This window comes from Flavobacterium sp. CSZ (genome assembly GCF_015350725.1).
Lineage (GTDB): Bacteria > Bacteroidota > Bacteroidia > Flavobacteriales > Flavobacteriaceae > Flavobacterium.
The window spans coordinates 1-57,671 of the sequence record NZ_JADKPQ010000013.1 but is presented as its reverse complement, the minus strand read 5'-3'; the positions used below and the strand labels follow the sequence as shown (position 1 = coordinate 57,671).

Here is a 57,671-nt window from a genome sequence, read left to right as displayed (position 1 = left end):
ATTATTTTGTCGGTAATATACCTTCGATGTCCGTTTGGAGTGACACTATCAATAATAATTGCCAGCAAATGATAATTTATATTGCAATAACCAAATGACGCGCCAGGTGCAAATTTTGCGGGTTGATCATATACATAGCTCAATACCTGTTCGCTTGTCATAGGCAGTGGCCCTGCAACAAGATCATTTAAAAACTCTTCGCTATCTAAATAATCAGGAAGGCCTGATGTCATGTTAAGCAGTTGTCTTACCGTAATGATATTTCCGTTTGGCAGCTTATTACAAATATCAGGAAGATAGTTATTTACTTTGGCATCGAGATTGATTTTGCCCTCCTCTTTCAGTTTGAGTACAGCAACTGCGGTAAAGGTTTTTGAAATACTCTGCATATAGTGAAGAGCAGAACTAGCCATCGGCTTTTCATTAATTACTGCGTTTCCTGCAACTAGAGTATAACTCTCGGAAGCTGTTTTTACACTAAGGCTTAGGCCAGGGAAGTTGGACAAAGCTGCTTCAAGTTTTTGTTGTGCCAGCACTTTTTTATCAGGTGAGGGCTTGGAATCGTCATTGCTGCATGAGGTGATAAAAGTAACAACAGCTAGTAATAAAAACTTTTTCATAAAATGTGATCTTAATTATTTGAATGCAAACTTCAGATAAGAAAAACTAGAAAAAGTTCCAAAAGCTTAAAACTGTATAAATTGGTACTTATTTGCTAGTGTTCATTTGGTGTCTGACCACTAACTTTTTTGAAGGCTGTATAAAAACTCATTTTTGAAGTATGGAAACGAACATACGATTTACAGATAACTTACAGTCTATTCAACTATAAGTTAAATGAATTCATATTTTGAATCAAGGTAAATAATTATTCTAATCACTTTTATTGCAAAATAATTTAAACTAAATGAATTTTTACATCAATCCTCAACAGGACATCCAAATCACATTGCTTTAGGCATTCAAAGACAGACACTACATGTAGCAAGCCAATCTCTTCAAATCTTCCATAAATTTTATAGAAATTTTATAGAAGTTTGTCCTGTCGAGGTCAACAATCGGATAGGAACTTACGGATTATTTTCTCTAGGTGAGCTTCCACACCACCCGGTACTTAATTAGAGTCCCTTTCACTATCCATCGAATTTCCTTTGAAAATGAATCATGAGAAATCAACATTACTTTTAATAAAAAATATTTTTCGCAATACGGTGTTTTTTATATTTTTCTAACATGATAAAACTAAAATTCACGAGTTAAAATAACTTTCAACCTATTTAACACTATCCAATACAGGCTTAGCCCTTGTAAGATTTAATAACATTTTTTCAAATATGCCCTAAAATAAAGATGCATCATAGGTTGTTCACTTGATGTGCATTCTAAATCCTTAAAGACATATATTAATCTTCTACTATTAAGGATTCGAATCCATAAATCCACGGACTGCTAATCATGTGATCAAATTGATTATTATTAGAGCTGTAAATAGCCATTATTTTATCAGGATTAAATGGACTCTTAAAGATATTCATAAATGTAATATTATTTCCTCTAATACTTTTACCTCCAATTTTAACAAAATCGTTTTGAACATCAAGAGGTATTGCATCTAAAGCATTTTTTATTATTAGATTATTATTAAATTCATGACCTATAAACAAAATATTTTTTGACTTTAAATCGATATTTGAAATATTATCCGAATAATAAATAGGACATTTTGCAAAATAAAAATTTTCATATTCATTCTTAAGGCTGCTTAAGAGTTTATTTTCTTTTTTATTTGAATTGGCAATAATTATAAAGGGATCTCCAAATAAATCAGCAATAACTTTATCTTTGATATCAAACTTATTTTTTAATTCAGCTTCCATCTTTATTCTCAGATCTAATCTTGGCTTATCATATACCTTATGATAGAGCTGCTTGTCATTGTAATTTACTATTAATGGTAATTTCGGGTTTATTGATAAAGTTTTTAAATCAATGCTAATTTTAGAAATATTCTTACCCGTTATAGATATAGTCTGAGAGTTGACAGTGAAATCTGCTTTTATTTCTGATTTATCTTTTAATTGGTCTTTTTCAAAAGACAACCAGTAAATTTTATTATATTTACTATTGTAACTTTTATAATTGATCTTTACGTTTTTTGTTTTTCTTCTTTTCCCCTTAAAAAACGAAAATGTTTCTTCTCCAACTAAAAAAGTGTTGTAGAACATTCCCGATAAAGCACTAGAAGAAACTTTCAGATCCATACCTTTTTTATTGCAATCATCCAAAAGCTTTTCAAACAAAACAAAAGGACTGTGAGTATCTTGCTTGTCATAATGAATAAAAAGTGGTAGATTGCTAAGATTCCCAAGTAAACTCTCAGGACCGTTATTAGTCAGCCATTTATTACTATTCATAGTTTTATATACTGGTGCATATAATCCCACAGCTGCAAATTTATCTGGATAGTGGCCTGCAAATGTTAAGGCTCTTTTTCCTGCAGAGCAATTTCCTTGCAGGTATATTCTATCTATGTCTATATTGTAATTTTTCTCCACATCTTGCATTGCATTTAATATCTCACTTTCTGAAATTGGTACAAACTCTTCATTTAAGTAAAACCTACCTGATGGTAATAGAATATTATAGCGGTATTTATTGGCCAGATACTTAGCCCTATTTATGGACCAAGCCCTGGAGAGTTGGGATGAAGAGAGAAAATGATGGTGATTCTCACTTATTGGTTTAACTAAAACAACCAACGGAAGAGCTTTACTCACATCATAATTATCTGGTGAGATAAAAACATAATGCTGAATTGAATTATCTATTTTAGATCTATAGGCCCTTAACTGTACTCCTGTTGAATTGGTCAGTTCGGATTGTTTTTTGTCTAAATTATTGAAATAATTTTCCAGCTCGTATAAAAGATGCGACACTTTATGTGACCACCACCAGTCATCCTTTCTTGAGGAATGATTTAAAAGAAACCTTAATCTGTATAGATAAGTATCGATTTGGGATATTTGTTCTATATTGTTTGTAAATCTAATTTTCTGTTTTGCATAAAACCCATATGCAGAATCTGCATTTCCCTTATAAAATGCTTGAGAAAACTTAAAGCCATTTTTGCAGTAACTTACCAAATATGCATGATTTGCTGCAAGAGATCCAATTGGGATCAAAGGATCCGAATAAATTGGTCTTTTATAAGAAAAAACCTCTTTTCCGTTAACATCTTTAATAGAATAAAGAAGTGTGGAATCTAAAACATTTGAGAAGTTCTCACATAAGAGCAATTTATCTTTTTCAATGGATTTTTGTAATAACAGATTCACATTTCTCTCATGAAAGAATAAGTCTCTGTATTTATTTCTACAGAAAATTCCTTTAAAATATATTTCACCTGAATAATTTATCTTTTTTACCGTTAAGATATTCACTCCTTTATTTAAATGCAATGATGTAAAGTCATCATAAAATAGATTTAAGGATCTCTTTTGATCATTCGATTCATTTACCAAAGAAGAATTCAACCATATTTTTAAAGCGTCACTTGATTTAGTTAAGAAATGAATAGTATCCTCTTTGGGCGATAGAATTTTACATGAGAAATAAATCGCAGAACCAAAAACGTTTTTCAACTTCTCATTGGGTTTTATTTCACTAAAATCAATTATCTCAGAGTTAAATTTCTTATAAGTATTTTCAAGTTCTTTGGAAAAAAAAAGTTTAAAGCGTGCTTTTGCGGGCATCAAAAAAGGATTGGATACAAATTCTCTTTCATTATAGCTTATCTGCCTGAGATGATCAATATCTATATATTTTTTATCTTTCAAGGTATCTTCTAATCTAACAGGCCCCAAAACATTCCATTGAGACAAAATTTTGTAACGATCCTCTCCTAGATCCGATACATCATAAATTGCTATTTTATTATCATTGCTGCACGAGAAAAGCATCATGATATTGACCAAACAAACATAGTATTTAAGAAATACTAAAGAGCTTACTTTCTGCGCCATATTTTTAATAAAATTTAAATTATTTTATGCCAAAAATCCAAGTCTAGTAAAACATCATTTCATCCTTTTATCAAACGCAAGGCGATGATAATCAAATAATAACAGAACTCTATTGGTGAGCTGCATTGGTATTGAAATAAGCAAGAGCAAAATCAATTACCCCGGGGACTCCTACCCCTCGCATACATCCTAACCAGGAGCTGAAATTTCATGGTAGGAGCCAAACATTACTTTACCGCGTTGTTTTTGATCTATTTTAAATTATAAGAATCTCTAAAGAAAACAGATACAATAATCTGATAGTGTTAACCTTAAGGTTCTTTCAATACTATAGCTCATTCATTTTTATTATTCTTATTGGAAAACAATACACATTGCACTTTTCCTATAACGTTAGATTCCGGAAGGAATCCCCAAGATCTTGAATCTGAAGTGCCTTTTCTATTGTCTCCCATCATAAAATAATAGTTTAGTTTGAATTTATATCTGGTTGCTTTTTTTCCATTGATAAAGTAAGTACCATTTTGCTGGGTTATAATACTATTTTCAAATAAGTTAAATATTTTATTATACAGCACAAAAGTATCAGGATTCAAATTTATTTCCATTCCTCTCTTTGGTATTATTACAGGTCCCATATCATCTAAAGTCCACCTGCTATTGGTCGTTTTTATTACTTCTTGCTGAGCCCCATTAAAGATATCTACATTTTTTTTTATCGAGTCTATACAATTGATTCTCCTTATTAATTGCAATTCGTGTTTTGAAAACAGTGCACTAGCCCAATTTGCAGAGCCCTTGTTATAAATTAAATTTTCTTCTATTTCTAGCGAATCAATTATGGTAAAGAATTTTTTTTTGTTTTTTAATTTAAACCTATAACTGTTTTTGACTGTTTCAGGAGAATTGTAGCGTCTGGAATTAGTATAGACTTCCCCTTTAATTATCTTTATTGTATCACCTGGCAGTCCAACACACCTTTTGACAACAAAATATTTTCGGCTTATATCCAAGGAAAACACAAAGACATCACCTGTTTTAATCGCTGTTGTACCCGCTAAGCGATTGTAATTCCACCAGTTGCTTTTTATTTTTGAAAGAGCATTTTTATTTTTGTAAAAAGCCAGGTTTACCAAAGGAATATCAAAGGGAGAACGGGGTAATTTAGGGCCATATTTTAGTTTGTTTACCACAATAATATCTCCGGGATACAACAGGTTTTCCATTGAAGAACTTGGAATTTTAAATACATCAAGGATAAATAACTTGGTCAAGATTAATGATGATAAAACAAACAAAAACACAACTATGCACTTAATTATTTTTTTAAAAAAAGAAGGCTTCATTAATTTAATATAATGGGATATAATACTATAGGTCACTATAAAAAGCAGTATTGCAGCGCTGAGCCACAACAAACCTAAAACTACTAAAAATAGTAGCAGAGCGCTCATCAGTATCTTTTTTATCATAAAAATCATCTATGGCTTTACGTACTAAAATTCAATCCCTTAAGGCAATTTTTAGTATATATCGTTATTTTTTAATTCTTTTTCTTGGTGGCGAAATTTTGAAATTTATACAATAATGAAAACATAACATAACGTTTTAAAACTGTGTTTTCAGCATCCACAACAGCTGTTGGTGTAATGGTTCTTGAGGTACTCTGATTTTGGTTCAGTAAATCATATACCTTGACTTTGAATGTCATTTTATCTTCTGCAAATTTGTAGGACAAACTGGTATTCCATAAATAAAAATCTTTTTTATACGGACCGGAAAGATCCGAATTGTAAGTGTATCCAAAGTCATTTCCAAAAACCCAGTTTTTTGGCCAATAACACGTTGTTTCAATATTAAAATTATGCAGTGTATTGGAGGTTGAATTAATATAACTATTGGTGTATTTGGTATCATTGTATGCAAAGCTATATTTGGGTTTGATACTCAATAATTTTCCATAATCATAGGAAAGCTGCAGAACAGGAGAAAAACGCACTGTTTTTGCAGTATACAACTCCCCGTTGGTAAATCCTTTATCTAAAAGATAGTCCGTGTTGATGGCAAACATGAACAAAAATACATGTGCATTGTTCTTTATGGTTTTATTCCATTCAACACCCAATAGAGTATTATAGGTACCATAAACATTATCATAGGTTGCAATTTGTCTGCCGGCACTATTAAAAGCTGAAGTGGCTATTATTTGATTATCATAAATAGTGGTATTAGAATAGATATCATAGCCCCAAAGGGTTTGAGAATTGTAACTGGTGTAGGTCAGATAAGCCACATGTGATCTTGAGGCTTTTAAATCCGGATTTCCAGTTCTTCTCACTAGTGGATTATCCAGGTTAGCAACCCCTAGAATCTGGTAATCTTTAGGAATTAAAAATCTACGTTCATAGAACATATAAAATCCCTTGTCTTCTGTAAACTGATAACTCCCTTTTAATGATCCCTCAGGAATTATATAATTTTTGTTTAAAGATGTACTCTGATTTATATATGTTGCATTGTTTTGCGCAGCGACAAAATAGGTTCCTGTAGAGACTGTTAGATTCAATTTACTTTTATTGATGGTAAAGCCCACTTTGGGATTAATCTGGAATCTGGTAGAGAAACTATAATTGGTAAGGGAGTCTACTAATTGATCCACCGAATAATTGCGATCATAGGTTTTTTTATCATCCGCTATTTTTTCCCACTCGGTATTGATATTAAAATTCAAGCTCAAAGAGTCCGTTAAGGGTTCTGTATAACGCAAAGAACTTAAATACCTGTCTTTTTGATTTACTGCTTTAACATTTTGATTACGAATGTCATCAGGTGTATCTCCCTGTTGATAAATTGTAGTGGATTCTACAATTGAATTTGAGTCCGTTTTTGAATTTTCATTAAAAAAATTAGCCGTAAAATACCTTCCTTTCTTCTTTGTTTTTGTAAAAACGCTAATCGTATTCTGAAAATTTATATTATCGCTTTGATTCCAATTATCAGAATCAGTAGTATTGATCAATTGATTGTTTTCATCTGTGGTCTTTCTATGAAAAGAAACACTCTCTGTAGTGTTTGCCTTGTCGAGTTTTGGAGTAACAATAATTTTTGTCATTGTAGAGATATCAAACTCTAAATTAAAATCTGCATTGTGTTTTGAAAGCCCCCTTTTGGTTTTGGTAGTCGACTGGGCAAGTAAAGAGCTCTCAGGCAAGAGTGTAAGTTCTGATGTTGTGTTATTATTTTGAGCGTCAGAATCTGTAAAAAAATAATTTCCATTTGATTTGTTGCCTTTAAACCACTCATCAACATAGTTCACCCCTATTAAATTTGATTTGATAATTCCCGGCCCTCTTCCAATTACAGGTCCGCGGGAACCTGAGTTTCTGCCTCCCCGCATGTTATCGAAAACCTCGTCCATAGAGAATCCCGTAGCATTGATATTATTGGATGAAGCCAAAAAGCTGATTCTTCTTTTATCCTTGAAATAACTCAGCAAGGCACTGCTTTCATAGCGATCAGAACTGCCATAACCTGCTAAAAACTTCCCAAAGACCCCCTTGCTCTTATCTTTTTCAATTGTTAAATTAATAGACGCTTTATTAGAACTGGAAGCTTGCTTTGTAAATTCTTCTTCTTTGGTTTTAGTATTGGAAATTTGTACTTTTTTAATAATTTCCGAAGGCAGATTCTGAAGGGCAACTTTACCATCTTCTCCAAAAAAAGGCTTACCGTTAAGCAGTATTTGATTGACTTCTTTACCGTTTACCATAATTTTTTTGTCAGCATCAATGGTTACTCCCGGCAATTGTCTCAATAGGGTTTCCACATTGGCATCGGGGCGCAGCTTAAATGAAGATGCGTTAAACTCCAAGGTATCTTTTTTGATACGTATAGGCGGCGCTATGGCTTGTATTACCACCTCGTTTAGTTTGTTTTCATATTGCGAAAGCTTAAATACTCCCAAATCTATATTTTGATTAATATTTTGCAATGTTTTAGAAACTTGCTGATAACCTTCTGCGGAAATCCTAAATATTACATTTTCTGCCTTAGATCTGGTCTCTAATTTAAAACGGCCATTTTTATCTGTAATAGTGTACGCTATTACAGAGGAATCTTTTGAGTGAATTAAATAAACCGTAGCGGACTCTATTGAAGATTCCCCTTTTTGGTTCATTACTCTGCCATTAACCAGAATGTTCTTTTGTGCAAAAGAGTAAAAATTGCCAAAACAACATACGATCAATAGGATATAATTTATAGTTAATTTCATTAATTGGTATTTTTTTACAATCCCTGAGTCTGCACCAGAAAACAGGTTACTATTATGGATTTATTAAATAATGATTTTCAATTATTAGCCTCAAGGGTCTGAAAAACACAAAGAGTTAATAAAAACCTATAGTGAGAAATCATGCAGAGCTGCCTATCATTTAATTCTCTTTATCTACAACTTTGAGTTTGAAATTTTCCATTCCAAGCAGGCCCGTAGCATTTACCCCTTCAATTTGTCCTGAAAAAATGGTGTTGATATCCGAACAATAAAACTCTATAACGGCTTGGCCTTGTTCATTAGTAATTAGATCGGGCTTCCAAAACAGGGTGTTTCTGTAATCAGGAAAAGGATCCTTTATCGTTACACTATCATAGATCGCTTCATAAAATTCCCGCCTTGCATAATAGCCCTTGATCATTTTTAAATTAAACTTTTTCAAAAGCTGTTCTTCTGTTAAATCCTCATCAGGATTTTTATAGATAATTTCCCTGGTCCCATAGTAATTCTGGTGTGGATAATCACTGCCTAGTATTTCTCTGTTTTTACCCAGAAGCACCACAACCTTCTCTCCGTTTTTTGGAGCCCTTGTTTTCCCTTCATGGTGATTGTTCATAAAGCAATTTAAAATAGGTCTTGACGGCCCTCCTTCCAAACATACAAAATCCGAATTCCCGGAATTTAATCTCGATAAGCTATCGAGAGTTCCTAAATATTTATTTCTAAAAACCTTCTTTTTTTTATCTCCGATAACAACTTCATTTAATCTTTGATGATGATCCAGACGCATGAATGTTTTAGATGTATCATCAAAATTTTCCTTTACCAGTCTCTCAAGGGGATAGTTATCCCCTATCTCTTCTCTGCTTGCGTTTATTAAATCAAATGACTTGTCCTTTACATAAATTACCTGTTTGGGTTTCTCAGGGGTCATTGGTCTTATAAATAGACTCTCACCTTGCCCCATCTTTAAATGACCCGCAGTTATAGAAAAGTCTCCATTAGCATTGGCAGTAAAAATATCTTGTCCTTTTAAGGGATCAGATGTAAAGACCATGATAATTTTTGGTGAGACGGCGGTGTTTTTTTTATTTGGATTCTCCAGGCTGAGATTTCCCGAAATACTATCTGATAGAATAGCTTTAGAAGGTGTATTATCTCCCTTTAAGTTGTTTTCGTTCCAAACATAGCGTCTCCATCCCTGGGTAAGGAGTAACAAATCCAGGGCGCTTTCTCTATTGGTATTGTCTTTATTGAAGTAATAGCCCGGATCATAAATTTTCCCATTCAACTCACCAAAGAGATAATAATGACTCATTATATTTCTTGAATCGTTTTTATTTCTGTACAATTGATCCACTACACTTACTCCCAAGTGAGCAACTACAGGATTATTATTCTCATCGGTGACCTTTATTTTTAAAATGGCCTTTTCTCTTTTTTTGTATTGACTTTTATCCAGTACGGTCTCTATATTTAATTTCTTCTGGGTATTAACATATAATAAACGCTCTGCTATGGGTTCTATATTTTCATTGAAAAGAGTTACCTCGGCAATCCCCTGCGGCAACTCTTTTAGAGGGATTTTAATGGTTAATTGATCTTCTAAAACTCCAATTGCAACACTATATACTATACCTCTGCACTGCACTCTTAAAAAAACATTCTCCTTGATGGCATTACCGCTTCTCTGTACATTAAAAACAGCGAAATTCTCATCATTACTCAGTAAATGCAGAACAGTACCACGGGTGAGCATCTCAGGTAATGCATATTTGGTTTTGTTGCTCAGTTCAATATGATATTTACTATTTAATTTGGGCTTAAATAAAAAACTTCCCATTCCTGCATGAAGACTTTTAAAATCCAATACCGCTGTGTTGTCTTGATATAATTTTCCAGACACATCAACTGGTAATCCTTTTGAATCCACAGCCTTAAAGGCAATTTTATTTTCAAGGCCCAAGACCATATTTCCCCCCTCAGGGAAAAGTGTAAAACTAAGATCAGTTTCTCCTTGAGATGCTTTACTCTGAGTCTTTGGTTTGTCATTAATGCTTTTTAGGATACTTATCCTGGCTGCTGAATTAAAACTTTTGATGCCTTTGTATAAAGATGCTGAGCTGTAGGCTGTCAATGTGTAAGAACCCGGTTTTAAGGAATCATTTAAATATAAATGCCCCGATACAAAACCATTTTCAATTTCATATTTTTCTTCCCAGGCCACTCTATGGGTCTGCTGCTCGATTAGCTGAACAAATAAAACTTTACTGCCCAGAGAAGCAATAAAGCTTTGCGAGTCTAACACATAGCCTTTAAACCAAAGATCTTCCTGGGTTTCATATATGTTTTTACTGGTTTGCAAATAAACGTTATCTAAATGAAGATCTTTGGTTAGCGTCTGAATCCGGCCGGCTATAAGATCGGCAGTAGTAGTCTTGTTTTGTGAATAACAGACCCCTGATATTGTATAGAACAAACACACGCTAAACTTTAGCAATAATAGGGCTATATGGTATTTGGCTTGGCTTTTCACTATGTAATAACTTAAAATGGCTTTTATAGAATCTATCTTTAGAATTTTACGATTAACAAACAAAAACTCCTCACTGGGAGGTCTTTTTTAAAAACAAAGTGTTTTTTTTACAAACTTACTCTGGCTTTAAGCTTTTCAAAAGCGTTTGAGTTATCAGGAGATTGAAACTCATGACTTATGAATTCTCCATCACTAAATTTGATAATACAAGGATATATGCTATTGTCTGTAGGAACAATAAACTGATTTGCTCTGTCTACTATGATATTGGAATGTTCCCCTATTTTCACCCCTGTTTTTTGTTGTAAAATTTTAAGGGACTCTATTTTTGTCAATACAAAAAAGATTCTTTTGTTATTGGCATTTTTTCTCAAAAAATCTTCCGCTTCCTGAATACATCCTGAACATCCCAAACCAGGAAGTATGACAATCCAGTCTATATTTTTTTTTATCCCGATAGTCCCCACGGCATCTCTTAATTGATCTTTTTCTTTGTCCTGAATGCTTTTATTACATGAAAAACAAAAAGCAATTAAAGGCAAGAGTATGGTGTATAACAATAATTTTCTCATGTTTATTTAATTTTTTTAGGTACAAATATTTTAAAATTCAGACTTGCTTCATTAACATCTTTTTTATCTATAAATTCGATATTGAGTCCTTCTTGTGTGACAAAACTATTCTGCCAGTGCCAATCTTCACTTGTACCTATAGTTGTTTCTCCCAAATAGCCAAAATTGCTATCCAGTATTATCACCGTTATGGGTTTCTCCTTAATCTGAGTTTTAATTGTTGCATTGGGAATTGCCCTGCGTAAAAAACGATAATATACCTTTCTGTACTTATCGTATTTGATGGCTGCATATAAGTCCTGGCTGGCAATATGCTGAATTAAGTTTTCTCTTGTTGTTTTATTTGGTTTCTTATCAATGGATAAAATAGTTCCTGCAAAATTACTTCCACCGTATACTGTTTTGTATTGCTCGGATCCAATCTTGGTAATATAGAGTTCATGTGAAATTGGAAAGCTGTAAATTAATTTATCACCATCAGGATGCAGCTCACCAAAAACCTCTGTAAATGTTTCGTCATCCCAATTGTAATTCTTTCCGTATAATGAAGCAGGATAAGTATCATTGAGTGTTAACTCATTTGTTTTAAGATTGACTCTCTCGAGAAATTTTATCTTAGAAATTAACGAATCGGGAATAGTGCGAATGTACTGAGCAGGCAGCAACAACTCCTTAGAAGTTTCTAAAAAAGGGTTAGAAGTTTCAGGCAGGAATTGAGAATAATACAAAGATTGACTCGAGGACTTTTTGAAATCCTGATTCTCAGTTAGTGGTATCTTGCCCAATACTTTACTCTTATCATTGGCAATCAATAACTCTAAATTTATATAATTGAATACATAAATTGAATCCATATTTTTAATATGATACCCCAAAGGCATCTCTATACCATCAGGTCCTTTTTTATCATAGGAAATTTTCTTTAAAAACGCTGATGTTTGGTAATTGTAAAAGTAGATCGAATTATTGTAGGTATTAAGAAAAGTTAAGTTCAATAGGTTGTTTATGTCTTTATAAATCTGAATGTATTGAGGCTTAGGAGCCGTATTGGTATCCAAAATAATTCTCTTTGTCTGAACTTCGCTTAACTGCATGGTTGCTGTAAGTTTGCCTTGATTTACATTTTCAATTTTCTTTGTATTGGAGGTACAGGATAAAATGAGACAAAAAACCAGCAGGCCGCCCCATATTTTAAAGTTTATTAATTTCATAGAAAGATTGTTAAACAAGACCAAACTCGCGTCTGGTCTTGAATTATAAATTAATTGTTATCCATAAGCAATTTACAAATGACAATCTCTAGTTGAAGTGTCATACCTGCATCTGCCACTTGCTGTACAAAAAGCATTTGCAGAGGAAGCCCCAGGGGGTGTACATTCAGCATTAGCTGAATTTAATTCTAAAAGATTACTAAGTGTAGTATCTTGATTGGATTGATTCTCGGTATCTGTGTTTGAAAACACTACCACAGAGAAAGTGAAAACTGCTAAAACTGCTATAATTTTTTTCATTTTAATAAATTTAAATTTTACAAATTATTTTATGTCTTGTAAAAGTCTTTTAGGAAATACTACCTTTACCAAATATTAAACAATAGTTTGCTTTACTATTATTTAGTCTACAAAAATTAAAGACTTCCTCTGGTTTGATTTGAGTTTACTTCATAAGCTCATCTTTTAGTTAAACGATGTGTGATTATATTTTTTAATTATCAGACCAGAGGTCTTATTTAGACAAAACAATAACATCATAGGGACAAATTCTGTCACTTTGCTACTTGGCTATAAAATATTTATTACTTTTTCTACAGTAGCCAATATTATATCCTTCATATCGCAGACTATTTAACATTCTTTTGATTGTTCTGATACTACAATTATAGTCACCTGCTACTTTTTCCAGCGAATGCAGTCTTTTATGCTCTATTAGATACAACAGGTAGCTTTCCTTTTCTTTTCTTTCAGCGTAAGTCATAATGCTATCATTTTAAAATATTGCTTTCCATTATATTTTCAAAAATCATCAAAAGAACATTTAGTCCCAGGGCAGACCAAACTTTTAAATGATTTGAAAAAAAAATCAGCCTGGCTTAATTATCGCCCTTAATCCGTAAAAAAGATCCCATAAGAACATAATGGCTCACCGATCATACTTGCTAACTATTTTTTTCATTTCAGTTTTCATCTCACCTATGGCAGTTGAATATATCTTAACCTCTTTACTTAAAATTTCCCGAGCCACATCTGCCGCTTTTTGATGATCTCCGATTTGTTCATATAGTTTTGCTTTGAGATATAAAGGATAAAATCTGCTGGGAATCATATCAAAAGCACTTTGATAGGCCAAAACTGCTTTATGATACTCTCTCTCGCCTTTGTAGGCGTCTCCTAAACCGGTTTGGATAATAGTGGTGTTTAACTGTCTTTTTGCCTGCTGAAAAATTTCAATAGCCTCTTTATTTTGTTTATTGAGTGATAAGGCTTTGGCATAATTCATCAAAAAATCTCCTTCATTATACAAAAAAGGATACACTTCATGGTAGATTTGAACAGCTTTACCGTAATCATGCTCACTGTATGCCTTTTGCGCTTCATTCCAGTTTTTAAAAGCCCCCTGCAGCTCCCTTAGATGTATTAATCCGGTGGTTATCACAACAAGGCTACCGGCTGCAAGAAAAACTATAAAGCTGTTTTGGAGCCTTTTATTTAAAACATTCTCAGAAGATAAAAATGCTGATTTTTCGCAATCTAAATTAGCCAACTGGGCCAATAGAAAATACATCATCACTTTTATGGGAAGGATCTGCATAGGATACGAGAAAAAAGAAAAAATAACGATTCCCAGTAAAGCAGACTTTATGATCTGCCCATACCACTGCAAGGCAGGCTGGGTTGAAACGCAAAATACTGTATAAAGAAGTGTTATTAGTAGTACTAAACCCGCAGAGCCGTTTTCAGCTGTAAACTGAATAAATTCATTAAAAGCATAATAGGTATTATCTGCCAGATCTGATTCTGCTATTGTATGATTTGCTTTAAAATAATTGGCCTGATAGGTCATATAATGCGCTTTGAAACGATCAAAACCAACTCCGAAAAAAGGAGAGTCTAGAATCATCTCGCTGCTAATTTTCCAGATGAGTGTTCTTCCCTGTGAAGAGCTTTTTTTATGATTATAAACAGCAAAACTTAAAATTAAGGCCATCAGCACCGACAGGGCCAATAAAGCTATTCTCGCATAGTGGCCCATTAATCTTTTTTTTAGTTTTCTAAAAAAATGAAACTTGAGATCCACTACTATTGCACCGCAGAGAAATGCAGCGATCCAGGAAGCCCGGGATTGTAAAACAAAAAGCAGCACAGATATACTCCATAGGGCAAAGAGAGGAACATATAGAAAAATGTACTTTAAGTACTGCTCTGCCCATGCTGAAGTTTTGCCTTGCAATCCTTGCAGCTGATGTACTATTTTTTCATTAAACAAATACATCCCCAACGCAATTATCCAAACTATTACTAAAAAACCAGCATAAGGACCTGGATTAAAAAAACTTCCTGTGATTTTAAACCCCCAGTGATTGGAAGGTAGAAAACCCAATAACTGAAAATATCCCTGTAATGCTTGCAGGATGCCAGAGAAAACAATACAAGGCAGCAACCAGAGAAAATATTTTAAAGAATGAAATCTTAGAATGAAATAAAAAACACTAAGGGTTAATAATTCCATAAATCGTATGGAGAATCCATAATGGGATTGGATAAAATAACGGTTAACTGTAATATAGCCTAGAAGTACTGCTAAAACAAAATCAATTCTGGAGAGCAGAAAGACTGTTTTTTTACTAAGGAGAATGTTGGCCGTACATAAGATAATAAGGCAGATAATAGCATACCCAAAAATAATAAACTTACTGGTTATTGTCGACTGCGCGTAACTGCTCATATTAATCTGAGGAAGAATTAATATCAGAATAACGCCTGCAGTGATGCTCAAAAACCTTGAAAGAAGTACTACTTTATTTTTTAAAATCATTGTCAGGGTAATTATGTTATTTTAACTTTAGTATAATTCTCTTGTCCAAATCTTTCTTTTCTTGTGTAAAACCTTGTTATTTTTATTTTACAACACACTTATTTCACCTTACAAAAATGGCAGTATTTATCATTAAATGCTAAGTTTCAAGCAGTCAAATTACATTATCTGTAAATATTAAATTGATAATTTTAACGGCTTTTATTTTACTTAATAATAAAAATAGCAAAATGTAATCGATTGTAAAAATATAAATATATTTATAAATAAATTATATATTTGAAAAATAATTTAAATTAATTATAAACTTATAGAAAAAAGATTGCGTTAATCTTGACATAATTATTAAATAATTAAAAATTAGGCGATTTATTTAATTTTATTCTAATGTTATTTTAATCTTGCACGCCTTAATAAAAACATATACTCAAATTAATTTAACTGGTCGGGATCGGAACTAACTTGACTACTTGTTAAATTAACATATCGAGAGAATCGTAAATCATGTAAAGAATCATTTTAACAAACACACTACTGCTATTGTCTAACCACCTGACTTGAATGAAATGAATAAAATTTTATACCTACTTGTTTTGATTTTAATTCTGGCATCCTGCAAGAATCATTCAGAGCGTTTAACTAAAGCCTTAAGTGAAGCTCAAGACAATAGAGGTGAAATGGAAAAAGTATTGGAGCATTACAAGAAAAACCCCTCTGATAGTCTTAAATACAAAGCTGCGGTCTTTCTAATAGAGAATATGCCCCATCGAAGGTCTTACAAACCTTTAACCGGGTTTGAAAACGCTTTTGAGAGCATGCGTAACTATCCCATGAGTGATACGCGAAAAGAAATATTTAGAAAAATATTTGATTCTCTCTCTCAAAAAGTGAGTTTAAAAGCCCCAGAATTGATTGCCGATATCGAGTTTCTAACTTCAAGTTACCTTATCGAGAATATCGAATTATCATTTGAGTCCTGGAATAAACTGCCAGAGAACAAAAAAGCTTCTTTTGAAGAATTTTGCCAATATGTCCTGCCTTATAAAAGCGCAAACGAGCCAATTGAAAAAAATACACGCCAGAGGCTCATCCAAAAATACTCCTGGGTCTATAAAGAACTTCAAAATAACACTTCACTGAAAAAAATCGTGGATTCTATAGCGGGTGAATTTGGTCATTCCAGTATCACCAATATGCAGGATTACTACCCTCAGCCACTAAGTATCAGCCAGGTTGAAGCCACTAAAGTAGGCACATGCGATGATGGAGTCAATTATATTGTCAACGTATTTAGATCTCTGGGAATTATTTGCGCCAAAGAAATGATTCCCCATTGGGGCAATCATTATTCCTTGGGACATTCGTGGATTTACGTAAAATATGGCTCAGAGCAGTACGCAACAGACGTGCAGGGAGGCGTGGATTTAAAAACCCAATACCAAGGTGAGAGTATTCCAAAAGTTTACAGAGAAAGATACAGCCCCCAGGATCAATATGCTTTTTCTGCATTCTCCCAGGATGTAACCACTCAGTACACCCCTACTGTAAAAGTCAATATTGCTAATGTTTTCCAGTCTGAAAATGCAAAGCCGCTACTGTGCGTTTTTGATGCTGATAATACCTGGCGGGCAGTTTGCAAGGGGAGATACGATAATCAACATTACACCTTTGATGCTGTGGGAATAAATGTTCTCTACATCATTGGCATACAAAACAAGACTCTTATTACCCCTGTTAATTATCCTTTTTATATAGACAAAAAAAAACAAATCCATCACTTCAAACCCCTTAAGTCAACTGTGAGTTCGCAATTACTGAGAAAATATGGCTTTAGCAGCCCCAAAAGTACCCGCAATATTGACTGGATTAAGAGTCTGAATGGTGGTGTTTTTCAAGGGGCCAACAATCCAGATTTTAGCGACGCGGTAACCCTGCACAGGATCTCTAATTTTAAAAGTACCCAGATAAATAAAGTCAAAATACTAAATAAAAAAAAGTTTAAATATGTTCGTTTTTATTCCAATGATAAGGAATCTTATCTGGCAAAATTATCATTTTATAGTAGCCAGGGCAAGGCTTTAAAAGGAGTTGTTTTTGAAAAAAACAATTCAGTTCTTAAATGGACCAAGGGGGCTTTTGATGAGAATCCCTTATCTTTTTCGGGAGGAAAACAAGTTTCTCTGGGACTCCAATTCAACACCCCTACCCCAATCCACTCCATTGAATTTCAGGTCAGAAATGATAACAATCATATCAATATTGGACATGAATACGAGCTTTTTTACTGGAACAAAAAATGGATATCACTGGGAAGAAAAACGGCCCGAGATACGGTCTTGCACTACCCCACTGCTGAGAATTCACTATTGTGGCTCAGAAATCGCACTGAGGGTAAAGAAGAGCATGTCTTTACAATGGATAAATACAAAAAGCAACAATGGCTAGGGTTTGATAATTTTTAAATCTGGTGCATCTCTTAGCTCAAAAGCCCTTATAGCCTATCAGTACAAAAATAATTGCGCTTTTAAAATTAAAAACATAAATAACCGGCCCGGATGATACATCAGCTTTATCAGGCTTTAGGCAAATCAATTAAACCATTTTTAAACACTTTATAAAATTTTAAAATGAAAAAAAGAATTTACTTGCTTTTTTTACTAGTATCGCTTCTGTCTTGTTCCAAGCCTTCAAGTCCCTTATTAAAAGCTCTAGAGCTGGCAGCTCATAACAGGCAGGAATTACAAAGAGTTTTAAACCACTACGGCCAAAATCCTTCTGACAGCCTAAAATATAAAGCTGCAGAGTTTCTAATTGAAAACATGCCCGGACACCACTCAGAGAGAAAAGTCAAGGGATTTGATAATGCGTTTGACAGCATAAGTAAATACCCAATGAATGATTATCGCAAGGCCGTTTTCAGAAACATCTTAGATTCAGTCTCCAAACAAACCGATATCAATCAAGCGCAACTGCTTCCCGACATTACTTCTATAAAGTCTCAATATTTAATCAATAATATTGATCTGGCTTTTAATGCGTGGAATACCATTCCAAAACAAAAAAGAGCTTCTTTTGATGATTTCTGCAACTTTATACTTCCTTATAAAAACAGTGACGAACCTATTGATCATAATGCAAGAAAAGAGTTGGCTTTAAAATATTCATGGGCCCGCAGGCTTCTCAACCAAGGAAAATCTCTTCGATTTGTAGTAGACTCCATAACACGTGAATTTGATTTTCAAATTATCATAGAAATGAGATCCTTTTACCCTCAAACCCTAAGTATAAAACAGATTGAAAAATCAAGATTTGGTTTGTGTGATGATGGTGTGAATTATTTTGTGAATGTATTTAGGTCCCTGGGTATTATAAGCGCGCGTGATATGACACCTCACTGGGGCAACCACCCCTCTTTGGGACATTCCTGGCTTTATGTGAAATACGGCCATGAAGAGTACTCCACAGATGTGGTAGGCAATATTGATTTAAAGAAAGAATATATAGACGAAAGCTTGCCTAAGGTGATGAGAAAAACATATAGCATGCAAGAGAACTATCTCTATGCGCCCAACTTAAAAGATGTTACCTCTAGCTATGTACCCACGCTAAACATTGCTATTGATAAACTTTTCTCAAGCTCATCTCACAGGCCTGTTTTATGTGTTTTTGATGTTAATGATCAATGGAAGGCGATTTCTTTTGGCCAGAACCACCATAGTAATTTTACTTTTAGTGATGTGGGCATTAATGTTCTTTATATGGCAGCGAGTCTTCAGAACAATACCGTAATTCCAATTAACTATCCTTTCTTTATTGATAAGTCAAAAAAAATTCACTTTTTCAAGCCCGATACATCAAGATTTAAATCCAGTGCCATACTTCGAAAATGTGGATTAAGCTCACCGAAAAACAGAAGAGTCATTGATTGGATAAAAAACCTCAATTACGGAGTTTTTCAAGGATCTGATACTAAAGATTTTAAAAACGCCGTTACACTGTACCCTGTATCAAATTTTAACAGCACCCATATGCAGACTGTAGAAGTAAAATCAGTTAAAAAATTCAAATATGTTCGCTTTTACTCCAATGATAAAGAAACATACCTAAGCCTGCTGGCCTTCTACAATGAAGATGGAAAACGTTTAGATGGAGAAGTTCTAAAGGTAAATAATAGGAAATTTAAATGGGAAAACGGAGCTTTTGATGATGATCCCCTATCGTTTTCCGGAGGTAAAGACTTCTCACTGGGATTACATTTCTCAAAGCCAGAATCAATAGGAAGCATTGTTTTTCAGGTAAGAAATGACAACAATCACATTAATACTGCAGAGCAATACGAATTATTCTACTGGCAGAAAGGTTGGAAAACCCTGGGTAAGCAGACTGCAAAAGACACTATATTACATTATAACACACCTAAAAACAGCCTTTTATGGTTGAAAAATTATAGCACCGGTAAAGAAGAACATATTTTTTACATCGATAAACAACACAAGCAAAGATGGTTAGGATTTGATAATTTTTAAAGTATTTAGCGTAATATCAAATAATAACAATTGAAAATATTATACTCAAAAATTGCACTTAATCCAATCTTTTTTCAAACAGGTATTTATACCTATATGGAGTTTCTATATAGTTGTATTTTTGAGATGCGAAATTTTTCATTTTCTATTTTTAACTTTCTAATATTTTTATGCAGCATACTGCGAGTTGCTCTTTTTTTACTTTCATAATCCCTGGTACATCTTTGCAGTTCAGCAAGTAGTAACTTAAAATTGTTATACAATAGGGTAAGTTCTGCCATATCAGTTCGTATTTTGGCATCTTCTTCAGATTCTGTTTTGGCAATAATTAGTGAGATATTTTCATATTTCTGAAAAATATCTAACAAATTTAAATGTTCTCTCTTATCAATTCCCTGCATAGTTAAGTTTCTCAAATATTTTATAAAAATCAGCATTACCGAGTAAAGGGTAATAAAGGATCTACATCTGTATAAATTGTAGAAAGAGGCAATGAGCGCAATGTGGCCGTCTTGATTTTACTTGTATTTCCAGATATGGCATTTAATGCCTGGTTTAACAAAACTTCTGAAGTACTCCCTAAGGGAAACACTTCTGGCTGTTGCAATTCATTTGCGGCCATTACCGGATTTATTCCTTTGGAGTAATTACCTTGATGCCTGGCATTAAACAATTTATAGATGGACAGATACAATACCCAACCTCTTTTTCCCGAAATCCGATCATCTTCTATAGGAAAACCCGCAAGGTCTTTACCAAAGGTTTTCTCCCCTATTGTAATTACATCCATATAAGGCTTTAAGTTGTTGATAATAAGCTCAGATGCTGATGCTGTATGGTTTCCACAAAGCACATATATTCTGTCAATAGAAGGATGTGCATTGCGCAATGCCTCAAAACTTACTTTAGACTCATTGCTTTGTAAGGCTTGTAAAAAAGACTGATCCACATTGCCTCCGTTGGCATTTGCTTCAAATTTTATAAACAAATTATTGGACTGGATATTTGGCGCCACAATAATACTTAATGCTGTTGCAGATGAGATATCTCCCCCTCCATTATATCTTAAATCCAAGATAAGTTCTGTAATGGATTTACTTTTTAATTCCTGTAATATTTGTAAAAACAATTGGGCCTGACCCACATCAAAATGCGGAATTTCGATATAGCCTACCTTAGTGTTTTTTTCCTCGATTACCTTATAATTTATGGGTTGTCCAAAAGTATATCCCTGCAACAAGGAGATTTCTTTTGAACCTGAAAAACCTGATTGCGCTGAATAAGAAACAATTTCTAAATCTAAATTAGATGAAGCTATTATACTCTTATAAAGATTATTATAATTGGCAAGATTCAATTGGGAACCATTAATTTTTGTGATTAATTGTCCTCTTGATAAGCCGTTATTTTTTGCTGGAGAATCATGTAACACATATAGAATCACGCCATAAAACTTGCCCTGAAATTCAATAAAAGAAAGATCAAATCCGTATTTTGATCTGATGCTTTGCGGTGCTGTTTGGGGTAATTCAGGATGAAGCGCATAGGAATAAATATCATCTTTTTGCAATAACCTGCTAAAATATTCTTTTGAATTTAAAGATAAATCTCCCTTATCAGGCATTGTTTCATTCCATTTATAATATTTTTTCATTTGCTTATAGATCCAATCGTTTGTGTATTTATTGGAACCTTCCTCATAAACTTCCGGTTTATTATCGTCTTCACAGGAAATTATTAAAAGGCTGAAAAAAAGAAAAAAAAAGATTCTGATAAGAGAAGAATATTTCATTTTAAATCTTTAAAATTAACGCGCAAAAACTCTTAAAACAATTCGACTAGAAATCAAAAAAATCCACCAAATTCAAGGTTGCATCTATACCTGAAAATTGACCATTATCTGCCTTTTTTTCATCCAGTACAATCAATCTTGATTTGTCTTGGGTCATTAATATAACAACAAAAACTTGCTTTCCGGCTATGTAAGATTCTGTTGTACCCTGTTTTACCAATTCCATTTTAATAATGGGAGGCAACGAAGCAGGAAATTCAACAAAACTGCTAAATTGCTCTTTTCCGATGTTTTTTGCTATACCTACTCTCTGGCCGTCTAATTTTCGTATAATTCCGTCCAAATTTCCTTTATATCCAGAGTTGGAGTACTTATTTAATGTTGGGAAAATAAATTTGAATCCGGTATTTCCACTCTTTGTTAATACTCCGGGTTTTGTAGATAACACCTTATCAACCCATAAATCTTTTTTGTGATAAAACGAAATTGTATCGATGCTTTTACCTCCTGTTATGTGGTAGGAATGCAAAATTTCTTTACTTCTTTTATTTGTAATTACAACATTTTTGGGCTGGTTTTCATAGATCACAAAATCGTAATCTTTGACAATATTTTTAACAAATGCATTCTTATTTCCAATTTTTACGACTTTGCCATTAACAGCAATCTGAATAGAATCCGCCCGTGCATTGTAACCTCTAATAACCAACTTACCGGGTTTTTGCTCTTGGTAATAAGGAACCAATTCGTCATTTGCGCAAGACCCTAAAAAGAGAATTGCCATTAAAGAAAAAAGTGCTTTTACAATCTTATTTTTCATTTTATATATGTAATTAGCTACTGTTTTTTGCTCTTTGGCATAAACAATTACTGATTTATTTTTAGTTTTTGATAAATTTTATTTTTTTTGAAAAGGCGGTATTTGTTTTAGTTTAACTTAGGTGCTTTTTTCGAAACATTCTCTAAAAGCCCTTGGGCAGTGATCCATATTTTATCAATTTCATAGCCAACAAAACTTGTATTTTCATTTAAGAGCGAAATATAAACATTATGATTGCCTTTAAATTGTGAAATATCTAATGCATAATCTTTGAACTCTGCATCGAGCATTGTTTCTCGTTTTAAATGTATTGTAGACAAAAGTTTAAAAGTTGCCCGATCCGGTGATGTTGACCCATATACTAATAAATCATGCGGGCCATCATAAATAGAAGTTTGCGCATTAATAATTAATTCTATTTTTCCTGAGTAATACGACAAATCAATTGGTGCTGTTATAGCCCAGTTCTCTTCAATATTTTCAAGTGGCGCTCCAGTGCTTAGATCAACATTATAAGTCCCTAATATATTAACAGTTCCATTTACAATTGCTCCGGACTGATCAACCTGAATGTTTTTTCGGGCAGTCCAGTTGCTGTTATTTCCGTCTTTATCGAGCAAACCCCAATCAGATACATCACCATCTTCAAAATTATCTTCCCATATTGTAAAACTACCTTGTACCGGTTCTTCAGGAGACTCAGGTTCAGGATCTACCACCACTGGAGGCGAAGAATTAATGGGATCATCATTTTGGCAAGAACTCACAAACAGAGCTATAATGGCAAATAAAAAAAAGTTTTTCATATTTTCTTTGTAAAAAGCATGGGCAGAATTTCTACCCATGCTGAATTAAATATTTGTTAACCTAAAAGTATTAGAAGTTTGTAAACTTTGTCCAAGTGTTAGTCCAGTTAGCTTCTGTTTTGAAAGCTCCTGTAGCACCTGTAAAGTTTAATGCACCATTGTTGAAGAATGGTTGTGAAAGCGCCCAACTTGTAGCTGGATTTACTGTTGAAGTTGTGTTACCAAGACCTAAACTTGTTGTTGCAGGCAATACTGGATTAACAAATCCGTGAATAGATAATCCTGACCAAGTAGATGCAGATGGCAATGAAGGAGACTCCCAGTTGATTCCTCTGTTATACCCTGTAACGGTAACGTTATTAAGACTGATTTGTCCTAATCTACGAACGTGGATTGCATTTTCATATAAATTAGCAACAGTAGGAGAGCTAACACCTACGATAGACAATTGAGAAATAACAGGACGAGTAATTAAAGCTGTTGCAGTACCTGTCGCGTTGTTATCTAATTCAATACCGTTAGAATCCGGGTTTCCACCACTTAAACTGTGAGTAGAATTACTATCAGCAATTGCAATAGCTTTTGTAATTGTTCCTGTATAACCAAAATCAAAATCAAAATTGTCATCATCCGGAGCAAAAGAAACTAAATGCGAAGCATTTACTGTTCCTCCAAAAAACTCAAATGAGTCATCTCTTCCGTATGATACCTGAACGTGGTCAACAACTGTACCTGAACCAACACCACCAAAAGTTAATCCGTTGATTTCTACATCAGGTGAAGTAACCAAAATACGTCCTGCAAATTCGATACGAACATAATTTAAAGCTCCACCATTATGAGCATTGTTAGATCCTCCGTAATAAAAATCAGAAACATTAGGCTGATCTCCCAATCCTTCGATAATGTTAGTAATTGATCCGTTATTTACCTGAGCATCACCCAAGATAACTACACCTCCAAAATCTCCTGGAGTAGCTGTTGTAGCAGCACCATCTAATAAATTGTAACTTGTAAAAATAACCGGCGCAGTTGCAGTTCCCTGGGCATTAATTTTACCAGTTTTAGTAATTACAAGAACTCCTGTCGCAACTCCCGCTGCTAAAGGTTTAGCTTTAATAAATGTACCTGCCTGAATGGTTAATGTAGCACCAGATTTTACACGTACAACTCCATTAATTTCCCAAACTCTGTCGCTGGTCCAAGTTGTGTTTGTTGTAATATCACCACTTACAGTTTGTACTGCTGCAGGATATCCTGTGTAGTCAGCACCAGAGGCTTTCATAGAAAAAGAAGAATCAGCAGATGAATCATCATTTTGGCAAGAGCTCACAGCCAGAGCAATCATTGCACATAGAAAAATTTTTTTCATAATAATTTAATTAATGCTATATTTGCTGCTATTACAAACTAGGCCTTTGGAGAGAGCAGCAAAATATCTTTCCTTAGGTCTTTCTCTTTTTGGTAAAGATCTTTTCTGTAAACCATCCCGCTTTACCATCGGGGTTTACACCTGCAATTCCATCTTTTACTCACAGGTTTTTTTTAACGCAGTAAAAGGTTCGCTTTCCATTCTTTTTAAAATTCTTATCTAAAAAAAGAATATCTCATTTGGTCATAATTTTAAAAGAACATCTTAAAGTATTTTTTTACATTTTTGTTTAATGCACTAAACAAAAAAAGAAATCTAATACTTAGAACTACTTACATTAGATTTTGAAAAATCAAAATATCACATCTTTTTTTATTGTTAACGGTTTCTTAATACAGGTCTTCATTTGAGTTAAAGTTTTGCTGAAATTTTAGATTTTAAGAATCTTTAACCTTAAAATGAATAATTAAGCGATAAACTAAAAGTCCTGCCATTTTTAGCTTTAAATATTTCCTGATCAAGGTCCTGATCGTATTTATCAGTAGCATGAGCTCCAAGGCTATATCTCTCTCTTGGATTAGATCCTGGGGGAACATCCTCAATTTTACTGTAACTATTGGCGTTGTTATAGGTTTCTATACCTACATCAAACATGTTTTTCAGGCTGCATTTTACTTCCAGATTTTTTTCTTTAAAAAATTTGTAGCTTACCTGGGCATCTGTTATTGCGTAAGGTTTACGAATTTCCTCAGCGCCATAATCAAACCCTACAAGTATGTATTGATCACCAACGCCAGTGTTTCTAAGACTAAAGCCCAAGCGATCCCCCACGTAGTCCAGACCAAAATTATAGCTGTAGGGCGATTGCCCATACAAAGGTCTATTGGCCTGATAAAGCCCCCCTGTTGCGTCTATACGTTCATATGATATTACCTTTGTAGAATTTACAGTAGCGTTTGCGTAAATAAAAAGATCTTTTAGAGTTTCTCCTTCTCCTAAAAAAGAAAGACTTTTATAAAATTCTAATTCAAAACCCCAAAGTTTAGCATTATAAGAATTTATATTGTAGACATTCATCTCATTAGATGTATTTAGAGCGCCAACACTTTCAATAGGATCGTCTATATTTTTATGATAGACCCCAAAGGACAAAATTTCGCCACCCGATGGAAACCATTCCAATTTAAAATCATAATTATTGGCTACACTCGAAACGATTCCACCTGTATAATTATATATAAAATAAGAGCGAATGGGGTCAAAATATGGAATATTCAAGCGTTCTGCAAATTGAGGACGTAAAACCGATTTGTTATAGCCTAAACGTATATTCATTTTGTTGGTAGGACTAATGATTAAACTCGCTGAGGGTAGAAATTGCCATAGCTTATCATCTTTTTGTTCCTGATTAAAATTACCCGCATCTATAGATTGACTCTCAATTTGTGTGTAGAGATAACTCTCTGCTCTTACTCCCCAAACCAATCTTAGAAAACGTCCCATTTTATTGTCCAGCATTAAAAATGGCGAATGCACTTTTATATCTCCAACATACTGCTTGCCATATTTAAAACCTCCAAACCAGCCATAACCCCCATAGTAGTAATTTGATCCGTCTAAAAATTTTGATAATGGTTCATAAATAAATTCCCGGTCAGATGCCCGACCAAAGGTTTCTAATTTGACTGATACCTGCTCGTTGGTTGCTTTTTTATAGGTACCGAAATAACCTGCTTTGATATCGTTTGTAAAAGTATCACCAAAATTAAAGGAGTACTTAAAATTAATAGCCACATTATAATCAATCTCATCATTTTTAAAATTACTTCTTTTAATATTCTGACCCTGATTATAAACATCATAATAAACTAGTTCATCGTCTCCAACTTTTCTTCTATTAACATTTAGAAATGTTGCATCTTTGGTATCTTTTGTAACATTTCCGTAAGCGCCATACCAATTGATTTCAAGTTTTTCAAATTGATGATTTCCTTCTATTTTATTTTGAATAAAAGTCGTGTAAACCGGATAATTAGTCTCAGCTGTTCTGGCCAGTAAGCTCCCATTTAATATCTCAACAGTCGCATCTCCGTTATCCCAGCCTGTAATTTGCGTCAATTGATTGTTATAGATATGCATGACTGTATTGCGGCTGGTAATTTTATGGTTACCAAGCTGAATTGCGGCATTAAACATCCCCCCTAAAGTTGAATTATAATTATAATTGGCTCCAGAATTATTAAATCCATATTTTGCAAAAGTGGAATATGGCGCTGTTTCGTTTTCAGCTGAAAACTCCGAATTACTTTTATATTTACCTCTCTGGGTGTGTTCTATATCTAATTTTTCTTGTGTATTTTTAAAAATTAAAGATCCTACAAATCCCCATTTGTTATTGTCTCTTAATTTATAAGCCCGCCCTATACCAAATTGAAGGGTGGTTCCTGGTGCACCATAGGTTGTATAAGTGGTAAAATTATCCTGGGTAAATTGCTTTGACTCACCAATAGAAATATTTGGGTCTGCCGCATCACTTTTGACATTTTGCGCTGTAAGATTCTCAGCACTGGGAAAATTACGTCTGCCATCATCAAAACCAAGATAATCATAATCACCTTGCTGCTTTGTAAGGCGCTCTTTAAATGCGCTTCTGCTATTATAAGAAGTGCTTATAGAGAAATTGGTAAAGTTCTCTTTTGGAATGTCTTTGGTTTTAACCTCTACATATCCTCCGGCAAAATTGGCGTACATATCCGGAGTTGCAGATTTGCTCACTACAATACTCTCAACAATGGAAGTAGGAATAATATCAAAAGAAAAATTTTGCTGATACGCGTCCGTACTTGGCAAGGCAATTGCGTCCATAACAGCCTGATTCCATCTTTCTCCCATAGAGCGTACCACAACATATTTATCGCCAACTGTGGTCACTCCTGTAATACGTTTTAAAGAACTCGCCACATCCCTGTCCGGGGTTCTGGCAATTTGCTCTGAAGAGATTCCATCAGAGAATTGTGCTGCCTTTTTTTGCTGTAAAAGCATTCCTTCAACAGAGGCCGTAGCTTTTTTATAATCCTGAATAATGATTACTTCATTGAGCGATTGCGCATCTTCTTTTAAAGAAACTACAAGGGGAGTTTCGCCGCCTTCCAGCACTTTAACGCCCGTAATTTTTTGTGTTTGAAAAGAAATAGCGCTAATCTCAATGGTATATTCCCCTGGTTCTAACTCTAAAATATAATTGCCATCAATGTCTGATTGCGCGCCCATGGCCAGTTCTGTCACTTTTATGTTTACCCCGGGTAAGGAAAGCCCGTTGACATCTACAACTTTACCGGTAATTTTTCCCTTCTTTTTTTTTTTCTCGCCCTCTTTACTATTTACGGCTATATTATTTTCATTTCGTCTGAAATTTAAATTGGTCAGATTTTGTAAATCCCTTAAAATTTCATCTATCGAAACATTATCTTTTTTTAAGGTAATTAAAGGTAGGGTCAGATCTAAATCTTTTTGATAAACAAATTGATAAGGCGTGCGGGATTTTAAATTATCAATAACTTTTTGAGGTGGAGCATTTTTAAAATCCACCGACACGGTTCCGCTTTGTGCATAAATTGTATTGGTTCTAAGGAAGACCCCGAGAAATAAAATCCATAAGGCAATGGCAAATCGCCTGGAAAATTCATTGTTCATAATTGATAATTGTTAGTTTATAGAATTAATTTTAATATGATATTTTGGGTTAATATTTTTAGCATAATCCAGAGCCTGCCTGACAACTGGCATTAAATCTTTTTTTTAAGATTTAATGCAGTGGCAATTCATTAATCAAAATGTTTTGATCGTATTACCTACTAATGAGATAGGTATTATTTCCTGTAGATTGGATTCTGATTTCCAGAGCAAAAGCAATACTTTGAAGCATTTGGTAAAAACCTTGTCTGGTATCAAGAGTTCCTTGTATTTTGAGATTTTTTAAATCGTTATCTAAATAGGTCATCGAGAATTGATGATCTGCTTTTAGTTTTTCAAGAACCTCCTCTAAGGTTAATCCCTCAACATAGATTAAAACTTTTTTCCATTCAGGTTCTAATACAAGGGATTTTTCTTTATTTAATATAGAAGTTGCTACTTCATAAATTGCTTTATCTCCTCTTTGCAGTAATACTGTATTTTGCGCGCTTTCAACTCTTACTTTACCGGTTCTCACGTTTACCTCAGGCTTATTATTATCGTAAGCTTTAACAGTAAAAGAAGTTCCCAAAACAGTGGTTTTTATAGCCCCCGAGCGAATCACAAAGGGATGTGAAACATCACGCTTTACTTCAAAGAAAGCTTCTCCTTTAAGTGTAACTGTTCTTTCTTTTCCCGAAAAACTTTTAGGATATTCAATTTTAGAATTTTCGTTTAACCAAACTCTGGTTCCATCGGGTAAATTTAAAAGTCGGATATCTTGATTAAATGTTACAGTGGAAGTAATCTCGGGTTTAGAAACACCAGACTGAATAAAAGCCTGATAGCAACTTAAAGAGAGAATAATTACAGCGCTTGCCGCAGCGCTCCAGTTATAAAAGTTTTTATACCTATCAATTGTTGTTTTGCGTATCGTATTCCACATACGCATTGCACTTTCATTTGGCAACATACCTCTACTCGGTATCGCATCCCACTCTTCTTTTAATTTTCTGGATTTCATTAAATAGCATTTAGTATTTGGAAAATTATACACGAATCTGCTGGATTCAACTATATTAGATTTCCAATGATTTAAATATCACGGGCAGTTATCACTATTAATGTTTTCTTAATCTAAAAGACCAATTGCTTAACTTTGATCTGAGTGAAAAAAAAAGAATTTTAGTGGTTTTCAGAAAGAATGAGCCCAATACCATTTCTTTTAAAAGCAAAAAGCAGAGTTGTTTTTCTAAGATATAAATTCAGCCTGACTTACAAAGAACAAAGCAAACCAATAAAGCTCATGATTTTGCACCGAGTTTTTTTTAAGAAACTGTAAGGTTTTAGAAATTTGGTTGGCCACAGCACTTGGTGACATATCCATCTCTGCAGCTATCTCTTTGTAACTGCGGTCTTCAAACTTATGGAGATTGAAAATTTTTCTTCTCTTTGCAGGTATTTTATTGAGCAGGTATTCTATTTTCTCCAATTTAACACTTATATCCTCATCTACTTCCTGGACATAATCCAGTTCCTTTATCAACTGGTCGTTTTCTAGGGAAAAAATTCTGTTTTGCTTTTTATACCATTTTGAGATTTCCTGTTTTGAACTTTTAAACAATATCGCTTCCAGTTCTACATTTGGATCTAATTTTGCACGGTATTTCCAAAGATGAATAAATACATTTTGAGTCACATCTTCTGAATCTGCCAGTTGCGCTGTATATTTTTTTACAAAACAAAATACTTTAAAATGATACATATCGTAGATTTCCTTAAAACAAGAATCATCTCCGGCACGTAACCTTATTACCAAATTAGAGCTCATATTGTAGTTTTAAATTGTTAAAGAAGACCCTTACAAAAGTATAATAAACCAGTAGTGATATTTTTTGCTATTGGGTCATTTAATAATTTATTAATATTGCAATATGTTTTTTGATTTTAAGCTCTTTACATATATCCCTGAGCATCGGTTTTGGTTAATTTAAAAAAAGTAAAATTGGATAAAATAATGAAAATGACCAGTCTAATAAACCTATATTGAAATACAATAAACCCTATCTCCTATCAAATGATTTTTATAAATTTGATTCAACCACTGCATTAATGTGTTTTAAAAAAAGATGTTATTACTGTTTAATAAAATTCTTCATTCTTTAAAAAAAAAGGATAAGTTTGTTTGTTTTGTTTCGTATTATTTTGTTGAGATTTGTATCTTAATTGTACCTCGACATCTGTAAACCTCAGTAAATACCGGAATGTTAATTTCTGTATTGAAAATTTGTCTAATAAAGCATTTGATTCTTCAGCTATTATAAGCTTATTAGACTCAATACTTAAACCAGAAATGCCAATTGATTATCTGCCTAAACAATTGAAAAAGAAAAGGCAAAATCGAAAAAAAAATTAATCTTCTTTAATTTCTTTTGTATTACTATTTTTTAAGAAATATACTGCAAAATAAATTTTGATCCTTTATATATTATCCTAAAGATTTATCCTCTTTGCAATATCTATAATTTATTAAATTTAGTATTATGATATTTTTTTTAAATTCTAGCGATTATTAAAAGTTTAATTATAAATAAAAACTATTTTATTTGTAATAAAAAGATTGTTTATATATTTGTTTTTACGCTGAAAAACTATATCAATAATTTATCTTTTTGGCTACATATTCACCAGTGCATCGGATACAAACAGTATCTAAAAACTAAATTAATCACCTATTATGAGAACACTTACATTACAATTTTTATATGGTCAAGAATTCTGGGACAAACTTGAAGAACTTTTAAAAAATGCTGAAGAAAGAGTCTTTCTTATGAGTGCTTATATTGGAGAAAAGTCATTTAATAAATTCACTAAGTTAATACCTGAACATGTTTTCACTTTAACAATTTGTAGAAGTGATAGCTCCCATAAACCAAAAGATGCCTTAGTTGTTAGTGATGAAACATTTCATGGAAAATTATATATGATAGATAATTCTGTTATTATTGGTTCGCAAAATCTTTACGAACCAAAAGTAATAAGAGATGCGGAGTTTAGTACATTAATAACAACAGATGAATTCAACTCTAGCTTAATATTGTATCAAGCACTTTTAAAATTAATAGAAAAAGAAGGTATATCTGCCGAACCTGTTAACTCAAATTTTATAGAACTGTACGAAAATGGCTGTCCCTTTTGCGGGAATTCTTCTGTACCAGATCCAATCTCTTTGCATACTTGTCCTGGATACGGTGGAAACTATGTTTCTGATGAAGACTGCGAAAGTTACGATGGAGATGGGTTTTGCAAATATTGTTCTGAAGATTTAATAAGCCTAATTGGAGATGCTATGTGTTGTGATGATAGCGGATGCGGTCTTGGAATTTCTTTAACAAATTATCATCTACTCTTTCATGCAATAAATCCAGTTAACAAGGATGAGTTAGAACTTGCAAAAGAATACCTTAAGCTTTTCAATTTTTTTCAAAATCAAGGTAAGGATGCCGTAGAAATATTCAATGCTTTAGGATTTGCAGGAGATGTTTATAAAACAACGCTCGAAAGAAAAGAACATTCATTGGTAAATTTAGAAGTTGTCGAAAACATTTCAAAGAGGTTAAATGAATGTGAAAAAAGTAAAAAATAAATCTTCCGCAAAGTTTTTTGAGCAATTGGAATTTAGAGAAAAAACCCAACTTCTATTTGTGTTTTGTTGGCTTATTGAATAATCAAACGATAGAAACAAAAATCCTGGCTTCTACAAAGTGTGGAATGTTACTTATAATATTTTAATTACGTCAATGGAAATTTATAATATAAACGGAATTCTCGAAAATCTTACACGTGAAGAAACAGTAAACAAAAATGGATTCTATGTAGTTCAAAATACTATTGGAAATTTTACTTATCTTGGTTTTGAAAAAATTCATGAAATTGAATCATTATCTATTGAACTAAGAAATTTACTTGCGATCAAAATGTTTGGATCAATATCTGAATATCATCGCATACTTGAGCATCCGATTTATCCCTTAGTTGCGCAAGCCGGTATAGATGCAGAAATTAGAGTGTCAAAGGTTGATTTTGAAAAATTCGTTAACGAATATGAAGATAAGCAAACCATATTCAGAATGCTGTACTTTTTTGATATTGATAACTTAATTGGTACTTTACAAAATAGTGTTCTCGAAACCCATTATGCAGTTGGCGAATTTTATAAGCAGCTTAATGTAAATAACTTTCTAATAAATGAAGATGTATTAATTATTGATGATGGTATTCAATATGCTGCTGGTGGAATTGTGGTAAATATTACCTCATTAGTAAACAGAATTTTTATTTGCCTTTATAGTATTTTAGATTTCATAACTAAAATCGTTCATGAAGTAGAGCAGCTTCAATTAGAGTTTGATTCATATCCTAAATTAAGATCAAAGGATACTTTGTTTGGTTATGCAAAAAAAACTAAATTCAATGAAATGAAAAACACACTTTTTGAAAAAACTGATTATCGAAAAATGATCGAATATTTGAGAAATGAAATTATACATAATGCTTCAATCGATAACATTCCTAAAGTTTATCAAAAAATGGAAAATAAAAAAATTGTAGAGAAATTTATTCTTTTACCTGATTTTACTGATGGCATTATTAATTCGTACAAAAATCGAAAAAGATTTTTTGATAATGATACAAAGTTAAATGAAATCTTACCTGATTTAATAAATGACTATTTTACAAGATTAAGTTTTACATTACAACAAGTCAATGAATATTGCAGATAATTGGCGGTTAAAAGATTGCAGATTTTGTTAGGAAATCTTGTTTTCATTCTGAAAGAAATTTTATCCTTAAAAAAATACTTGATTCTGAACTTAGCGCTGTTGTCATGCTTTGGAACATCGTCGACAAGCTTAAAAAACCTTAAATTAATTATGTCAAGAGATGATTTCAAAAAAGTAACCACTGATGTTCTTCCAAAAAGAGTTGGATATTTATGCTCAAATCCTGATTGTAGAAAATCAACAATTGGAGCAAATGATGTTCCTGACAAATCAACTTCAATAGGAATAGCTGCCCATATAACTGCAGCTTCACCTGGAGGTCCTAGATTTGATGAGACTTTAACAACTGAACAAAGAACTCACATTGACAACGGGATTTGGCTTTGCAGTAATTGTGCTACTTTGATTGACAAAGATGAAAAAAAATATTCCATCAAATTATTGAATGATTGGAAACTTCAGGCTGAACAAGAGAGCATAAAAAAATTAAAAGGAGATTTGCATGTTAAAAAAGCTGAAGCCCCTTTTCTTGAAGCTGACTTAATTTGGACAAATGGAGGGCGATACAATCAAGGGTACAGCGTCAATAACCCAAAACAAGAAATTGATGGAAGAACGGTTTATGACGTGAGTAATCATCCACTAATTTATTGGGAAATTGAATGGAAATTCAATTTTATCATTTACAACAATTCGAGTTTCCCTGCCATTAATGTCAGTGTTGAAAGTATTGGAAACGAGCATTTCACTTACATAGACAAACTAAACAAAGTAAATAATATTCCTTCTCTTCAGAATATTGATTTAATTGCAAAATATTCTCTATTCATGGAAGGGACAGGAGCGGAAGCAGATGAAATAATGAAGCATAGAATACCAGAAAAATTTAATGCCTTAGTTTTAAGATTAAATTATCTTGACCAAAATAGAGAGGAACATATTACACTTTTAAAATTTGTAGACGGAGAGTTAATAAACGAAAAATTAAACCACTAAAAGCCATTTGGCAAGATTACTAATTTTCGTGGTAAAATCACTTTTACGTTTTACCATAAATAAATTAATTATTGTTCTGCCTTTTCCGCAATCAACAAAAAATAGAACTTTAGTATACTATTAAAAAAATTTGTAAATGAAACAACTCAACGATATCGTCGATTATTATCTTAAAAATAATTCCAATTACGCTATAATGATAACTGGCGAATGGGGTATAGGAAAAACATTCTATTTTAAAAAAACTTTAACGAAACAAATTGCATCCACACCTACTTTTAAAAATGCCTCCAAAAATTATAAACCTATAATTATTTCCCTATTTGGATTGTCTACAATTGAAGAAATTCAAACAGAGATATTCCTTTCAATTTTTCCTATGCTTAAAAACAAGACTGTTAAACTTGGCGCTAGTATCGGGAAATCGCTAGTGAAAGGCATGCTTAAATTAAAAGGTTTGGATGAATACGGGCAAATTCTATCTGAAACAGAGACAAGTAAAAATGACTGGATTAACTTTAATGAAATTGTACTTTGTTTTGACGATTTCGAACGGCTTAGCAAAAATCTAAGTATTGAGGAACTAGTGGGGTTTATAAACTCGCTGGTAGAAAACGAAAGTATTAAAGTGATTATACTTGCAAATGAAAATAAAATTTCTAAAGAAAATTATCACGCTTTAAAAGAAAAAGTTATTGGCAACAGTATTGAGTTCATTCAAGATATGAACAGTGCTTACGACGGACTTATTAATGATAAATTTTCAGATTTTCCAACCTACATCAAATTTTTAAAAACTCATAAATCATTCATTCTCGACATATTTAGTCGTGGATCAGTTAATTTGAGAATTTTAGGCTTTATACTCGATTACTTTCATACTATTTTTTCATCTTACGTTACTGGTCTTTCCAAAAATGATATACTCAAAAAATATGAAACAGAAGTATTTTCAAAACTTCTAAAATTTTCTATTTCTATTGGCTGCCTGTATAAATTAGGTACCATAAGTTTCAAACGTAGGGAAAATCTGGAGGAATTTGACTTTTTTAATCTTGAGGACTTCTTATATGATGGGAAAGGAACTGCAAAAACACAGACAGAAGAAGAAAAAAGTGTTCGTGAAATTTTTTTGGAAAAATACTATAAAGACGATATTTATAACTTTTTTCCTTCGGTTTATGATTTCATTACAGGAGGTTCCATATTCAATCCTCAAGATTTAATTTTAGAATTAAAGTCACATTTTCATATTCAGGAAAATAACATTCTCCCTGCTTATGATATTTTTAATAAGTTAAATTACCCTGCCGTCTTTTCATTGAAAGATGGAGAGTACAATATGTTGACAAGACAAATGCTGGTATACTCAGATCAGGGAATGTATGAGCCACAAAGTTGTTTGACTATTTTTTATTTTGCAAGCCGCTTTGATAATCCCCTGAATTTAAATCTAGAAAAATTAGAAAAAAGAATTATTAAAGGTCTACACAAAGGCGCAGCCAATTTTAATTATGCACCTTCATTGGATTTACATCTAAATGTTGAAGATTCGTCCAGCAATAAAATGCATCTAGAAAACATTAAAAAAATTGCCCTTGAAATTAATGAATCTCTGATTCAAGAAATCAATAATGAAAAGTATCGGGAAATTGAAAATTTATATAAAACAGATACTGAACAATTTATATTGAAATTAATCGATAAAGAAGATCATTATAGGCATGAGCCTGTTTTTGAAAATTTCAGTGTTAGAAATTTTTATTCCATCTTTATAAATTCAAGCGGAGAAATAAAAATGAAGATTGTCGGGTTATTTCGACAGCGATATCCTGAATACGTTTACACTGGTTTATTACCTGAACTAAAATTTATTGAGGCCCTGACTCAAAAAATAGAAAGAAAGATTAAAACATTGCCGAGTAAAGGAATTACATCATTTATTTATAGAGACTTTTTGAAAACTCTAAAACAATCAATTATGAGATTAAAAAGGCAAAACGACAACAATCAGGAGTTTTGAAATATTATTTGATAGAATAGTCACTTGGGTATTCCGGAGCAAACTTTCACCGGAATAATCAGTCATTTTATAAATTTGGAATCTCAATAGGTTAGTTCTGGAATAAAAATTTCAAACTTATTAAAATCGCTAAACGCTATTTACTACTATTCAATACATTACTAAATTTAAAGTAAATTGATATGGCAAAAAAAATATACTACAGTAAACCATTAAAATATTTTTGGCATCATTTCTATGGAACTCAGAAAAAATATACCCCTGATTTTACCAATGATCAAATATTTACGTTACTTCGTAATAATATTATAGGTGCTCCCATGGGAGTCTCCGAAAGTCCCGAGTCTAGAGGGCTGATAATATCTGGACTGGAATTATGGAGAGACGATTACAAAGGTGAGCTTTTGCATATTTTCTTTATGGATAGGCAATTGCGGGATTTTCTTGAAAAAACCCCTTTATCGGATATAGACGGCATTAAAAAATTCCTCTATGAAAACGGACAGAACAGAGAAGTTCTTCATTTGTATTCAAATGAAAAACATGAGAATGTGGTATATAAATTTGCCCTCCATTTACCTTATGAAGCAGATGGCTATGCTTTTTCTTTAAGCATTGAAAATGATGGAAGTGTGGATCTATATTTTGCACTAGGGGAAAATTGCGGTCGAATGTCTGATAGATTCTACGCAGATGTGATTAAGAAAAATGATGCTGTTTCACTTACTCAATCAAAAATGTTTTGCCTTGCAATTAATACAATTGCCTACATGAAGTGTTTCCCTGATTGCGTAGCTGAGGGAGTTCCAAATAACTTAGTAGAAAGAAACGAAAATAAGTCAGCAAAAAACTTTACTTTTCAATCATCTGAGAAGATTAAAGAAAATGCAAATTCACAGTTGTCAAAAATACCGCATTTCAGAAAAGGACATTTTAGGATATTTCACTCCGATTATTTTGCTAACAAACAAGGACAGGTTATTTTCGTGCACGAAACTATGGTTAAAGGAAAAGCAAAAACAGTTTCCACATCGGACGAAATAGAAAAATTCACAGATAACCCCGAATAAAATTAAATTTAATTGTTCAGTAATTACAGCTTCAAGCAGCATAATTTTTACATCAGACAGACTTAGGTTTTACTCCAAAAATACCCATTTATAATAAAAAGACACAGCGTTCATTCAGGCAACGACAAAATTATGTGGAAAAAATACGAAACTAAACTATTTGATTTTTTTAAACAGACTTATCCAGAATGCGAAATTGAGTTTGACGATTCTATTTTTGGAATTTACAGTAAGATTGAAAGACAAATTGATTTTGCTATTAGAGGAAACTTGGCTGGCAAAAGAATTTTAGGAATAGTAGATTGTATATATTACAGCAAAAAAATTGACATAAAAACAGTCGAAAGTTTTATCGGAATAATGCAGGATGTAAATGCTAATTTTGCTTTAATGATCACAAATCGCGGATATTCCCAAGCAGCAAAAAACAGGGTGAAATATTCCAATTTGAAACTTGATATTTTGCAGTTCAATGAACTAAATGAAATTGAACCAACTGTTGACTATTTTTTTAATCAAAATATAAAAGGATTAGAGCTTTCAAAATCGGAATTTTATCGAAGAAACAGACAAAACACAGCATATTTTGATAAAAAAAATCTGATTATAAAAAACGTATAATCTGCTTCAAAGAAGAATATGCAAATACCGAATATAACGCTCTAAAAAAACTTCTTGAAAATTCTGTGCGAGCTTTACGTGATTTTGAACAGCTTGATCAAATATCCCTCTCCATACCATCATATAAAAATGATGAATCAACAAATTTTATTGATAAAAAGATTCTGTATTCCTGTCAAATAAAAAGATATGAAATCGAGAAATTCCTAAATACAAACATCAGTTCATTAAGAGATGAAATTATTAACTGGCGAAAAGATTTTTTAGAAAATATAACAAAAGAAATGGTTCGAAATTTTGCAACGACATTTGTAAAAGAAAAAGAATATAATCATTATGATGACATTTCGTGCGGCTAACCAATGACGTATAGTCTTATCAAAAAACAGAATAATTCCATAACCACTAGATTATCACCTGAAATGGAAAACATTTTCGAAAATTACTTCGCAATATTTTTATATATCAGCTAGCAATTAAACGAAAACCTCCTGAACAAAACCAGTCGTCTTCTGCTAATGCCCTATACATTGTACTCTCCCATGAATTTAAGTTTACGTGTTCATATGAAACAGCCTCAGCAGTCAAATACTTTTTTACGCCCGTAGTACCTTCAGAACTAGAAAAAATATTTTCTAAATTAAACTTCATTCCAGACAATCGTCTACCTGCTTGGGAAGCATATAGAATGTTTAAATTAAAACAGTCTAAATGTGAAATAACCCTAGCCGACAATAAAGGATCCCAGGTTGCGTGTGCTGAGACCCGGAATGTCAATGAAATAGGCTGGGTTTTATTTACGTCTGCACTTAACCATTTTACATTTTCAATATCATCATAATAAGGATGTAGAGTCTCATCAGTTGGACCAGTAGGGCTATCCGCTAATTTACCAGTATTGCAGTCCTTGCACGCTGGCACTAAATTTACAGGAACAATTGACAGCCTTGGATATTTTGTTTTTGGGAGATAGTGGTCCAGCGTCGTGGCCTCGCCATGTGAACAAAGCGGACATAATCCTTGAGGTGCCGACATTAGAAGCTCGTCATAATACACTCTGCCTTGCGGTTTAGCAACCATCTGACCTGTGTACAATTTTTTCAGCTCGATATTTGTTACATTTCCATTAACTAATGTCTCAGGAATAATGGTGTGAATTAGACCTTTAGTAATTTTAATATCAAATTCATTTTCCGCATCATTTACTAATGTCTGGCAAGCAGTGAGTCTGCCTCGAAATGCCACATTGCCTACTGTACTAACACAAATAGGAAATACTACAGCTGCTGTTAAGGTTGGTTTATCTATTTTTCGCATTTCATTTTTTATTAGCAATTAAAGCCATAAGAATTGATTTGGCCTCTGCTCCCAGTTGATTATTGAATGATTGTAACGCTTCTTCGTAACTGTAATTATTGTTTGCGACTATCTCTGAAAGCATTTTATAAAAACCTGAATTTGTGACCTCCAATCCAAACACATCATTCGTTAAAACACCAACATTCTCTCCAAAAGACTCTCGTGTAAGTCGGTCAGAAACCGTCACATTGCCGCTCCTTCTAATTTTCCAAACACAGCTTTTAGGTACTTCCTGAAGAATTACCGGAGAGTGCGTCGAAATAATAGCTACCCCGTTTGTTTTAATCAGCAAATCTGACACAGCTCTTATAAATGCAGACAAAAGTGGTGGATGAAGATGAGCTTCAGGCTCATCCATTAACACCAGACTTTTTTCCTGCAGCTTTTCCACTAATTTTGTTATGGTAAGCAAGATTATTTTATGTCCCGAACTAAGCCTTCTGAAAGCTGTAATGATGACAAGTTGTGAGGCCGGTAAATCATGACGTACAATTAATTCAACAAATCGTTCTCGCTGAAAATTAGGATCTGACTCTAAAGTTTTAAGCGATTCAACAAGCCGCGGAATTAAACCCCTTGACTTGCATACTTTTATACTTTCAAAAAACTCCTCAGACAAAATATTTAAATCTTTAATTTCAAGACTTGAACGATGTTCATTGGCCCCCCTTAGACCTATGTAGGAATATTTCATGTCATTTATAAACTTTTCATTTTCTAGTATCTCAAAATCATCAAAAACACTAAAAGAAACTGAAATTAGATTGGCAAATGAATTTTCCTCAAGATCATATTGATTTATTTTATTAAAAAGAAAAGTTCCGGGAACAGAAAGAAAATCTGAAGGTAAGACCAGGGAATGAATCATATTATCTATCAAAGTAGTTTTTCCTGCTCCATTCCTTCCAATTAAAACGTGTATATTGGTTGGAGGAAGAGACTCGGGAATTACATCAAATAAAAAATCCAAAGAATCTATTTGTCCCCGTTCTTCTTTTATAAATCTAAAACTGTAGGGGGTTAATGTTGCTCCCCCATTTGCCATTCTTTTGTATTGCCCCGTAATAGTATAAGGATGCAAATCTCTAAGAAAAGAAACTTCTACAACTCTTTCATTTTTTACACTATTGAAAATCTCTGGCTTTTTAGCAATATCATTTAATTGATTAAGAATGAAATCCCTCATTTCATCTCCCAATTTATTCAATGCCTCATAATATTCCTCGGAGTTTCCAACCGAAAAATATTCATCTCCTATATACTCAAAGGTATAATCAATTCCAAAAACTCTATCGCTTTCTTCCTGACCTTTAAATCCAATTTTTAACCCGCCTATATCGTGCTTTTGTGATTCGTTATCAACGTAAAAAATTCCAAATAAGGTATAAAAACTAAAATCGTTCCAATTGTCCCATACAAGACATATTTCGTTTTTGGTCTCTGGGTCATAATCTCCCCAAGTATCAAGGATTCTAAATATCATTGTTTTTATTGCAAATTAGTATTAATATCCAATTAAATATACTTCACCAAGTATACATATTCTCTTTTTATTTATTTAAATCGTAGTTGGCAATATCAGCTACAGCTGTCTTATTGGTAAAACTGTAAACTATTGCAACACTATACCTTGCTCGGGTAATTGCAACATAAAATTTAGAACGGCTAGTATCTGCCAGTTCACTTTCATTATCTAACAGCCATTTGATATAAGGCTTAGTTGGATAAATTAATACCCTGTCAAAAGAAAGTCCTTTGGATTCGCCAAAATTCATAACCGCATAGTTTCCATTCACTTTTTGCCTCCTGCTGTCTCTTAATTGAAGTGGCTTGTAAAGTTTTAGATAATCTTCAATATCCTTCTCCCTGACAAAAAAAATGCCGTCATGTCCAGATTTATAAGTGTTGCCGGATTGCGCACCTGAAAATTTTTTGTATAATCTATTAGACAAACTGCAAATTAGTTCATTACACCTGTAGTTGACCAGCAACGAAGTCTGGTCAGTTGCAATATTTATTGATTTATCATCAAAGAAATAATTTACAATATTCGCTTTTTTAAACTGTCGGTTCTTTGCCGAGTTATTTGTAGAATAGGTGGCCTGTCTGGGATCGCCCACAAGTATCAGTTCGGAATTCGAACAAAACAGAAGTTTTAGCAGTTCCAAATCATAACCTGCCAAGTCTTGAATTTCGTCAATGAATATTTTAGGGAAAATTTTTGACATTCTGTTAACTACAGCTTGCCCACTGATTTCATTAACTGCACATACAAACTCGGATATCTTGTCTGAATATATTTTCGTGTCTTTTGTAAAATAATAATTTTCAACATCGCTTTTAGCGACATACATTGCCGATTTTTTATTGACCAGCAGCAGTCCGTTTACTCGCTTTTCAAAAATAGCGCCTTGTAGTGGCTTAACACCATGTTTTAGAAGAAAGGAAAACCAAGTTTGCACGGTGATATTATCAGGAATATAGTTTACTTTTTCAATGATTTTCTTTCTAATTTCCGCTTCATTAGCCTGCGTGTATGTGGTAATTAAAACTCTTAAGTCAGAATTCTTTATCGCTTCATCAATCAGATAAGTTGTTTTTCCAGAACCTGCGGTGGCAATAATAAGTTTGTTATTTTCCATCTACTCCCTGATTGAAGCTAAAATATAACCCGGAAATTCTATATTTTCGGAAGTATCAAAAATCTTTACCGCACATTCTGTTTTATGTGCTTTCATATACCTGTGCATATCCTCATCGTTTGTAAAAGATTTCCCAAATATTTCATTTAATTTACTAAGATTATTTACTTTTAAAAATTTTGGTTCAAGTGTATTATAGTTGAAATCTTTGGTGCCGATTTTTAATGAGCCTGTATCTATATCCCGATCAAAACAGATTTTTATATTCTTTTTTGCATTTTCACCCAAATAGTCCTTGTATTTTTCTTCCAAGGCTTCAATATCTCCATCGCTGTCAGTAACGACTGTAACTTCCCTGTCAAGTTTTTCCGCTATTTCTAGAAATCGCAGAAATGATGTCCCTACTGAAATTACATCTATTCCCTTCTCAATCGGCAGCAGGCCGTCATTTGCATTCATAAATGCTTTTTGGACAACCAATTCGTCTGAATCGCCTTCAACTAGAATTGCTTTTTTACAAAGAATCAATCTAAGAGTATCATACCCTGCCAGCTTTTCAAAAAACAATTCGGTACCTTCAGAAAGATTCTTTAATCTGATTGTTTTTTTATTGTTCAGCAGTATTAAATTCTCTAGACCTAATTTATTCGAAACAAAACTGCTGTGTGTAGATATCAAGATCTGTTTATTTTCACCTCCAGTTTTGATATCGGATATTAATTGATTTAAACTGGTATGTGAAAGATGATTTTCAGGTTCTTCCAATAAAATAATATTAGCTTGCTTTGCCTTTTTATGACCTAATGCTAACTTTGTTTTAATCCTACATTGTTCACCTTTTCCGATATAGTGAAAAGGAATATCATCTAAGTAGGTCATTAGGCTGTTTTCCCATGCATTTTTAGAAGATAATTCTACAGATATCTCTACTTTTTTATGCGATATTTTGGCAGAATCTAATATTTTCTGATTTATTTTTTTTATAGGTGCATCTGAATTAAAAAAATCTCTCATTTTTCGGTGAGATTGGGATATTTCAACAATTTCATTTGTTTCGAGAAACTCTTTAATTATTCTCGATATATATATGTCTGAACCATTTTGAAATTTGCTGCTTGCGGAATCTATTAATGCTGATTTGACGGGAATTGTTCTTAAAGTTATATTCTCATCCCGTGCAAAATTGGACCATAGTGTATTGTAATATTCAATTGGTAAAGATTTAACTCCTCCGATTTTAATTAGCTCCTCATACTCCCTCTTATACTTTTCATCAAAAGAAATTTTTAGAAAAAAACCTTGAAAAGGAGATTTCTCACTATTCATGTCGCCTAGAAATTCATCCAAATCATCTCCTTCCAAATATATTTCAATAAGTATTTCCGGTGGTGTGCAATTGACTTTATTTTCAAGGTTAAAAAGATATTCTTCAACCACCTGATGATTAAAAATGTATTGCGTCAATTCAGTGCTTAAATATCTGCCATTAATCAGCCCAGTCAAAGCTAAATGCACAGCCTCTAGAATAGTTGATTTGCCTGCTTCATTATCTCCAACAATTATGTTTGTACCATTCTCAAGTATCAGGTTGAATGAACCTTTAAAGCTCTTGAAATTTTCTATGTGAATCTTAGATATGTGCATTTTTGATCATTAAAATTAAAAAATGATTTGTCCTTTAATATATTTTAAGTGGACCACTTCCTCCCTCATCTATGCAAATATGAAGATTTTTCCATTAATCTTTTTACGGAAAACCGTACTCTTTCATTCACATTTTAACAGCCAAAAATATAAATTCAATGGAATCTACCCCTAAGTATATATACCTGATTAACTATAATTACCAAATTTATTTTTTTTGTTTTTCCATTTGCACGACTATTTACTGACTCCCAGAATACAACTATTTTCTTTATAAATAAGGTTCAGAATTTTAATTTTCATTCGAAACGGCATAAAAAAGGCAGCCAAGATAGTGCCGCCGTATGCTGCATGCGGATAATGGCGCCGCTTTCGCTTGCCACCCTTCGGGACTTATAGCACTCCGCATCCTCATGACCGGTCACTTGATTCTTGCTTTCTTTTTTCCCGTTTTTTCTTTTGAAAACAATTTTTGGGAGTGCAGGGAGAAAGAAATTTTAAACAACAGTAATCACTAAAATTTAAAATCATGGAAATCACAGAACGTATTACAAAAGATGCTCTAGCCCGCAAAGTGGGAAATGAAAACAGGTCGTTAACTTCTCCATTACCATCAATGACAGCTACAAACCCAAAGGAAGCACTGATTACAAGCAGATTACAACTTTTATCGACTGCTCCTACTGGCTGAACGCAAAACTTGTCGAATGGCTTAAAAAAGGGGCGCTTGTTCAGCTTTTCGGGCGTGTGGGACTTAATACCTATATCGGTCACGACGGCTCGGCTATGGGGTCTTTGACCTTTCACATCAACAGCCTTAAATTTTGGCTTTTGCCAAAAAAGATGATGGGACTGCGGGCGCTGTTATCACGCCTAAAAAACAAAACCAGTCCGACGATCACGATGACCTGCCTTTTTAAGGCAGGGTTCAAATTGTATTTATAAACGACAAAAAATCACATTATGAAAGCCTTAGACAAAAACGAGTATCCGGACTACGATGTAAGCCAGGTATTCAACGAAATCATTTTAAGCCATTTGGACAGCTATAACGGAAAGAAAAAACAGCAGTTGAAGTCTTTCCTCGAAGACTTACAGAAAGGAGGCTGTATCAGCGGTATGATAGGAGAATTTATCTACCACAACGATTGTAAAGCTTTTTACATCAAACACCTTGAAGATTGGGAAGGGATTAAGGATGATTTGGAAGAAGCATTCGGAGAGCCTGTTGCCAACCGCTACAAACTGCCCCACTACACCTTTTTATGCTGGCTCTGCTTTGAGGAGTACTGCTACGGCATTTACAGAGATGTCTTTGAACAATAGCTATTAATCAAACTTTTTCCATCATGAAACCATCTGACGACTTTAAAACCGCTATAGAGAATTATCTCAATACAACTGCGCAGGGCGATTCATCCTTTGCCCGAAGCCTTGCCAAAGAAACCAAAAACATCGAGAGCTGTTTTAATTACATTTTCGGCGAGGTGAAAAAAACAGGATTGTGCGCCTTTGACAATCATGAAATCTTTGACATGTTCAAGTACTACAACTATGACAGTATTGGTGCACCTGCTAAAATCAACTGCAAAGTGGTGGTAAATCAGCCTGTAATGGCTGATTTATTCAATTCTGTTCCTGCAATGACTCCGCAGGTCGCAAGACCCGATACTGCAGTCGTACAAACAGCGAAACCTGCACAGAAAACCTTAACACTTTTTGACTTATGAAACCACATACCACCATAGAAAGACAGATAGTAGCATTAAGCGAATCCCTTGTACCTCTACCTCTCACCCCTGAAATGTTCTCATGGGCAGAAAAGAGCATTTTTCTTAAATGGGGCGTTTTATCACGTGGAAAATTTCACTGTCTGGACTACAGGCATGCTTGGAAACCCGAATCCAAAAAGCAGTCTGCGAAATTCACCAAGTGTACTGCCTGTAAAGAAAAACTTAAAATGCACGTTTGCAACCAGATACATTTCAAGGAAATAGAATACAGCGCAGTAGTAACTTGTCTTTTGGATAAACCCAAAAGGCGAAGTCCGCACCATGTCAATCAGCATCAATGTTTTTTCGCACGCTTAAGATGCATGGCAGTACTATTCGCCACTTGAAATCCGCCCAAAGGATTTTCAGAAATCTCCTAAATACCGAATCAATCCCTATAGGGTTTATCCAAGCTTGAAAGTGCTTCGGTTTTTAAAAAGAAACGGCTTTAAAAAGGGTTTTATGACTTATCACCTCACGTATTACTTTCATAACTTCTTAAAGACGCTATAGCTGAAACCCTTCTCAAATCAGGGCAGGCTTCATGGCTCCGATACTACCTTGAGTCTGCCGATCAGCACATCGTGCGTAACTGGCAGGCAGTGAAAATCTGCCTTAAAAACAATTATACAGTTTTCGATTTTGGAATTTGGGAGGACTATATGGAGTTGCTTCGCTGGTTAAAAAAAGACACCACCTCTGCTCTGCTAGTTTGTCCTGTTGATTTGCATTTGGAGCATGATAAATTAGTAGAGAAAAAACAGCAGTTGCAGAGAAAAAAATACCTTAAGAAAATGCGTCTTGAAATTCTAGAGGCGCAAAGTCTGTATGCTGAGGAGAAAAAACAGTCTTTCGGGCTTTGTTTTTCAGGTGCAGGAATTACTATTTCCGTATTGGAGAATGTTGCGGAATTTATGACCGAGGGCGACAGTCTCAGACACTGCGTTTTTACCAACGAATATTTTAAAAAGAAAGATTCCCTGCTCTTCTCTGCACGTATTGACAACAAACCAATTGAAACTATAGAGGTTACCCTTTCCAAAATGGAGATAGCCCAGTGCCGTGGCATGAAAAATAACAAATCCCCGCATCATAAAATCATTATAGAACTCATGCAGAAAAACCTCTATCAGGTTCGTTCCCGGATGAAAAAGCAGAAAAGGGAAAAAGCCTAAAAGCGGAAAAACCGAAGAGATTTCGGTTTTTCCGCTTTATACTATCAAGACACTCCTATTTTCTTAAGTACATAAAAAATGTATTGCTATGTGCTCGTTTAGCTACAATATTGTAGTACTCAGCAAGGAGTATTTTAATATATTTGAGAGAAAATTATTAATTATGACAAATCAGGAGAAAGGCAGCAGCTTTGAAAAAATTACACATGATTTTTTTATGTTTTTATTCAAACAATTAAAAATTCAGGTTAATAATAACTGGGTTCAAAAGGCTGGTTTCCAACATGGTTTTGACGTAGGATTTGAAGTTGCGATTTTAAATGATGCTTTTTTCAAACGGGCTATATATATTGAGTGTAAAAATTATGAGAAATCCATACTTGAACAGGCACATCTGCTTACCAAAGTAATGCAGTTTGATAGATCGGCCTATGAAAAAAAGGACTCAATATTTATTTTTTTGTCTCCAAAAATTGATTTGAGCAAATGTACGCAAGACTCAAATCCAAAACATTTGGAAGATTATTTCAATAAAATTAATCCCTTTAAGATTATTATTCTAACTCCAAATAATAAAATAAAGGAAATCTTGTCTCTCAATGAAGAAATATTCTGCAAAGTCTATAATGGTGAAGTCTATGCTAAAATGGATTCTGATACTCATAATAGCATTCTGGATTACTTTGAAAAATTGCTTTACTCAAAAGGTGAAATTCCAAACTTCAAACTGTCTCAAAAACGAAAGGAATATTTGGAACAGGCATCAGTTTCTAAATCTAAACTTTATATCAGCAGGAAATTAAAAACAAATAAATTTTCATTCTCCTTTCAGGATAAAAACCTTTTGGATGTAATTAAAACAAACAGCCTTGTTTTATTGTTAGGCGAACCTGGAAGCGGGAAAACCACTGAACTGATCAATGTATCAAAGTACTTCGAGAAAAACATTTCAAAATTTGAGATCACCCCCATATTTGTAAGTTTATCCAGCATCAAAAAATTTGACACCCTGGATGATCTTTTACCCACCGATTGGGCTTTGAATAAAAAAATTGTTCTGCTTCTTGATGCTTTGGATGAATTTGAATTTAAAAACGAGTTAAACAAGGTAATAGAAAATCTATTGGCATATAAGGATATAAGTTTTAAAATAATTGTTTCCTGCAGAACCTATGCTTACAATGATGAACTAAAATCCTTGGCGCCGGCAGCATTTTATTTGGATAATTTCAATTCAGATCAAAGTTTTGAACTGCTCAACAAAAAATACAATATTCCATTAAGCAAATTCAATAAAATCAGCAGAAGCAATTTTAAGGATATACTTCAGGATCCCTTTATGCTCAATAGGTTTGGTACATACTACGAAAACCATAAAAAATTACCTGTCTCTATTTCCAGCATTTATGATGATATCAAAGAAGAACTGCCTCAGGATGATCTGGAAGTGTATAAAATATTATCGCTTGTTTTAGAACTGACAAAACAGACAAGTGTTGATAAGAAGCAGCTCAAAGACCTTTTTGGAATTAAATATAAAAAATTAGCAAAACTGGGTTTAATAGAAAATTCATTTGATAAAAGCAGTTTTAAATTTATCCATAAGAATTATCAGGAGTATTTTGCGGCAGCAGCCATCAGTGAACTGAGTTTTGAGCAGATCTTAAGTTTTATTTCGATTCAGGGAATAGAAAAGACGCACCCTACACTATTCAATACAATCACTTTTTTGATTAATATTCTCGAAGATGAAAAATACGATTCATTAATCGAGTGGCTGACTGTAAACAATCCTGAATTGCTTATTAAGGCTGATAAAAGCAGGACAGTAAATTTCAGAGTTAAAGTCTTTCAGGACTATTTTAAATCGGAGTGTATCGAAAAAACTTTTTGGATTTCATCGGGAACCTTCTCTATTAAAGAAATCGCAGAATTTGGAGACTGCGAAGACAATTTTGACTATCTGGTTTCATTCATAACGGGTCCAAACAATCATTTTAGAGCAGTTATCTCGGCACTGGAACTTTTAAGCTATTTTACAATACCTGAATACAAAAAAGAAAATCTTAAAACCCTATTTTTTAACTTCCTTACCAGCCCGGAAAACTCAGAAATGATCAAGTCTCATATACTGGATTGTATTGCAGATCAAAAACTATGTGATGAAGATCCCAAGTATTTAAATAACATTTTTGAACTCTTTAAACAGGAAACAAACAAACAGCTCAATAGATCGCTGCTCTCTTTGATTGAATACCATAAAGAAATTGATACTTTCTTTTGGTTTATTAAAATGGAGTTTCTACTGGAGAAAGGATATAATGAAAGAGCGATAAAAGATGAAGTAATAAGAGGAACAAGCTGGATACTTGAAGAATTAATCCTTAAATTAGAAAAATCATCTCATTTTATCAATTTGGTTAAATACTATTTTGATGATGAAAAAGATGACTACAGCAGCAATGACTTTATTGAAAAATTAATAAACAAATGCCTTTACTTTGAAGAGAGGGAAAAATCTTTTCTTACTGAACTGCTTTCTTCACTTCTTGATACAACAAAATTTTACCATAGAGAAGATGCTTTAAAAACGTTGCTTCTAAAATTAAAGCCCGGAAGTCAGTTAGAAGCTTTTGATTGCTTAATTAGCCGTTTTTCTTTTGACAGGGTTAGTTATTTTCTAGCTTCCATTACCAATGAGAATACTATTGAGTTAATTATCAATAAATTTAGTGACGGTTCAGTGGAAGCCGCCAATCTTGATTATTACAGAAATATAATGGCAAATCACGGGAAAAGATCTCTTGCCGAGCACTTCAACAATACTATGCTGGAGAAAGGATTCAAATTTAACGAACCGTTTTTAACTGATAAAAAATATGATGAATTGGTTACAAAATTCAAGAGTTTGCCACAGCAGAATTTTGATCTGTTATTCCATAAATCCGAATTGATTTCAAGAATAAAATCTTTATTTGAACAGCACGGGTCATCTATAAATTCAGAGATGATTCGAAAAATTGAAACGGATTGGTACCGTAAAAATGGTCATGCCAATAAAGGAGACATTGCAATCTCTTTATTAAGAAGGCTCATCCATCAGCAAAATACGGAAGTGAAATTTGAAGATGTCGAGCATCTTCTGGAAGATGAAGCTACCTTAATAAATGAAATCAAATCACAGATTGGTACATTAAGTAATACCCATAATAACTTTGTAATCAGTAATGAACAGCAAAACAGACTAAATAAATGGTGCCAAAAAGCATCAGAGGAAATCCGTTTTGACAAGATATTGCGGTATGTTACCGCAGATAGATATGGTCCCCTTGAAGACTATCCCAAATTCAAAACAGTATTATTTTTTATTATCAAATTTAATTTTGACCTGCCCCAGGAGTTTCTTTTAAAATGCATTGAATTCGTAGATGTAAATAATTCAAACGAAGGCGATGACAGACTTGATTGGCTAAAATGTAAAATTAATGATGACCCTATTTTTAATCAAAGGATTATAGACAATATTAATACTAAAAACTTGGTTTTTCTGCCCTTAAATATTCATATCCAATATGCACTTGTCCATAATTTAAGCGCAGCATTTACAAAAATCAGGGAACATTTCTTAATGCCTGATTACAATTATAATATTGAAAAGAAACTTGAGCTGTACGTTAATCTTACAAAAGATTTTGGGCTCTTAAAAAATCTTTGCCTAGATGTTACAAGCCATAAATGCTGGTCTGCACTTAAAATTCTAATGGATCTAAAAATTGAACAGGATTTCTGCCAGCAGAAAGCCGCAGAATATCTTGAAGCAGAAATCCAAGATGAAAAGAATTATTACAGCTCCACCGCCCTGTCAATATTATTTGAACTGAATTCAATTTCAGCAGTGCGATATGTTTCCAGCTTTTTAAACAAAAACAAGCTGCCTTCATTAAGTCAGGCTTCCTACGCAAATTATACTGCTGTAGAAGATTTTAATATTCTAAAAACTTTATTTGATAAAATTTATAGAGGAGATTCAGAAGAAATAGGGTTTAGCGGATTAGAAAATTTTATTTTCGCCTATGTTTCAAATTTATCTAAAACGAAACATAGTTATGATTTGGTGCAAACCGAACTTATGAGCATTAAACTGTGGGCTAAAGAGCAAAATTTAGATCATGAATCATTTCACATTAATCAATTAATAGATAAGTCTAAAAACAGTTACATAAATTCACAGTCGAAAGCATTAAATTTTAATGAAGCGGTACAAAAAGTAGAAGAGATCATCAAATAGAAAAGCGTAATTTTTTTGAATTAAATCTAATTTAATTGTTGTAAATTAAGAACTAAACGCACAAAAAAATCCCCTTTTCTAACGAAATATTTTTAGTCTTTCTTTAAGGTTGTAATTCTTTAAAGAGATTTTTAATAAATAGCAAATAGATTTATAACGTGTAACAGACTAATGTGTCAAAAGTCAAGAGACTAAAGCGGCATCACAAGGACAAAATAAACGGATAACAATGGAAAGAACCCTTAAGGGTCCCTGCGGGATATACTCTTTTCCGAAAAAAAAGGTAGTGTCTCACTAACTGTGTAAGTTAAAAAATGATGGGGTTATTAAACCACCATCATTTTTTTTTAACTTTAACATTTACACAGTCTTATGAAAAAAGAAGATTTATTATCAGATGAATTTTTAAAACAATTCAAAACAGGTGAAGACCTAAACGGTTTTCTTGCCCAATTACAAAAACGAGGAATAGAAGCTATTCTATCAGGAGAGTTGGATTCTCATCTAGGATATGAGAAACACGAAAAGACGCCTTCAACTAATTCTCGTAATGGTTTTTCCAAAAAGAAGATAAAAACTTCATTTGGAGAATCAGACATTCAGGTTCCAAGGGACAGAGAAGCTTCTTTTAATCCCATGATTATTCCAAAACGTCAAAGTATGGTTGATGGATTAGAGAATGTTATTGTCTCTCTTTATGCCAAAGGAATGACCGTTAGTGATATTGAAGAACAAATAAGAGAAGTTTATAAATTTGACATATCAACCTCCACTATTTCTAGAATTACCGAATCAGTTTCCAGTGATATAACAGCTTGGCAAAATCGCCCGTTAGAACCTGTTTATTTAATCGTTTGGATGGATGGGATTGTCTTTAAAGTTCGGGAGAACTCAAAGGTTATTAATAAAACTGTTTACCTTGCTGTTGGCCTGAATCGAGATGGAAAAAAAGAAGTTTTGGGTATGTGGTTGGGCAAGAATGAAAGTTCCAGCTTTTGGTTAGGAGTTTTAACAGATTTAAAAGCTAGAGGTGTTGAGGATATATTAATTACGGCTACAGATAACCTAAACGGCTTTACTCAGACTATTAAAAATGTATTCCCTGAATCACAGACTCAAATCTGTGTAGTGCACCAAATACGCAACTCAGCGCGTTATGTGGTGTGGAAAGATAAGAAGGAATTCTCTAAAGATATGAAGCAGATTTATGATGCTCCAACCAAACAGGCTGCCAGGGCTTCTCTTGAAGATTTTGCTAATAAATGGAATAGTAAATATCCATATGCTGTAAAATCATGGCAAGACAATTGGGAAGAGCTTACAGTATTCTTTGACTTCCCAGTTGAAATTAGGAAAATAATTTATACCACTAATCTAATCGAAAATCTAAACGGTAAGATTAGAAAATACACCAAAAATAAATTATCATTCCCCACCGATGAAGCAGTTTTAAAATCTGTATATTTTGCTTTAAGAGAAGCTACCAAAAAATGGACGATGCCAATCCATAATTGGGGATTAATAATCAATCAGTTCTTAACTATATTTGAAAAAAGGGTTCAACTTTAATTAAAAAGTCAAACCCCGTTATTTTTAAACTTAGACACTTTTTAGGACAGTGTCAAAAAAAAAATAAATTTCTGACCGGATTTGGTTCACGATACTATTATCTATATCAAAATCACTTTTTATAGTAAAATTAAAGTGGTAACCTGTGTATATTATTATCTAATTTTATTTCAAAAATGATTCAAAAAGTTTAGTCCAAATATCAATATATCTAATATTTACTTTATTAAAGTTTTTATCGAATTTATTTTGCAATTCTCTTGCTAAATCGACTTTCCATCCTTTTTCCAACACAATATTTTCTTTCTTTGCCCAATTTTCAATTTGGTCAACTATTGGATGATTAGATTTATAAAAATCTTCAAATTCGTTTTCAGCCCTATATTTTTTATCTATAATTTTTATAAGTGTTTCTGGTTCTATTAAATCCTCTATCTCATAGATATTATCTCCGATAAAATCTTTTACGCCCAAAACTTTGGCTTTCTGTTCAATATATTTTCCAGATTTTAATTGTTTTTGGAAATCTTCACCGGCTTTGTCGGAATCAAGGAATACAATCGGTAATTCATTGTCACGAGAAGCAACAAGTTTTGAAACTGGAGACATGCCCTTAACGCCGCCAGTCGGAATGAAAACTATTTCTTTCGAAGATTTCAGATTTCCAATACCAATTAAAAATCGCTTTATTAAAGTCAAGTATATTTGATCGCTTGGTCCTTCTACTAAAATTGGTTTACATCCTAAAAGTAAAGTGTCAGACACAGTTAAACCTAACGCCGCGTGAACTGGATAAATTGATTTTTCCGAATCTAAATCATTGTATCTCAAATTTGATGATACTTTTGTTCTTCCAGTTTCAGAATCTATATACACCGCTTTCACATTTGCTAAATTATCCATATCAACTAAAAATGGAGAATGAGAAGTATAAATTAGTTGATTATCGTCTGATAATTTCTTAAAGAATTTGGCTAGGTCATACTGTGCTATTGGATGCAAAGATAAACCTGGTTCATCCAATAAAAGTACAGTGTTACTATGTTCTTCCTTAGTTTCTACTAGAAAAACCAAAAAGAAACTAAAGAACCATTGTAAACCTCGGCTTCTTCCTTCTAATTCTATCTGTTCAGGTCTTAACTTATCTGATACATTGATTCTAAAATGGTTCCCATCTGCCTGAAAATCAAAAATGTAATCTCCTTGTAACCACCACTTTTTAAAACTTGTGCTTAATTCCGTTGCAGCTGAACGAAGTAGAACTCCTCTTTCCTTCTTTTTTTCAGACCATTCTTTAACTTCTTCCTCACTTAAATCTTCTTCTTCTGTGCTTACAACTCGACTGTTATAGTCTAAAGTTTTAACGACTACTTTTCTATCATTTCCTAACTCATAAATTTCCTGTGGAGATAAGCCAACATATTTAAATAAAACTTCCAAAGTTCTAACTTTTGCTCTAGCAGATTCTGATAAATCATCTCTTTCTAGATCCTCGATTACTCTAGGTAGAAATATTTCACTATCCAAGTTACCATAATCTGAATAAAATACAAATTTTGGTATTTTTTCAAGTACTTTTTGTATTATTTCTTTGGTTGTTTGAATAGGTTTTGCATCAAAGGCATCAATGAAAAAATTAAGTTTGATTGCTAATTTATTTTGAATAAATTCGGGAATATTTTTTTTACGTTTAAAGTTATTTTCAACTAATAAATTTAATGTTGATAGTGTTTTCTCAACTTGAGATTTATTGAAATAATCTTCTAGATAGTTATTTTTCTCATTTTCTATAAAATCAACTAACAATCTTTTATTTACATCTAATTCTTTTATGTACGATTCTTCCTTTTCAATTTGACTTTTAAAACTATCTAGAGTTTCAATAATTCTTTCACAGGAAAAGCTTCTAACTTCTGAATAGGGAAAACTAATACAATATTTTCCATCATATTTTCTTTCTACTAAAACTCTTTTAATTTGCTCGTAATCACAATTGAGTTCTTTCGAAATTTCATTTGCTAATTTATCATCTAATATAAAGTCAGCTTTTATAAAAACATCTTCACTATGATTGTCCACTCTATACTTGCTATACATGTTTCTAGGAAAATCATTCAAAGGAATTAGAGGTTCGTTATTTGCTGGATTTAATTTCCATAAAGCAATTAACAAGTTAGTTTTTCCTGCCTCGTTTGTTCCGACTAAACAAGAATTATCGGAAACTTCTATCCAGTCACTTTCTTCAATTGATCTAAAATTAGTTACTTTGAATCGATCTAAAACTGTTTTCATATCTATTATTTATCTGATTTTGTCAATATTGCAGCTAACGTCCAATGGTCCAGAATGCTTGTAACTTAAATAAGATTTATTTTCTGAATAATCATAAACTCTCTAAATATAAAATCATCAGTAAATCAATACTTAATCATAATCTAGTTATGAATGTTATGTGCAGTACTTATTTAAAATACAATCTTTTTATGTTATCTACTAGTTTATTAGACTTCGATAATTCATTACTCTCCAAATCTAAATTTAACGAATCAATTTTCTGAATTACATTTTTTAACTTTTGATCAAAATTTGCTTTAAGATTAAAGTACTTAATTAAGTCTGTGCAATATTTATCAATCCTATTCGATTCAAATTTGGGAAACTCTAAATTATATTCTAAACGTAACATCATTAAAATGAAATATCTAATTTTTTTATATTTTCTATCGATTTTATTCGCTCTGAATCTATTTTCTAATTTATTATAAATTAGTGCGGCAGTGTAATATGGATATAATTTGTGGCTATCAAGAAATAATTGTTTGCCGAATTCATTAAATAATGCACCAAAATATCTTGTTGCGAGTTGTGGCTTTAAGAAATAGAAACTCCCCATCGTCTTAATTAACGTAGACTTATCAACTATTGATTTTACATCAGTGGAAGTTCCATTGTATTGCTTTGACCTTCTTTCATAAAACAATTTATCGGGATCATTAAATGTCTTAAAGAAATCTTCTAATTTTTTTTGAAAATCAGAATATGCTAATAAATCCTCCTCTTTTACTTCAGTCTGCCTATTTGTTGAACGAATAATTTTAGAAATTAAATTTTCATCTTCAGTTACTATGAGTTTAAGAGTAACAAAAATTTTATCATCTATAAACTCTTTTGAATTTAACAAAACTCTTGATGTTTGCAAACCATTTATAATTTGATAATTTGAAATAGTTACGTTATCTCGTGATGGAACAAGCTTTTCTGCAATGATGGTAATCCCATTATTTAAAACGGAAAATGCATACTTTAAGTTTTCGTCTGAAATTGTATTTTTTATTTCTTGATTAATCTTATTAAAGCCTTGAAAATCCCTAACGTTGTCATAAAAAATTGATGAGATTAATTCTGAATCCTCTTCTATTAAATCAATTATTGTTGTCGCTGGCACAACTCCAATGTAAGCCTCCTTCACATTATCAATATCTGGGATTAGAGTTTTTTGACTGAACGCAAAAGTTCTCGAAATCTTTTGTCCGATCTTCTTATAATCCGATTGTAAAGTATTATAATCAAAAAAATAAAAATCAACTTTATTAAAAACTCGTTGATCTTCAATATTTTTTAAAATCCGTTGTCTTTCCGCTTCTGTATTAATATCATTAAAATATTCTCCTAGAGTACAATAAAATATATGACAAGAAGGATTTGTTTCTAAATCATTAGCACGATTTGTTAAGTGTTTAAATAGTTCTATAAAATTTTTAGCGTTTTGATTCCATGAATATTTTTGCGCGATTGAAACGAAATCTTCTATGGAATTCCCAAACGAACTAATTTCTTTAACATCAAAACTATTAGATGTTTTAGACTGAATAAAAAATACTTCAGCTGTAGGTTTAGAATTATTATTTAGAATTTCGTTTAGATCCTCAATCGAAGTTATTAGATGTTTGTTTATAAGTATAGCAAAACCATCTAATCCAAAAGTTCCATTAACTCCTATGTTCACAAGATTAAGTGCGTCTTCATCTAATCTGTCTTCCAACTTTTTTTCTAATATTGTATAATTCACAAAATGTTCAAATAGATCGCTATCTTGTACATCCTCGAAATCAAATTTAGATTGAAAATCTTTTAATAAACTTTGGGTAATTCTATCTATCATATTTATAATGTAATTGATTATTATTATCAAAAATGAGTTAAATTAATCTAAATACTTTCACTTTATAATTATCCACCCTTCGCAAACTTACAGGGCCACTTTCATTTTCTTTTAAGGTTTTCCATAATTGACCTTTTAAATGGCAAATTAGTTTTTTAATAAGTAAATAGACACCGTATAAATACGTGTTTTATAATTTCCGCTAAATAAAAAAGATGCTTGCGCATCTTTTTTATTTAGCCTTATATTCTTCCAACTATCATTTTGATTATAATTTGTTATGAACTCATATATTTAGAACTTAATAGTATTAAGTTCCTTTATATGTGTGGTCAATTTCTTTATAGTAATCTTCAAAGCTAAATTTTATATCTAGCAATTCTTTTGGATGAACTCTTAGACCTTTTGCAATTTCAAATATTGTATTAATTCTAAAATCTACACGCCCTTTTTCAATTTTACTGATTTTACTTGCGTCTAAATTACATCGTGAAGCAATCTTTTCATATGACTCATCCTTTCTAATGAGTTGTATTTTGTCTCCAACTTTTTTTCGTAGTTGTAAATTAATCTCTTTACTATCCATTACGTAATTTTTCTACTAAATTGATTTTTTCTAAGAAAAAATTTATGGTCGAATTAGACCATGTTTTAAAGTTTTTTATATATTTGCATTTCAAATACATACAGAAAATGTATTTTTGCGATTCTTCACATAAAATATTTGAAGCATTCGCTTTGAATCTCGCATCGTAAAACTGGTAATTTTAGCAACGAGATGATAAGTAAGATGCTCACGTCATATGGCGTGGGCTCACTTATTGTTGCAAGGTATACCAGTACCAACGGTGCAGTAAGATGAGTTCCATGCCTTTTTTATTGTCATAAACTTTTCTTGCATTCTTAGCGCTTTTATTTCTTTATTTACATGATATCGCAATACAATAAAAGTTTAACCTTTTAATGCGTTTATTCATGTAGAAAACAAACAACTTCTTTATGACTATTAAGACGTTTACTTAATGCATAAAAAATGGCCCTCTATCTCGTCAGCAAACTAACATAGAGGACCCTAGCTAATCTAACTATCGTTCAATTAACCAATCCAATATTATGAATAATTTTTCATTTTACAAGGATGGG

Annotated in this window: 38 protein-coding genes (1 of these 38 running past the window's edge); 14 read left to right on the top strand and 24 right to left on the bottom strand. The window is 32.8% G+C overall.

Annotated elements, in window-relative coordinates; translation table 11 throughout:
- The 9 genes from IRZ78_RS15610 to IRZ78_RS15570 all read right to left on the bottom strand — a co-directional run.
- A protein-coding gene (locus IRZ78_RS15610; protein WP_194617423.1) for a serine hydrolase domain-containing protein crosses the window boundary here: on the bottom strand, positions 1–620 show its 5' portion. The gene continues 499 nt to the left of window position 1, outside the view; the window shows 620 of its 1,119 coding nt (coding positions 1–620); its start codon is at positions 618–620; the stop codon falls past the left edge of the window.
- Positions 621–1,403: 783 nt separating this feature from the next.
- A complete protein-coding gene (locus tag IRZ78_RS15605) occupies positions 1,404–4,022 on the bottom strand; it encodes a hypothetical protein (RefSeq protein ID WP_194617422.1) in 2,619 nt (872 codons plus the stop codon).
- 335 nt (positions 4,023–4,357) lie between these two features.
- Positions 4,358–5,368 carry a signal peptidase I gene (gene lepB / locus IRZ78_RS15600; protein WP_228520507.1) on the bottom strand — a complete coding sequence of 337 codons (1,011 nt, stop codon included), beginning with the start codon at positions 5,366–5,368 and terminating at the stop codon, positions 4,358–4,360.
- Positions 5,369–5,565: 197 nt separating this feature from the next.
- Positions 5,566–8,295, bottom strand: a complete 2,730-nt coding sequence (locus tag IRZ78_RS15595) for an outer membrane beta-barrel protein (protein ID WP_194617420.1) — start codon at positions 8,293–8,295, stop codon at positions 5,566–5,568.
- Positions 8,296–8,455: 160 nt separating this feature from the next.
- Complete coding sequence (locus tag IRZ78_RS15590; protein ID WP_194617419.1) at positions 8,456–10,831, bottom strand: hypothetical protein; 2,376 nt, start codon at positions 10,829–10,831, stop codon at positions 8,456–8,458.
- 107 nt (positions 10,832–10,938) lie between these two features.
- A complete protein-coding gene (locus IRZ78_RS15585) occupies positions 10,939–11,403 on the bottom strand; it encodes a hypothetical protein (RefSeq protein ID WP_228520493.1) in 465 nt (154 codons plus the stop codon).
- Between the two features lie 2 nt (positions 11,404–11,405).
- Positions 11,406–12,614: a DUF4221 family protein gene (locus IRZ78_RS15580; RefSeq protein ID WP_194617418.1), complete on the bottom strand. Its 1,209-nt coding sequence runs from the start codon at positions 12,612–12,614 to the stop codon at positions 11,406–11,408.
- A 72-nt stretch (positions 12,615–12,686) separates the two neighbouring features.
- Positions 12,687–12,914: a hypothetical protein gene (locus IRZ78_RS15575; RefSeq protein ID WP_194617417.1), complete on the bottom strand. Its 228-nt coding sequence runs from the start codon at positions 12,912–12,914 to the stop codon at positions 12,687–12,689.
- A gap of 628 nt (positions 12,915–13,542) precedes the next feature.
- Positions 13,543–15,435, bottom strand: coding sequence for an O-antigen ligase family protein (locus IRZ78_RS15570; RefSeq protein WP_194617416.1), 1,893 nt, complete (start codon positions 15,433–15,435; stop codon positions 13,543–13,545).
- 566 nt (positions 15,436–16,001) lie between these two features.
- Here IRZ78_RS15570 and IRZ78_RS15565 point away from each other — a divergent pair.
- Both IRZ78_RS15565 and IRZ78_RS15560 read left to right on the top strand, forming a co-directional pair.
- Positions 16,002–17,897, top strand: coding sequence for a hypothetical protein (locus IRZ78_RS15565; RefSeq protein WP_194617415.1), 1,896 nt, complete (start codon positions 16,002–16,004; stop codon positions 17,895–17,897).
- A gap of 165 nt (positions 17,898–18,062) precedes the next feature.
- A complete protein-coding gene (locus IRZ78_RS15560; RefSeq protein WP_194617414.1) occupies positions 18,063–19,961 on the top strand; it encodes a hypothetical protein in 1,899 nt (632 codons plus the stop codon).
- A 92-nt stretch (positions 19,962–20,053) separates the two neighbouring features.
- On the opposite strand, the gene IRZ78_RS15555 is transcribed toward IRZ78_RS15560, so the two are convergent.
- The 8 genes from IRZ78_RS15555 to IRZ78_RS15520 all read right to left on the bottom strand — a co-directional run bounded on the left by IRZ78_RS15555 (position 20,054) and on the right by IRZ78_RS15520 (position 30,254).
- Positions 20,054–20,362, bottom strand: a complete 309-nt coding sequence (locus tag IRZ78_RS15555; protein WP_194617413.1) for a hypothetical protein — start codon at positions 20,360–20,362, stop codon at positions 20,054–20,056.
- Between the two features lie 35 nt (positions 20,363–20,397).
- The gene (locus tag IRZ78_RS15550) at positions 20,398–21,753 is read right to left on the bottom strand and encodes a S41 family peptidase (protein ID WP_194617412.1); all 1,356 of its coding nucleotides are present in this window, start codon (positions 21,751–21,753) and stop codon (positions 20,398–20,400) included.
- Between the two features lie 46 nt (positions 21,754–21,799).
- Positions 21,800–22,573, bottom strand: a complete 774-nt coding sequence (locus IRZ78_RS15545) for a hypothetical protein (protein WP_194617411.1) — start codon at positions 22,571–22,573, stop codon at positions 21,800–21,802.
- Between the two features lie 107 nt (positions 22,574–22,680).
- Positions 22,681–23,418: a hypothetical protein gene (locus tag IRZ78_RS15540; protein ID WP_194617410.1), complete on the bottom strand. Its 738-nt coding sequence runs from the start codon at positions 23,416–23,418 to the stop codon at positions 22,681–22,683.
- A gap of 31 nt (positions 23,419–23,449) precedes the next feature.
- Positions 23,450–24,751 carry a hypothetical protein gene (locus IRZ78_RS15535; RefSeq protein ID WP_194617409.1) on the bottom strand — a complete coding sequence of 434 codons (1,302 nt, stop codon included), beginning with the start codon at positions 24,749–24,751 and terminating at the stop codon, positions 23,450–23,452.
- 453 nt (positions 24,752–25,204) lie between these two features.
- On the bottom strand, positions 25,205–28,444 hold the full coding sequence (locus IRZ78_RS15530) for a TonB-dependent receptor (RefSeq protein ID WP_194617408.1): 3,240 nt from the start codon (positions 28,442–28,444) through the stop codon (positions 25,205–25,207).
- Between the two features lie 154 nt (positions 28,445–28,598).
- Positions 28,599–29,447, bottom strand: a complete 849-nt coding sequence (locus tag IRZ78_RS15525; RefSeq protein ID WP_194617407.1) for a FecR domain-containing protein — start codon at positions 29,445–29,447, stop codon at positions 28,599–28,601.
- A 228-nt stretch (positions 29,448–29,675) separates the two neighbouring features.
- Entirely contained in the window at positions 29,676–30,254 is a 579-nt protein-coding gene (locus IRZ78_RS15520; RefSeq protein WP_194617406.1) for a sigma-70 family RNA polymerase sigma factor, read from the bottom strand.
- A gap of 906 nt (positions 30,255–31,160) precedes the next feature.
- Here IRZ78_RS15520 and IRZ78_RS15515 point away from each other — a divergent pair.
- The 6 genes from IRZ78_RS15515 to IRZ78_RS15490 all read left to right on the top strand — a co-directional run bounded on the left by IRZ78_RS15515 (position 31,161) and on the right by IRZ78_RS15490 (position 37,917).
- The gene (locus IRZ78_RS15515) at positions 31,161–32,069 is read left to right on the top strand and encodes a hypothetical protein (protein ID WP_194617405.1); all 909 of its coding nucleotides are present in this window, start codon (positions 31,161–31,163) and stop codon (positions 32,067–32,069) included.
- A 154-nt stretch (positions 32,070–32,223) separates the two neighbouring features.
- The gene (locus IRZ78_RS15510; RefSeq protein WP_194617404.1) at positions 32,224–33,207 is read left to right on the top strand and encodes a hypothetical protein; all 984 of its coding nucleotides are present in this window, start codon (positions 32,224–32,226) and stop codon (positions 33,205–33,207) included.
- Positions 33,208–33,357: 150 nt separating this feature from the next.
- Complete coding sequence (locus IRZ78_RS15505) at positions 33,358–34,203, top strand: hypothetical protein (RefSeq protein ID WP_194617403.1); 846 nt, start codon at positions 33,358–33,360, stop codon at positions 34,201–34,203.
- A gap of 136 nt (positions 34,204–34,339) precedes the next feature.
- The gene (locus IRZ78_RS15500) at positions 34,340–36,226 is read left to right on the top strand and encodes a P-loop NTPase fold protein (RefSeq protein ID WP_194617402.1); all 1,887 of its coding nucleotides are present in this window, start codon (positions 34,340–34,342) and stop codon (positions 36,224–36,226) included.
- Between the two features lie 182 nt (positions 36,227–36,408).
- Positions 36,409–37,296, top strand: a complete 888-nt coding sequence (locus IRZ78_RS15495; protein ID WP_194617401.1) for a hypothetical protein — start codon at positions 36,409–36,411, stop codon at positions 37,294–37,296.
- Positions 37,297–37,428: 132 nt separating this feature from the next.
- The gene (locus IRZ78_RS15490; protein ID WP_194617400.1) at positions 37,429–37,917 is read left to right on the top strand and encodes a restriction endonuclease; all 489 of its coding nucleotides are present in this window, start codon (positions 37,429–37,431) and stop codon (positions 37,915–37,917) included.
- A 465-nt stretch (positions 37,918–38,382) separates the two neighbouring features.
- Here the strand turns inward: IRZ78_RS15490 and IRZ78_RS15485 are convergent, their stop codons facing one another.
- The 4 genes from IRZ78_RS15485 to IRZ78_RS15470 all read right to left on the bottom strand — a co-directional run bounded on the left by IRZ78_RS15485 (position 38,383) and on the right by IRZ78_RS15470 (position 43,562).
- Positions 38,383–39,234, bottom strand: a complete 852-nt coding sequence (locus tag IRZ78_RS15485) for a hypothetical protein (protein ID WP_194617399.1) — start codon at positions 39,232–39,234, stop codon at positions 38,383–38,385.
- A 1-nt stretch (position 39,235) separates the two neighbouring features.
- Positions 39,236–40,759, bottom strand: a complete 1,524-nt coding sequence (locus IRZ78_RS15480; RefSeq protein ID WP_194617398.1) for an AAA family ATPase — start codon at positions 40,757–40,759, stop codon at positions 39,236–39,238.
- A gap of 67 nt (positions 40,760–40,826) precedes the next feature.
- Positions 40,827–41,918: a UvrD-helicase domain-containing protein gene (locus IRZ78_RS15475; RefSeq protein ID WP_194617397.1), complete on the bottom strand. Its 1,092-nt coding sequence runs from the start codon at positions 41,916–41,918 to the stop codon at positions 40,827–40,829.
- Entirely contained in the window at positions 41,919–43,562 is a 1,644-nt protein-coding gene (locus IRZ78_RS15470; RefSeq protein WP_194617396.1) for an AAA family ATPase, read from the bottom strand.
- 606 nt (positions 43,563–44,168) lie between these two features.
- On the opposite strand from IRZ78_RS15470, the gene IRZ78_RS15465 reads away from it, so the two are divergent.
- The 6 genes from IRZ78_RS15465 (at position 44,169) to IRZ78_RS15440 (ending at position 52,366) form a co-directional block, all read left to right on the top strand.
- Entirely contained in the window at positions 44,169–44,507 is a 339-nt protein-coding gene (locus IRZ78_RS15465; RefSeq protein WP_347349835.1) for a single-stranded DNA-binding protein, read from the top strand.
- Positions 44,508–44,525: 18 nt separating this feature from the next.
- Complete coding sequence (locus IRZ78_RS15460) at positions 44,526–44,888, top strand: hypothetical protein (protein WP_194617395.1); 363 nt, start codon at positions 44,526–44,528, stop codon at positions 44,886–44,888.
- Between the two features lie 23 nt (positions 44,889–44,911).
- Positions 44,912–45,292 carry a Cas9 inhibitor AcrIIA9 family protein gene (locus IRZ78_RS15455; RefSeq protein WP_194617394.1) on the top strand — a complete coding sequence of 127 codons (381 nt, stop codon included), beginning with the start codon at positions 44,912–44,914 and terminating at the stop codon, positions 45,290–45,292.
- Between the two features lie 626 nt (positions 45,293–45,918).
- A complete protein-coding gene (locus IRZ78_RS26185; RefSeq protein WP_347349833.1) occupies positions 45,919–46,509 on the top strand; it encodes a PcfJ domain-containing protein in 591 nt (196 codons plus the stop codon).
- Positions 46,510–46,672: 163 nt separating this feature from the next.
- Positions 46,673–50,797 (top strand): hypothetical protein, encoded by a 4,125-nt coding sequence (locus IRZ78_RS15445; RefSeq protein WP_194617393.1) that lies wholly within the window; start codon positions 46,673–46,675, stop codon positions 50,795–50,797.
- A 372-nt stretch (positions 50,798–51,169) separates the two neighbouring features.
- On the top strand, positions 51,170–52,366 hold the full coding sequence (locus IRZ78_RS15440; protein WP_194617392.1) for an IS256 family transposase: 1,197 nt from the start codon (positions 51,170–51,172) through the stop codon (positions 52,364–52,366).
- Positions 52,367–52,531: 165 nt separating this feature from the next.
- On the opposite strand, the gene IRZ78_RS15435 is transcribed toward IRZ78_RS15440, so the two are convergent.
- The 3 genes from IRZ78_RS15435 to IRZ78_RS15425 form a co-directional block, all read right to left on the bottom strand.
- Positions 52,532–54,658, bottom strand: coding sequence for an AAA family ATPase (locus IRZ78_RS15435; protein ID WP_194617391.1), 2,127 nt, complete (start codon positions 54,656–54,658; stop codon positions 52,532–52,534).
- A gap of 169 nt (positions 54,659–54,827) precedes the next feature.
- Positions 54,828–56,528: an AIPR family protein gene (locus IRZ78_RS15430; RefSeq protein ID WP_194617390.1), complete on the bottom strand. Its 1,701-nt coding sequence runs from the start codon at positions 56,526–56,528 to the stop codon at positions 54,828–54,830.
- Between the two features lie 310 nt (positions 56,529–56,838).
- Positions 56,839–57,114: a helix-turn-helix transcriptional regulator gene (locus IRZ78_RS15425; protein WP_194617389.1), complete on the bottom strand. Its 276-nt coding sequence runs from the start codon at positions 57,112–57,114 to the stop codon at positions 56,839–56,841.
- Between the last annotated feature and the right edge of the window lie 557 nt (positions 57,115–57,671).

Bases quoted from the DNA above. Each gene is read 5' to 3' on its own strand.
- IRZ78_RS15605 (WP_194617422.1), bottom strand. From the start codon at position 4,022: ATGGCGCAGAAAGTAAGCTCTTTAGTATTTCTTAAATACTATGTTTGT.
- lepB (WP_228520507.1), bottom strand. From the start codon at position 5,368: ATGAAGCCTTCTTTTTTTAAAAAAATAATTAAGTGCATAGTTGTGTTT.
- IRZ78_RS15595 (WP_194617420.1), bottom strand. From the start codon at position 8,295: ATGAAATTAACTATAAATTATATCCTATTGATCGTATGTTGTTTTGGC.
- IRZ78_RS15585 (WP_228520493.1), bottom strand. From the start codon at position 11,403: ATGAGAAAATTATTGTTATACACCATACTCTTGCCTTTAATTGCTTTT.
- IRZ78_RS15580 (WP_194617418.1), bottom strand. From the start codon at position 12,614: ATGAAATTAATAAACTTTAAAATATGGGGCGGCCTGCTGGTTTTTTGT.
- IRZ78_RS15575 (WP_194617417.1), bottom strand. From the start codon at position 12,914: ATGAAAAAAATTATAGCAGTTTTAGCAGTTTTCACTTTCTCTGTGGTA.
- IRZ78_RS15570 (WP_194617416.1), bottom strand. From the start codon at position 15,435: ATGATTTTAAAAAATAAAGTAGTACTTCTTTCAAGGTTTTTGAGCATC.
- IRZ78_RS15565 (WP_194617415.1), top strand. From the start codon at position 16,002: ATGAATAAAATTTTATACCTACTTGTTTTGATTTTAATTCTGGCATCC.
- IRZ78_RS15560 (WP_194617414.1), top strand. From the start codon at position 18,063: ATGAAAAAAAGAATTTACTTGCTTTTTTTACTAGTATCGCTTCTGTCT.
- IRZ78_RS15555 (WP_194617413.1), bottom strand. From the start codon at position 20,362: ATGCAGGGAATTGATAAGAGAGAACATTTAAATTTGTTAGATATTTTT.
- IRZ78_RS15550 (WP_194617412.1), bottom strand. From the start codon at position 21,753: ATGAAATATTCTTCTCTTATCAGAATCTTTTTTTTTCTTTTTTTCAGC.
- IRZ78_RS15545 (WP_194617411.1), bottom strand. From the start codon at position 22,573: ATGAAAAATAAGATTGTAAAAGCACTTTTTTCTTTAATGGCAATTCTC.
- IRZ78_RS15540 (WP_194617410.1), bottom strand. From the start codon at position 23,418: ATGGGTAGAAATTCTGCCCATGCTTTTTACAAAGAAAATATGAAAAAC.
- IRZ78_RS15535 (WP_194617409.1), bottom strand. From the start codon at position 24,751: ATGAAAAAAATTTTTCTATGTGCAATGATTGCTCTGGCTGTGAGCTCT.
- IRZ78_RS15530 (WP_194617408.1), bottom strand. From the start codon at position 28,444: ATGAACAATGAATTTTCCAGGCGATTTGCCATTGCCTTATGGATTTTA.
- IRZ78_RS15525 (WP_194617407.1), bottom strand. From the start codon at position 29,447: ATGAAATCCAGAAAATTAAAAGAAGAGTGGGATGCGATACCGAGTAGA.
- IRZ78_RS15520 (WP_194617406.1), bottom strand. From the start codon at position 30,254: ATGAGCTCTAATTTGGTAATAAGGTTACGTGCCGGAGATGATTCTTGT.
- IRZ78_RS15515 (WP_194617405.1), top strand. From the start codon at position 31,161: ATGAGAACACTTACATTACAATTTTTATATGGTCAAGAATTCTGGGAC.
- IRZ78_RS15510 (WP_194617404.1), top strand. From the start codon at position 32,224: ATGGAAATTTATAATATAAACGGAATTCTCGAAAATCTTACACGTGAA.
- IRZ78_RS15505 (WP_194617403.1), top strand. From the start codon at position 33,358: ATGTCAAGAGATGATTTCAAAAAAGTAACCACTGATGTTCTTCCAAAA.
- IRZ78_RS15500 (WP_194617402.1), top strand. From the start codon at position 34,340: ATGAAACAACTCAACGATATCGTCGATTATTATCTTAAAAATAATTCC.
- IRZ78_RS15495 (WP_194617401.1), top strand. From the start codon at position 36,409: ATGGCAAAAAAAATATACTACAGTAAACCATTAAAATATTTTTGGCAT.
- IRZ78_RS15490 (WP_194617400.1), top strand. From the start codon at position 37,429: ATGTGGAAAAAATACGAAACTAAACTATTTGATTTTTTTAAACAGACT.
- IRZ78_RS15485 (WP_194617399.1), bottom strand. From the start codon at position 39,234: ATGCGAAAAATAGATAAACCAACCTTAACAGCAGCTGTAGTATTTCCT.
- IRZ78_RS15480 (WP_194617398.1), bottom strand. From the start codon at position 40,759: ATGATATTTAGAATCCTTGATACTTGGGGAGATTATGACCCAGAGACC.
- IRZ78_RS15475 (WP_194617397.1), bottom strand. From the start codon at position 41,918: ATGGAAAATAACAAACTTATTATTGCCACCGCAGGTTCTGGAAAAACA.
- IRZ78_RS15470 (WP_194617396.1), bottom strand. From the start codon at position 43,562: ATGCACATATCTAAGATTCACATAGAAAATTTCAAGAGCTTTAAAGGT.
- IRZ78_RS15460 (WP_194617395.1), top strand. From the start codon at position 44,526: ATGAAAGCCTTAGACAAAAACGAGTATCCGGACTACGATGTAAGCCAG.
- IRZ78_RS15455 (WP_194617394.1), top strand. From the start codon at position 44,912: ATGAAACCATCTGACGACTTTAAAACCGCTATAGAGAATTATCTCAAT.
- IRZ78_RS15445 (WP_194617393.1), top strand. From the start codon at position 46,673: ATGACAAATCAGGAGAAAGGCAGCAGCTTTGAAAAAATTACACATGAT.
- IRZ78_RS15440 (WP_194617392.1), top strand. From the start codon at position 51,170: ATGAAAAAAGAAGATTTATTATCAGATGAATTTTTAAAACAATTCAAA.
- IRZ78_RS15435 (WP_194617391.1), bottom strand. From the start codon at position 54,658: ATGAAAACAGTTTTAGATCGATTCAAAGTAACTAATTTTAGATCAATT.
- IRZ78_RS15430 (WP_194617390.1), bottom strand. From the start codon at position 56,528: ATGATAGATAGAATTACCCAAAGTTTATTAAAAGATTTTCAATCTAAA.
- IRZ78_RS15425 (WP_194617389.1), bottom strand. From the start codon at position 57,114: ATGGATAGTAAAGAGATTAATTTACAACTACGAAAAAAAGTTGGAGAC.